General features: G+C 34.0%; 57 protein-coding genes and 1 other RNA gene (2 of these 58 cut by a window edge). 29 read left to right on the forward strand and 29 right to left on the reverse strand.

The genetic code is table 11. The annotated features are described in order from the left end of the window. The 5 genes from ABW637_RS18455 to ABW637_RS18475 form a co-directional block, all read right to left on the reverse strand. Positions 1 to 724, reverse strand: the 5' portion of a protein-coding gene (locus ABW637_RS18455) for a DUF1800 domain-containing protein (protein WP_367586201.1). It extends 674 nt beyond the left edge of the window; the window shows 724 of its 1398 coding nt (coding positions 1-724); its start codon is at positions 722 to 724; its stop codon lies off the left edge, out of view. A gap of 67 nt (positions 725 to 791) precedes the next feature. Beyond that, positions 792 to 1118 (reverse strand): TfoX/Sxy family protein, encoded by a 327-nt coding sequence (locus tag ABW637_RS18460; protein WP_367586202.1) that lies wholly within the window; start codon positions 1116 to 1118, stop codon positions 792 to 794. 43 nt (positions 1119 to 1161) lie between these two features. Beyond that, positions 1162 to 1551: a VOC family protein gene (locus ABW637_RS18465; RefSeq protein WP_367586203.1), complete on the reverse strand. Its 390-nt coding sequence runs from the start codon at positions 1549 to 1551 to the stop codon at positions 1162 to 1164. 5 nt (positions 1552 to 1556) lie between these two features. Beyond that, positions 1557 to 2012, reverse strand: coding sequence for a pantetheine-phosphate adenylyltransferase (gene coaD, locus ABW637_RS18470; protein WP_367586204.1), 456 nt, complete (start codon positions 2010 to 2012; stop codon positions 1557 to 1559). A 160-nt stretch (positions 2013 to 2172) separates the two neighbouring features. After that, positions 2173 to 3147: a D-alanine--D-alanine ligase gene (locus ABW637_RS18475; protein ID WP_367586205.1), complete on the reverse strand. Its 975-nt coding sequence runs from the start codon at positions 3145 to 3147 to the stop codon at positions 2173 to 2175. A 94-nt stretch (positions 3148 to 3241) separates the two neighbouring features. On the opposite strand from ABW637_RS18475, the gene ABW637_RS18480 reads away from it, so the two are divergent. The 9 genes from ABW637_RS18480 (at position 3242) to ABW637_RS18520 (ending at position 10722) form a co-directional block, all read left to right on the forward strand. Continuing rightward, a complete protein-coding gene (locus tag ABW637_RS18480; RefSeq protein ID WP_367586206.1) occupies positions 3242 to 3838 on the forward strand; it encodes a PASTA domain-containing protein in 597 nt (198 codons plus the stop codon). A gap of 9 nt (positions 3839 to 3847) precedes the next feature. Next, positions 3848 to 4897 (forward strand): RluA family pseudouridine synthase, encoded by a 1050-nt coding sequence (locus ABW637_RS18485; RefSeq protein WP_367586207.1) that lies wholly within the window; start codon positions 3848 to 3850, stop codon positions 4895 to 4897. 145 nt (positions 4898 to 5042) lie between these two features. Continuing rightward, positions 5043 to 5234, forward strand: a complete 192-nt coding sequence (locus ABW637_RS18490) for a cold-shock protein (RefSeq protein ID WP_201921905.1) — start codon at positions 5043 to 5045, stop codon at positions 5232 to 5234. A gap of 192 nt (positions 5235 to 5426) precedes the next feature. After that, complete coding sequence (locus ABW637_RS18495) at positions 5427 to 6128, forward strand: VOC family protein (protein ID WP_367586208.1); 702 nt, start codon at positions 5427 to 5429, stop codon at positions 6126 to 6128. 110 nt (positions 6129 to 6238) lie between these two features. Continuing rightward, positions 6239 to 7000 (forward strand): peroxide stress protein YaaA, encoded by a 762-nt coding sequence (gene yaaA / locus ABW637_RS18500; protein WP_367586209.1) that lies wholly within the window; start codon positions 6239 to 6241, stop codon positions 6998 to 7000. Between the two features lie 158 nt (positions 7001 to 7158). After that, complete coding sequence (locus tag ABW637_RS18505) at positions 7159 to 7662, forward strand: TRAP transporter small permease subunit (protein ID WP_367586210.1); 504 nt, start codon at positions 7159 to 7161, stop codon at positions 7660 to 7662. After that, the gene (locus ABW637_RS18510) at positions 7662 to 9011 is read left to right on the forward strand and encodes a TRAP transporter large permease (RefSeq protein WP_367586211.1); all 1350 of its coding nucleotides are present in this window, start codon (positions 7662 to 7664) and stop codon (positions 9009 to 9011) included. The genes ABW637_RS18505 and ABW637_RS18510 overlap by 1 nt, the downstream gene beginning before the upstream one ends. 20 nt (positions 9012 to 9031) lie before the next feature. Continuing rightward, positions 9032 to 10171: a TRAP transporter substrate-binding protein gene (locus ABW637_RS18515; protein WP_367586212.1), complete on the forward strand. Its 1140-nt coding sequence runs from the start codon at positions 9032 to 9034 to the stop codon at positions 10169 to 10171. Positions 10172 to 10251: 80 nt separating this feature from the next. Next, complete coding sequence (locus tag ABW637_RS18520) at positions 10252 to 10722, forward strand: hypothetical protein (RefSeq protein WP_367586213.1); 471 nt, start codon at positions 10252 to 10254, stop codon at positions 10720 to 10722. 53 nt (positions 10723 to 10775) lie between these two features. On the opposite strand, the gene ABW637_RS18525 is transcribed toward ABW637_RS18520, so the two are convergent. Further along, the gene (locus tag ABW637_RS18525; protein ID WP_367586214.1) at positions 10776 to 11612 is read right to left on the reverse strand and encodes a hypothetical protein; all 837 of its coding nucleotides are present in this window, start codon (positions 11610 to 11612) and stop codon (positions 10776 to 10778) included. Between the two features lie 263 nt (positions 11613 to 11875). Here ABW637_RS18525 and ABW637_RS18530 point away from each other — a divergent pair, with 263 nt between their 5' ends. The 6 genes from ABW637_RS18530 to ABW637_RS18555 all read left to right on the forward strand — a co-directional run bounded on the left by ABW637_RS18530 (position 11876) and on the right by ABW637_RS18555 (position 21715). Beyond that, entirely contained in the window at positions 11876 to 15328 is a 3453-nt protein-coding gene (locus ABW637_RS18530) for a pyruvate carboxylase (RefSeq protein WP_367586215.1), read from the forward strand. A 137-nt stretch (positions 15329 to 15465) separates the two neighbouring features. Next, complete coding sequence (locus ABW637_RS18535) at positions 15466 to 16983, forward strand: SGNH/GDSL hydrolase family protein (protein ID WP_367586216.1); 1518 nt, start codon at positions 15466 to 15468, stop codon at positions 16981 to 16983. Further along, positions 16970 to 18247, forward strand: a complete 1278-nt coding sequence (locus tag ABW637_RS18540) for a GDSL-type esterase/lipase family protein (protein WP_367586217.1) — start codon at positions 16970 to 16972, stop codon at positions 18245 to 18247. The genes ABW637_RS18535 and ABW637_RS18540 overlap by 14 nt, the downstream gene beginning before the upstream one ends. Next, positions 18240 to 19898, forward strand: coding sequence for an MBOAT family O-acyltransferase (locus ABW637_RS18545; RefSeq protein ID WP_367586218.1), 1659 nt, complete (start codon positions 18240 to 18242; stop codon positions 19896 to 19898). The genes ABW637_RS18540 and ABW637_RS18545 overlap by 8 nt, the downstream gene beginning before the upstream one ends. A gap of 341 nt (positions 19899 to 20239) precedes the next feature. Continuing rightward, a complete protein-coding gene (locus ABW637_RS18550; protein WP_367586219.1) occupies positions 20240 to 20893 on the forward strand; it encodes a uracil-DNA glycosylase family protein in 654 nt (217 codons plus the stop codon). Between the two features lie 159 nt (positions 20894 to 21052). Then, positions 21053 to 21715 carry a hypothetical protein gene (locus ABW637_RS18555; protein WP_367586220.1) on the forward strand — a complete coding sequence of 221 codons (663 nt, stop codon included), beginning with the start codon at positions 21053 to 21055 and terminating at the stop codon, positions 21713 to 21715. Between the two features lie 59 nt (positions 21716 to 21774). On the opposite strand, the gene ABW637_RS21745 is transcribed toward ABW637_RS18555, so the two are convergent. From ABW637_RS21745 to ABW637_RS18615, 12 genes are all read right to left on the reverse strand, one after another. Then, positions 21775 to 22056: a 30S ribosomal protein THX gene (locus tag ABW637_RS21745; protein ID WP_445012730.1), complete on the reverse strand. Its 282-nt coding sequence runs from the start codon at positions 22054 to 22056 to the stop codon at positions 21775 to 21777. A gap of 423 nt (positions 22057 to 22479) precedes the next feature. After that, positions 22480 to 23244, reverse strand: a complete 765-nt coding sequence (gene trpA / locus ABW637_RS18565; protein ID WP_367586221.1) for a tryptophan synthase subunit alpha — start codon at positions 23242 to 23244, stop codon at positions 22480 to 22482. 86 nt (positions 23245 to 23330) lie between these two features. Beyond that, the gene (locus ABW637_RS18570; protein ID WP_367586222.1) at positions 23331 to 23633 is read right to left on the reverse strand and encodes a GIY-YIG nuclease family protein; all 303 of its coding nucleotides are present in this window, start codon (positions 23631 to 23633) and stop codon (positions 23331 to 23333) included. A 63-nt stretch (positions 23634 to 23696) separates the two neighbouring features. Further along, the gene (gene trpB, locus ABW637_RS18575) at positions 23697 to 24878 is read right to left on the reverse strand and encodes a tryptophan synthase subunit beta (RefSeq protein WP_367586223.1); all 1182 of its coding nucleotides are present in this window, start codon (positions 24876 to 24878) and stop codon (positions 23697 to 23699) included. A gap of 24 nt (positions 24879 to 24902) precedes the next feature. Further along, positions 24903 to 25568: a phosphoribosylanthranilate isomerase gene (locus ABW637_RS18580; RefSeq protein ID WP_367586224.1), complete on the reverse strand. Its 666-nt coding sequence runs from the start codon at positions 25566 to 25568 to the stop codon at positions 24903 to 24905. Next, positions 25565 to 26350: an indole-3-glycerol phosphate synthase TrpC gene (gene trpC, locus ABW637_RS18585; RefSeq protein WP_367586225.1), complete on the reverse strand. Its 786-nt coding sequence runs from the start codon at positions 26348 to 26350 to the stop codon at positions 25565 to 25567. Before trpC ends, ABW637_RS18580 begins: the two co-directional genes overlap by 4 nt. Next, positions 26351 to 26857, reverse strand: coding sequence for a hypothetical protein (locus ABW637_RS18590; protein ID WP_367586226.1), 507 nt, complete (start codon positions 26855 to 26857; stop codon positions 26351 to 26353). Between the two features lie 16 nt (positions 26858 to 26873). Beyond that, a complete protein-coding gene (gene trpD, locus ABW637_RS18595) occupies positions 26874 to 27869 on the reverse strand; it encodes an anthranilate phosphoribosyltransferase (protein ID WP_367586227.1) in 996 nt (331 codons plus the stop codon). Between the two features lie 93 nt (positions 27870 to 27962). After that, on the reverse strand, positions 27963 to 28535 hold the full coding sequence (locus ABW637_RS18600; protein ID WP_367586228.1) for an anthranilate synthase component II: 573 nt from the start codon (positions 28533 to 28535) through the stop codon (positions 27963 to 27965). A gap of 147 nt (positions 28536 to 28682) precedes the next feature. Then, positions 28683 to 30080 carry an anthranilate synthase component I family protein gene (locus ABW637_RS18605; RefSeq protein WP_367586229.1) on the reverse strand — a complete coding sequence of 466 codons (1398 nt, stop codon included), beginning with the start codon at positions 30078 to 30080 and terminating at the stop codon, positions 28683 to 28685. A gap of 227 nt (positions 30081 to 30307) precedes the next feature. Beyond that, positions 30308 to 30874: a YceI family protein gene (locus ABW637_RS18610; protein ID WP_367586230.1), complete on the reverse strand. Its 567-nt coding sequence runs from the start codon at positions 30872 to 30874 to the stop codon at positions 30308 to 30310. Positions 30875 to 30897: 23 nt separating this feature from the next. Continuing rightward, complete coding sequence (locus ABW637_RS18615) at positions 30898 to 31377, reverse strand: MarR family winged helix-turn-helix transcriptional regulator (RefSeq protein WP_367586231.1); 480 nt, start codon at positions 31375 to 31377, stop codon at positions 30898 to 30900. A gap of 213 nt (positions 31378 to 31590) precedes the next feature. Between ABW637_RS18615 and ABW637_RS18620 the strand changes: the two genes are divergently transcribed. From ABW637_RS18620 to ABW637_RS18635, 4 genes are all read left to right on the forward strand, one after another. Further along, positions 31591 to 32112 carry a TlpA family protein disulfide reductase gene (locus ABW637_RS18620; RefSeq protein ID WP_367586232.1) on the forward strand — a complete coding sequence of 174 codons (522 nt, stop codon included), beginning with the start codon at positions 31591 to 31593 and terminating at the stop codon, positions 32110 to 32112. 35 nt (positions 32113 to 32147) lie between these two features. After that, entirely contained in the window at positions 32148 to 32774 is a 627-nt protein-coding gene (locus ABW637_RS18625) for a thioredoxin family protein (RefSeq protein WP_367586233.1), read from the forward strand. 128 nt (positions 32775 to 32902) lie between these two features. Next, complete coding sequence (locus ABW637_RS18630; protein WP_367586234.1) at positions 32903 to 33217, forward strand: rhodanese-like domain-containing protein; 315 nt, start codon at positions 32903 to 32905, stop codon at positions 33215 to 33217. 4 nt (positions 33218 to 33221) lie between these two features. Further along, positions 33222 to 33617 carry a rhodanese-like domain-containing protein gene (locus ABW637_RS18635; protein WP_367586235.1) on the forward strand — a complete coding sequence of 132 codons (396 nt, stop codon included), beginning with the start codon at positions 33222 to 33224 and terminating at the stop codon, positions 33615 to 33617. Positions 33618 to 33904: 287 nt separating this feature from the next. On the opposite strand, the gene ssrA is transcribed toward ABW637_RS18635, so the two are convergent. Further along, positions 33905 to 34303: a transfer-messenger RNA gene (gene ssrA / locus ABW637_RS18640) on the reverse strand. Between the two features lie 158 nt (positions 34304 to 34461). Here ssrA and ABW637_RS18645 point away from each other — a divergent pair. The 4 genes from ABW637_RS18645 (at position 34462) to ABW637_RS18660 (ending at position 38500) form a co-directional block, all read left to right on the forward strand. Next, entirely contained in the window at positions 34462 to 35667 is a 1206-nt protein-coding gene (locus ABW637_RS18645; protein ID WP_367586416.1) for an NAD(P)-dependent oxidoreductase, read from the forward strand. A 23-nt stretch (positions 35668 to 35690) separates the two neighbouring features. Beyond that, positions 35691 to 36503, forward strand: coding sequence for an orotidine-5'-phosphate decarboxylase (pyrF, locus tag ABW637_RS18650; protein ID WP_367586236.1), 813 nt, complete (start codon positions 35691 to 35693; stop codon positions 36501 to 36503). A gap of 318 nt (positions 36504 to 36821) precedes the next feature. Continuing rightward, positions 36822 to 37604 carry an ABC transporter substrate-binding protein gene (locus tag ABW637_RS18655; protein ID WP_367586237.1) on the forward strand — a complete coding sequence of 261 codons (783 nt, stop codon included), beginning with the start codon at positions 36822 to 36824 and terminating at the stop codon, positions 37602 to 37604. 113 nt (positions 37605 to 37717) lie between these two features. Further along, positions 37718 to 38500 carry an alpha/beta fold hydrolase gene (locus ABW637_RS18660; protein WP_367586238.1) on the forward strand — a complete coding sequence of 261 codons (783 nt, stop codon included), beginning with the start codon at positions 37718 to 37720 and terminating at the stop codon, positions 38498 to 38500. A 15-nt stretch (positions 38501 to 38515) separates the two neighbouring features. Here the strand turns inward: ABW637_RS18660 and ABW637_RS18665 are convergent, their stop codons facing one another. Next, complete coding sequence (locus ABW637_RS18665) at positions 38516 to 38695, reverse strand: Lacal_2735 family protein (protein WP_367586239.1); 180 nt, start codon at positions 38693 to 38695, stop codon at positions 38516 to 38518. Positions 38696 to 38861: 166 nt separating this feature from the next. After that, positions 38862 to 39575, reverse strand: a complete 714-nt coding sequence (locus ABW637_RS18670; RefSeq protein WP_367586240.1) for a DUF4197 domain-containing protein — start codon at positions 39573 to 39575, stop codon at positions 38862 to 38864. A 36-nt stretch (positions 39576 to 39611) separates the two neighbouring features. Between ABW637_RS18670 and ABW637_RS18675 the strand changes: the two genes are divergently transcribed. Next, complete coding sequence (locus tag ABW637_RS18675) at positions 39612 to 40568, forward strand: MBL fold metallo-hydrolase (protein ID WP_367586241.1); 957 nt, start codon at positions 39612 to 39614, stop codon at positions 40566 to 40568. Here the strand turns inward: ABW637_RS18675 and purU are convergent. Both purU and ABW637_RS18685 read right to left on the reverse strand, forming a co-directional pair. Beyond that, positions 40563 to 41417, reverse strand: coding sequence for a formyltetrahydrofolate deformylase (gene purU, locus ABW637_RS18680; protein WP_367586242.1), 855 nt, complete (start codon positions 41415 to 41417; stop codon positions 40563 to 40565). The genes ABW637_RS18675 and purU overlap by 6 nt on opposite strands. 199 nt (positions 41418 to 41616) lie before the next feature. Then, positions 41617 to 44232, reverse strand: coding sequence for a zinc-dependent metalloprotease (locus ABW637_RS18685; RefSeq protein WP_367586243.1), 2616 nt, complete (start codon positions 44230 to 44232; stop codon positions 41617 to 41619). A 273-nt stretch (positions 44233 to 44505) separates the two neighbouring features. On the opposite strand from ABW637_RS18685, the gene ABW637_RS18690 reads away from it, so the two are divergent. Beyond that, on the forward strand, positions 44506 to 47934 hold the full coding sequence (locus ABW637_RS18690; RefSeq protein ID WP_367586244.1) for a methylmalonyl-CoA mutase family protein: 3429 nt from the start codon (positions 44506 to 44508) through the stop codon (positions 47932 to 47934). A gap of 254 nt (positions 47935 to 48188) precedes the next feature. Then, entirely contained in the window at positions 48189 to 49517 is a 1329-nt protein-coding gene (locus tag ABW637_RS18695) for an amidohydrolase family protein (RefSeq protein WP_367586245.1), read from the forward strand. A 1-nt stretch (position 49518) separates the two neighbouring features. Here ABW637_RS18695 and ABW637_RS18700 read toward each other — a convergent pair whose 3' ends face one another. Next, complete coding sequence (locus ABW637_RS18700) at positions 49519 to 49902, reverse strand: hypothetical protein (protein ID WP_367586246.1); 384 nt, start codon at positions 49900 to 49902, stop codon at positions 49519 to 49521. Positions 49903 to 50014: 112 nt separating this feature from the next. Between ABW637_RS18700 and ABW637_RS18705 the strand changes: the two genes are divergently transcribed. Then, complete coding sequence (locus ABW637_RS18705; RefSeq protein ID WP_367586247.1) at positions 50015 to 50464, forward strand: Lrp/AsnC family transcriptional regulator; 450 nt, start codon at positions 50015 to 50017, stop codon at positions 50462 to 50464. Positions 50465 to 50766: 302 nt separating this feature from the next. Then, the gene (locus tag ABW637_RS18710) at positions 50767 to 52194 is read left to right on the forward strand and encodes a hypothetical protein (protein WP_367586248.1); all 1428 of its coding nucleotides are present in this window, start codon (positions 50767 to 50769) and stop codon (positions 52192 to 52194) included. A gap of 724 nt (positions 52195 to 52918) precedes the next feature. Here the strand turns inward: ABW637_RS18710 and ABW637_RS18715 are convergent. Beyond that, on the reverse strand, positions 52919 to 53674 hold the full coding sequence (locus tag ABW637_RS18715; protein WP_445012731.1) for a DJ-1/PfpI family protein: 756 nt from the start codon (positions 53672 to 53674) through the stop codon (positions 52919 to 52921). A gap of 13 nt (positions 53675 to 53687) precedes the next feature. Continuing rightward, complete coding sequence (locus ABW637_RS18720) at positions 53688 to 54899, reverse strand: MFS transporter (RefSeq protein WP_367586250.1); 1212 nt, start codon at positions 54897 to 54899, stop codon at positions 53688 to 53690. Positions 54900 to 55030: 131 nt separating this feature from the next. Here ABW637_RS18720 and ABW637_RS18725 point away from each other — a divergent pair, with 131 nt between their 5' ends. After that, positions 55031 to 55645, forward strand: a complete 615-nt coding sequence (locus tag ABW637_RS18725) for a DUF1684 domain-containing protein (protein WP_367586251.1) — start codon at positions 55031 to 55033, stop codon at positions 55643 to 55645. 54 nt (positions 55646 to 55699) lie between these two features. On the opposite strand, the gene ABW637_RS18730 is transcribed toward ABW637_RS18725, so the two are convergent. The 3 genes from ABW637_RS18730 to crcB form a co-directional block, all read right to left on the reverse strand. Further along, on the reverse strand, positions 55700 to 56836 hold the full coding sequence (locus ABW637_RS18730) for a porin (protein WP_367586252.1): 1137 nt from the start codon (positions 56834 to 56836) through the stop codon (positions 55700 to 55702). A 289-nt stretch (positions 56837 to 57125) separates the two neighbouring features. Next, the gene (locus ABW637_RS18735) at positions 57126 to 57464 is read right to left on the reverse strand and encodes a P-II family nitrogen regulator (protein WP_367586253.1); all 339 of its coding nucleotides are present in this window, start codon (positions 57462 to 57464) and stop codon (positions 57126 to 57128) included. 56 nt (positions 57465 to 57520) lie between these two features. Next, positions 57521 to 57671, reverse strand: partial view of a fluoride efflux transporter CrcB gene (gene crcB, locus ABW637_RS18740; RefSeq protein ID WP_367586254.1) — the 3' end only. 215 nt of this gene lie beyond the right edge of the window; the window shows 151 of its 366 coding nt (coding positions 216-366); the start codon falls outside the window, past its right edge; the stop codon is at positions 57521 to 57523.

A 57671-nucleotide genomic window follows, 5' to 3' on the forward strand; every position in this document is an offset into this window, starting at 1 on the left:
TTTGTTTTTGATCTAAGAGGATTTTAATAACATCTTCTCCGGTAAAATTACCAGTGTTACCCAAAATGGTTTTAACTCCATAATCGTGATGCATTTTACGAAAAATGAAGGCACCGTTTTTAGTAAAATTCCAACCCGTAAATGCTCTTGCAGCTTCTTTGATATCGGTTTCGGTATATCCATTATCACGACCCAAAGTAAAAAGTTCCATTACTTCGCGTGCAAAATTCTCATTAGGGTGGTCTTTTCGATTTTGGCGATTATTAAGAAAAATAAGCATAGCCGGAGATTTGGATACCTCTACCAACATATCACCAAAATTACCCAGCGCATGCTTTCTTATTATATTATTTAAATGAATACATGCTCTCGGAGTTTTTAGTCTTACAGCAAAATGATCATGAAAAAACAAAGTCATTTTTTCGCGAAGCATTTGTTTTGTGTCTGTTAATTGTTTTAACCATAGTATGTTAAGTTCTAACATTTTCTCATTGCGATGCTTCCGCAATTCTTTACGTTCTTCTCTAGAAAGGTCTTTTGGGTTTTTTAACAACATTCCAAAATCCATAAATAATGCGGTTTCTTGCATGCTTTCAGAAAACAATTGATCTACGGCGTTATTTTTAGAGAGTTTCCTCACCGCTTTTAATTCATCAGAAGAAATTCCGAATCCCATTCGCCAATAGAGATGTTGTATCTGCTTATCTGATAGGGGGGTGTTCATAGTCACAGTGTTTATCTATAAGACTATGATTTATGAGTAAGGTTTAATTAAAAAGAATTTCTTTCTTTTATTTTTTAGCTCGTACTGCCGCTTCATAAGATTTAGAAGCCCATTGTTTTAATTTTTCTTTGTCTTCCAGAATATCAGCAGGAACTTCCCAATACGGCATTCCTTTCTTTTTCTTTTCAGAATAAAAGGGTTTCATTCCTTTATCTTCGTAATCTTTTTGATTAAACTCGTCTACTTTTAATCTAAAAATATCACTACCAATTTTACCGAACATAAGTCCTTGATGAAACAGTCCAATACCGCCAAACATTCTTTTAATCTCTACATCGCCAAATTCTGATAATTGATCGGTAACATAGATAAGGTATTCTTCGCTTACTGCCATGATATATTATTTTGATACGATAAGATACGTGATAAAAGCTAAACTAGTTTATAACTTCGATCAAATCCCATTTGTTGCCGTATAGGTCTTCAAACACAACAACGGTTCCATAGACTTCTTCTCTGGGATCTTCAAGAAAAGATACTCCTTTTGATTTCATTTGATTGTAATCTCTCCAGAAGTCGTCGGTATGCAGAAATAGAAAAACTCGTCCTCCGGTTTGGTTACCGATTGCTTGCTCTTGTTCTGATGAAACTGCCTGAGCAAGTAAAATATTAGTTTGGCTACTGCCAGATGGGGAAATAATTACCCAACGCTTTTGATCATCTAGTTTGGTGTCTTGTACAAGTTTGAAATTCAGTTTTTCGATATAAAATTGAATGGCCTCGTCATAGTCTTTGACAACTAAGGTAATGGCTCCTATTTTTCTCATAAAAATTATTTTGCAAGAACGGTTTCGGGAACCAACCCTGAAACATCTCCACCATTGCGTATCACATCTCGAACTATTGAAGATGAGATATAGCTTTTGCCAGAAGAGGTAAGTAAGAATACGGTTTCGATTTCAGACATTTGCCGGTTGGTGTGTGCTATGGCTTTTTCGAATTCAAAATCAGCGGGATTGCGCAATCCTCTTAGGATGAAGTTTGCATTTTGTTCTTTACAAAAATCAACAGTTAATCCCTTGTAGGTCATCACTTTGATTTTGGGTTCACCTTTAAAGGATTCTTTGATAAAGTGTTTTCGTTCCTCTAGCGAAAACATATATTTTTTATCTGCATTAATCCCTATGGCAATAATAATTTCATCAAAGAGCGTTAAACTTCTTTCAATGATATCATAATGTCCTAAAGTAATGGGGTCAAATGATCCTGGAAAAACGGCTCTTCTCATGAGTAATTATTAATTAGTGTGATTACAAATATAAGTGAATTTAAGAATTACGATTTTAGAATTTACATGATGTTTTCATTTGCCCTTGTTTTTTTAGCGGAAAAGAAAATATATAAAAACTTTTACTTAACAATTCGTTTCTTCAACTAACAACTAACAACTAACAAATAGCTTCTTCGATAGTATTGGTTAATAGATCTTTCAGGCTAATACCTGCGGCTAATGCTTGTTGCGGTAAAATACTGGCTTCGCTAAATCCTGGATTCGTATTCATTTCTACAAAGTAAGGTTCGCCATTGTGAAATATATATTCACTTCGTGAAAAACCTTTCATTTTTAAGATTTGATAAATTCTTAATGCAAGATCGCGAACTTTTTTAGCGTCTTCTTCCGACAATCGAGCTGGAGTAATTTCTTGCGATTTGCCTAAGTATTTTGCCTCATAATCAAAGAACTCATTTTCTGATACGATTTCTGTAATGGGTAGTACGGTGTCTTTTCCTTTATAGGTAATTACGCCTACAGATACTTCGGTTCCGCTAAGAAAAGATTCAATAATAATCTCATCATCTTCTTTGTAGGCAACATCAATAGCAGGTAAAAGCTCGGTCTCTGTATTTACTTTAGAGACTCCATAACTGCTTCCGGCTTTGTTTGCTTTTACAAAACAAGGTAATCCAACAGTGTCTAAAATAGCTTTGGTATCTACTGTATCTCCTTTGTTTAAAAAATAATTGGTTGCTGTCGGAATTCCATAAGGTTGTAAAGTGCTAATACAATCCCGTTTATTAAAAGTAAGTGCTGCCTGGTAAAAATCGCAAGCGGTTTGAGGAATACCAATCAGTTCGAAATAAGCCTGAAGCAACCCATCTTCGCCGGGCGTACCATGCACAATGTTAAAGGCAGCATCAAAAGTTATTCTAGCGTCATTTAAGGTTAACGAAAAATCATTTTTATCGATGGGGTACTTTTTATCATTATCGTCGACATGAAACCATCCATCTTTGGTAATATGTACACGGTAAGGGATATATGCATCTCGATCTATATGCTTGTAAACTACATTTCCGCTTTGAATTGATATGTCAAATTCACTGGAGTATCCTCCCATCAAAATGGCAATGTTTTTCTTCATTGGATAACTTTTGAAAACAAAAATATCATTTATCTTATAAGAAAAGGGTAAAACTCTCCGTTTTTATATATTTGTCCAAATTATGAATGTGTTTATGAATAAAGTTATCGATTTCTTCAAAGATCTTTTCAAGTTTGTCTATAGTAAAATATTCTTGATCCAAGTTGTGATAGCGATTGCAATGCTTGTCATACTTTCTTATGTAGCTTTACAATGGCTAGAAAGTACAACCAATCATCACCAACGAATTGTGGTGCCAAGTCTTAGTAAGAAAACCTTAGATGAGGTGCAAAAGACTCTTGAAGAAAAAGATTTACGATTTGAAGTTCAGGATTCTGCTAATTTTAATCCAGAGTACCCAAGATACTCTGTGATAGAGCAAAATCCGATTGCAGGTAGTGAGGTTAAAGAAAATCGTAAAATTTATGTAACGTTAAATCCATCGGGATATAGAAAAATAGATGTTCCTGATGTGGTTCAAAACACAAGAAGACAAGCCGAACCAAAATTGATAGCCTTAGGATTTAAAATTGGTTCGATTACCTATCAACCTAATATAGCCAGAGATATGGTGTTAGAGCTAAGGCATAAAGGTAAACGATTAGCTCCGGGAACAAAACTTATGAAAACTTCTACTATAGATCTTGTTCTTGGAGACGGAAAAGGAGGAACCATAAATCTTTCTAATTAATATACTATTTTGGAAGAAAACTTAAATACAGAAGATTTTGAAAATAACGAAGATGATCTCTATGAGCATTATCATTTTGTAGCAGGTGCTGGTCAGGTTCCGTTGCGGGTAGATAAGTTTTTAATGAATTTTGTAGAAAATGCAACCCGTAATAAAATACAACAAGCCGCTAAATCAGGAAGTGTATTTGTTAATGATGTGGCTGTAAAATCTAATCATAAGGTAAAACCGAATGATATAGTGCGTGTATTGTTCTCACATCCGCCATATGAGAATCTGTTGACTCCCGAGAATATTCCTTTAGATATTGTATATGAAGATGATGAATTGTTGGTGGTGAATAAACCTGCAGGGATGGTAGTGCATCCCGGGCATGGTAATTATTCGGGTACTTTGATCAATGCTTTGATTTATCATTTTGATAATTTGCCTAATAATAGCAGTAATCGTCCTGGATTGGTGCATCGTATCGATAAAGATACAAGTGGTTTATTGGTTGTTGCTAAAACCGAAGAGGCCATGACACATCTCGCAAAGCAGTTTTTTGATAAAACCAGTAAAAGAGAATATGTGGCTATTGTATGGGGGAATATTAATGAAGACGAAGGTACTATAGAAGGTAATATTGGTCGTCATCCAAAAAATAGACTACAGAATACTGTTTTTGAAGAAGATGAAGCCGAAAAAGGAAAACCAGCGATTACCCATTATAAAGTTATTGAACGATTAGGGTATGTTACCTTAGTTTCTTGCAGATTAGAAACCGGAAGAACGCACCAGATCCGTGTGCATATGAAGTATATAGGACATACCTTATTTAATGACGAACGATACGGTGGTGAAAAAATACTAAAAGGCACAACCTTTACTAAGTATAAACAATTTGTAGAGAATTGTTTTAAAATATTACCGAGACAAGCATTACATGCCAGAACCCTTGGTTTTGAGCATCCAACCACGGGTGAGAAAATGCATTTCGAAACCTCAATCCCAGAGGATATGGAGCAATGTATCGAGCGTTGGAGAAATTATGCAAAGAATCAGCTTAATGAACAGTAGCATAGCAATTTAGTATAAAAATCCTATGTTTTATTGTTATCAGAACATGTGTAGACTATTAAATTAAGGTTACTAAAAACTTTATTTTGAAATAAATAGGGATTACTAACGAAATAATAGTACCTTCGCACTTTAATATTTTATAATGAATAAAGGAACAGTAAAATTTTTTAATGACTCCAAAGGATTTGGATTCATCACAGAAGAAGGATCAAACAAAGATCATTTTGTACACATCTCAGGCTTAATCGACGAAGTTCGTGAAGGTGACGAAGTAGAGTTTGAACTAAAAGAAGGTAAAAAAGGACTAAACGCGGTTAACGTGAAAGTATTATAATATACATTTTGACTTTTTTAAAACACAAGCCTGTCATAATTGACAGGCTTTTTTTATATAATATTTTGACTGTTTTATAACATGATGTAGTCATATAGATTTTTATAATGTCTACATAGAAAAGAAATACATTAGCGAATTTTAATTAGGAGCATACTATTGTATTTTTATATAGAGTTACAACTGATTTTTATGGAGGATAAATACAATGAGATGAAAATAAAAGAGTTAACTATATATACTACTAAATTATTAGAACAAACAAGGTTTTATGCTCAAGTATTGGATCTAAAACCTATACGTCAATCAGAAAATTCAGTGTCTTTTGTAATAGGAGAATCGGTATTAAATATTGAATATCAAAAAACTGCAACACCCTATCATTTTGCTATAAATATTCCTTCTAATAAAGAGGTAGAAGCTTTAACTTGGTTAAAAACAAAGGTTGATATTTTAAAAGATGACCAAGATGAAATTATAGATTTTATACGCTGGAATGCGAAAGCTATATATTTTTATGATGCCGATGATAACATAGTAGAGCTAATTGCAAGGAAAAATTTAAATAATGCATCAACAAGAGATTTCGATCAAAATTCGTTTCTTGAAATTTCAGAAATAGGCTTACCAACTACTAATATTAAAAGAGAATTTACACTACTGCATGAAAATTGTGGATTAGAGGTCTACGATGGAAGTTTTGAAAGATTCTGTGCAATAGGAAATGACAATGGACTTTTTATTTGTATCAACAAGAATACTAAAGATTGGTTTCCGACGAATGATAAAGCATATTCTTCAAATTTTGAAGTAATTATTAATGAAAAAGACCAAGAATATAAGGTTGCATACCAAAATGAGCAGTTAAGTACTTTAATCACTAATAAAAAGTAGTTTTTAGCATATTCATAAATCTTTCTAATAGCTAAATAGAGAAGAAATTCGCTTGTAGATTTTAATTATCAAGACACTATTGTATTTTTGGATAACAAAAAAATATACAGATGAAAATTGTAGTATCCCCGGCTAAGTCATTGGATTTCGAAACCAAATTACCTACACAACAGTATACACAACCAGTTTTTTTACCAGAAGCTGAAAAACTAAATGCTGCGCTCAAGAAAAAAACACCTAAGAAATTATCTGATTTAATGGGGATTAGTGATAAGCTTGCACAACTTAATTGGCAACGCAATCAGGAGTTCAAGATTCCGTTTACTACAGAGAATGCCAGGCCAGCGGTTTATTCTTTTAATGGAGATGTCTATATTGGATTAGATGCCTATACAGTTCCAGAAGATAAACTAGAAATATTACAAGATAAACTTAGAATACTTTCGGGTTTATATGGAATCTTGAAACCTTTAGATTTGATGCAACCCTATCGATTAGAAATGGGGACAAAACTCAAAGTTGGTCGTAAAAATAACTTGTATGAGTTTTGGAAGAAAACCGTTACCGAACAACTTAATGAAGAGCTAAAAGATGATGAGTTGTTTGTTAATTTGGCTAGTAATGAATATTTCAGTGTAATTGATACTAAAACATTAAAAGTTCCCGTAATTACTCCGCAATTTAAAGATTGGAAAGGCGATAAACTCAAGATGATAAGTTTCTTTGCAAAAAAAGCCAGAGGTATGATGGTGCGTTATATTATTGATACCGGTGCAGAGACTATTGAGGATCTAAAAGGTTTTAATTATGAAGGCTATGGTTTTAGTGAAGAGCATACTACTAAGCCAGGTGAACTTGTTTTTGTGAGGTAGTCTCAGTTTTTTTTGATCTCATCCTATACAGGAATGATAAATAAGAGAGCGTTTTGTTATCCCATTGTAGGTTGAGATCTATATTTCAAGTTTCCATTTCCCAGTGTATCTAATTTTACTATCTTCATCCCGAGTATTCACAATACACAAATCATTAGATGCAGCACATTATCAATTTTCTCGATTGGATTGGAGAAAAAATAGGATCACTTGTTAGTTGGGTGGCAGTCTTGCTGGCAATTGTAATTGGCCTAGATGTAGTTATTCGTTACGTTTTTCAATTTACATATGTTTGGATGATCGAAATAGAAATTTATCTATTTGGGATGATGTTTCTATTGGCTTCAGGGTATACATTCAAATACGAGAAACATGTACGGGTAGATATATTTTATACTAAACTGTCTAAAAAGAGAAAAGCTTGGATTGACCTTTTAGGAGGGGCCTGCTTATTGATACCTTGGTGTTATGTAGTTATTGTTTCGTCATGGTATTATGGATTGTCTTCTTTTATGATTGGAGAAAGCTCGCCACAACCAGGAGGTTTGCCAGCATTGTATGTGCTTAAATTTTGTATTACTCTAGGATTTGTTTTTCTTCTGATTCAAGGTGTATCTCATATGCTTAAATCACTTCAAATCATTTTTAATAAAGATAATTAATGGAATATTTGGCAATAGTATTATTTGTAATAATTTTCATTCTTATCTTAAGAGGATACCCAGTTGCCTTTACTTTAGGAGGGATTTCGGTAGCATTCGCTTTTGGGGTTTCTATTTTTGCACCAGAGCAGTTTCAAATGTCAACATTTTATTTGCTTCCGTCCAGGATTATGGGAGTAGTTAATAATTATGTTTTGATGGCGGTTCCCTTATTTATTTTTATGGGAATTATGTTAGAGAAATCCGGGTTAGCACAAAGCTTATTAGAAACCATGGCAATGATGTTTGGTCGTGTACGCGGGGGGTTGGCAATCTCGGTGGTGATCGTTGGAGCATTACTAGCTGCATCTACCGGTATTGTAGGTGCTACTGTAGTTACTATGGGGTTGATAAGTTTACCAACAATGCTTAAGAGAGGGTATAAAACAGAACTGGCTACAGGGGTGATCGCTTCGTCGGGTACTTTAGGTCAAATCATACCACCATCAATTGTATTGGTATTATTAGCAGATACAATTAATAGTTCATCTAGAGGAGGAGCTTCAGTAGATGTAGGAGCTTTGTTTTCTGCGGCATTACTTCCGGGGTTGATATTAGTAGGGTTATATATTGTCTATATTTTAATAAAGTCTTTTGTTCATAAAGAAGATGCACCTAGTATTCCAGCTGAAGAAATTAAACAATTTAGAGGTGATAATTTTACATCAAAGATTTTAAAAGTGTTGTTTCTACCAATATTATTAATTGTTTTGGTATTGGGGTCTATTTTTACAGGAATAGCCTCTCCAACAGAAGCCTCGGCAATAGGAGCTATTGGAGCAACAGTATTGACCTTAATTCAGAAGAAATTTTCAGTCAAAATACTAAAAGAAGTAGCGCAAGAAACTACGAAACTCACCTCTATGGTGTTCTTTATTCTTTTAGGAGCAACTACATTCACCTTAGTATTTAGAACTTTAGGTGGAGATTCCTACCTTCAGGAATTAATTATGTCTTCGAACCTTACCCCATTAATGTTTTTACTCTTAGTAATGGTGGTCGTTTTTGTAGCAGGCTTTTTTATCGATTTCATAGAAATTGTTTTCATTATTGTACCTGTAGTAACCCCTGTTTTTAATGCTTTTGATATGAATATGCTTTGGGTAGGGATATTGATTGCGTTAAATTTACAGACCTCGTTTTTAACACCACCCTTTGGGTTTGCTTTATTTTATCTAAAAGGTGTAGCTCCAGAAAATGTAAAAACTAGTCAAATTTATAGAGGGATCATACCTTTTATAATTATCCAGTTGCTGATAGTAAGCTTAGTTGTGTTTTTTCCTGAGATCATTTTTATTTCTGAATCATAGAATTACAAAATATATACCAAATGAAATTTATTCATTTCTTTCAAATCAAAAAAAATAGTATTGCCAGGTATATTACAATGGCTATTACCATATTCGTATTCATTTCTTGTCTGGGAGATCCTCCTGCAAGTATGCAAACTACTTCATATGATGTAACCAAACCAGATAAAGTTTTTTATTGGAAGATGACCACAACCTGGCCACCAAATTTTCCGGTTGTCGGTGAAGTTGCCGAGAAGTATTCAGAATGGGTAGATGAGTTAACCAATGGTCAGATCAAAATCAAAGTATACGGTGGTGGAGAACTAGTTCCTCCTTTAGAAGCTTTTGATGCCGTGTCTCAAGGAACTATCGAAATGGGTTGTGGTGCAGCGTATTATTGGGCAGGAAAAACTCCAGCTGCGCAGTTCTTTGCAGCAGTACCCTTTGGGATGAATAGCCAGCAAATTACATCTTGGTTAGAAGTAGGAGGTGGATACGAACTTTGGAAAAAAACCTATGCTAAATTTAATTTGGTGCCTTTTATGGGAGGGAATACGGGAGTGCAAATGGGAGGATGGTTTAATAAAGAAATCAATACTGTAGAAGATTTTAAAGGATTGAAAATGCGATTGCCTGGTATCGGAGGTAAGGTATTAGAAAAAGCAGGTGGAGCAGCGGTATTAGTGGCAGGTAGTGAAGTATACACAAGTTTAGAACGTGGAGTTATAGATGCTACCGAATGGATTGGACCCTATCATGATTACAAAATGGGATTTCATAAAATTGCAAAGTATTACTATACCCCGGGGTGGCATGAAACTGGATCGCAGTTAGAGTTTTTTATTAATAAAAACTTATATGATGGTTTACCTAGACATTTACAAGCTGCATTAGAAGCAGCCTCTAAACGTGCTCAAGTATGGGTATTAGCAGAATTTGATAAGCAAAATGGTATTTACCTGGATAAACTGGTAAATGAAGAAGGTGTCGAGGTTCGTGAGTTTTCTAAAGAAACTCTTGATGCATTACGAGGATATACCGATGAAGCATTACAAGAAATGGTAGGAGATGACCCTCTATCCAAAGAGGTGTATAAAAGTTATTCTGATTTTCAAAAACAAATATCTAAATGGTCAGAGGTGACAGAGAAGGCATATTACAATAAAATACAGAAGTAATATATATCATATACCAACTAGGAATAAAAAACCTTTTATTAATAAAGATGAGCTTTGGTATACATTAAATTTTTAATAAAATGGAAAAAAGAATAGTATACAATTCAAAATTGACGCAAGTTATTCATTATTTAGGTTTTCTCATCTTTGCGATCCTTATGATAGCGATTATTTTTTGGGCTGTAAAAATATACAGAGAAGATGAAACACCGTTATCATTTGTTGTTTTGTTTGTTCCTCTTACCTTCCTTGGGTGCAGGATTTATATGAATTCTATATTATTAAAATATCTTCCGGCTAAGTTAACTTACAATAAAGCACATTGTATTATCACTCTAAGAGGTAGTTCTACGCAATATTTATGGTCAGAGATATCAAAGGTTAAAATTATTCGTTCTAATTTGAGTGAACTTTTAATGTTATATGATAATAAGGGAATGCGTATTTATGCCGCTAATAATAAAACCAACAAAGCATATAGATATCTTGAAGACTTCATTATGCATGAAAGGATAGTAAGTGATGTAAATAAGGTTTACCTTGTTTTTTAGGTAAAAGCAAACCTGCTTTAAAATAAAATTTAAAGCAGGTTTGTTACTTTTAATTAAAGTTCAATTGTCGTTTCATTACCTTCACCATCAGTTTGCGTAGCTATATTATCACACGTTCCATCTCCATAGTCTAAAGTAATGACTTCACTGTTTTGAGTGGTTACAATCACTCCGCTTACGGTGTATGCACATCCTCGTTCATTACGCAAAGGAGTTGTGATTTCTACACCGTATCGATCACCATTGTTAAACTGCGTTAAGCTACTTCCCGAGGTTAATTTATAATATTCAGAATCTTGTGGATTATCAGGATTGCTATCCAGGAAAGTTTCTTTTACAAAATTAGATTCGCTGGTTGCTGTAAGTCCATCTGCCCATGCGAAAGAAAAGTTTGAACTTGTAGAAAAAGCGGTGTTTCCGGCTTCACTTCTAAAAGTGTACGTAGTGTTGGCGTTTCCGGCTATTGCAATATCCTTGTAAACAAAATTTTCAAGAATATAGTTGATCTCTACTTTGTTCTCGGTATCTAAGGTGATGGCAAAACTCATGCGGATACTCCCCGAAATAGTTTCTCCATTAACTTCGCAACCCTCTCCAAAATCAATTAAAATGGTACGTGTACCTTCTACAACTTCAGAGGTAATCGTTGCACAGTCAATCATTTTATTTTCAACACTGCGGGTTGTTGGTATAAGTCCTGATTCTGTGCCAAATACAGTTTCAACCGTAAAATTAATTTCAGTATTTGCCGCTTCAACGTCTTTATATTCTTTAGCGGTGGTAACCTCACTGGTTGGAATTTGTACATCGTTGTCATCGTCTTTACACCCAATTAAAAAAGTGCTTACAACAAAAAACAAGCTTAAAAAAGCTATAAATCTATTTTTCATATTAAAAAATTAATGAGTTAATAAAAATTGCTAAGGTGGTTACTCTACTACAACAACGGTCCGAGGATAATAAATCTTATTTAGGACTTCGTTAATTAATGTTAAGTTTATGTTAGAATTAACAGGTTCGGAGAAGAAGATAAGTCACAATTATAGGCTACAAGAGCTTATATATTTTGAACAATCTATTGCAAAGAATATTTCTTATCAATATCTTCGCAGCGAATGTTCGCTAAAAATGGTTTTAACTCAAAAATAATAGTATGCAAATTAAAAAGGTTTTAGTCGCCAATCGTGGTGAGATAGCTATCAGAATTTTTAGAGCTTGTACAGAGATTGGTCTTCAAACTGTTGGGGTATATACCTATGAAGATAGATACTCTTTACACCGTTATAAAGCAGATGAAGCATATCAAATTGGAGAAAATCATGAACCTCTAAAACCATATTTAAATATTGAAGCTATTATTAAAGTAGCAAAAAAGAACAACGTAGATGCAATTCATCCTGGATATGGTTTTCTTTCGGAAAATGCTGAGTTTGCAAAACAATGCGAAGAAAATGGTATTATTTTTATTGGGCCAAAAGTATCAGTTCTTCGATCTCTAGGAGATAAAATTACAGCTAAGAAAGTTGCCATAGAGAATAATATACCTATTATTCAAAGTAATAAAGAAGATCTAACCGATATAAAAATAGCCTTAAAAGAAGCTAAACGAATTGGTTATCCGGTGATGTTAAAAGCTGCGTCTGGAGGTGGTGGTCGAGGAATGCGTGTTATTCGAAAGGAAGAAGAACTCGAAAAAGCATTTCCAGAATCACGTAGAGAGGCTTTAAATGCTTTTGGAGATGATACCGTGTTTCTAGAAAAATTTGTAGCAAACCCAAAACACATCGAGATCCAAATTGTAGCCGATCATCACGGTAATATGGTTCATTTATTTGAACGAGATTGTTCGGTACAGCGACGTTATCAAAAAGTGATCGAATATGCTCCTTCTTTTGGGGTTTCAGAACAAATAAAACAAGATCTATACAACTACGCACTTAACATTTGTAAGGCTGTAGATTATAATAATATCGGTACAGTAGAATTTTTGGTTGACGATGATGAAAGTATTTACTTCATAGAGGTAAACCCAAGAGTGCAGGTAGAACACACAGTGACCGAAATAGTTACGGGTATAGATCTAATTAAATCTCAGATATTTATTGCCGGAGGGTATAGGTTATCAGATAAACAAATCAAAATAGAAAGTCAGGAGAGTCTTAAAACCAATGGTTTTGCATTGCAGTGTAGAATTACTACAGAAGATCCTGAGAATGATTTTAAACCCGATTATGGTACTATTACTACCTATCGTAGTGCATCGGGATTTGGGATTCGATTAGATGCAGGAAGTGTATATCAAGGAGTGACCATTTCACCTTTTTTCGATTCGATGTTGGTAAAAATTTCTGCCAATAGTAGAACATTAGATGGTGCTTGTAGAAAAATGCGAAGAGCCTTATCAGAGTTTAGGATTCGTGGTGTAAAAACCAATATGCCTTTTTTAGATAACATTCTGCAACACGAGACCTTTAGAAATGGTAATGCCACGGTTAATTTTATTCAGAATACAAAATCTTTATTTACGATAAGAGAATCCCGTAACCGTGCTACTAAATTGGTTAACTTTTTAGGAGAAGTTATTGTAAATGGTAATCCTGATGTTAAGAAAATTGATCCTAATAAAACGTTTGTAGCACCTACTATCCCCAAATTTGATGAGAATGGTACTTTCCCTAAAGGAACAAAAGACCTTCTTACAGAATTAGGTCCAGAAAAGTTTGCAGCATGGTTAAAAAATGAAAAGAAAGTACATTTTACAGATACTACCATGCGGGATGCTCACCAGAGTTTATTGGCTACTCGTATGCGTACCTATGATATGCTAAAAGTGGGTGAAGGGTTTGCCAAAAACCATCCGGAAGTATTTAGTATGGAAGTCTGGGGAGGAGCAACCTTTGATGTTTGCTTACGATTCCTTAATGAAAACCCATGGGAAAGATTGCGATCACTGCGTAAAGCAATGCCTAATTTGCTGTTGCAAATGTTGATTCGTGGATCTAATGGAGTGGGATATACTGCTTATCCAGATAATTTGATCGGTAAATTTGTTGAGCAATCCTGGGAGAATGGTGTAGATGTATTTAGGATTTTTGATTCGCTTAACTGGATGAAATCCATCGCTCCATGTATCGAGCATGTACGTACAAGAACAAATGGTCTTGCCGAAGGTTCATTATGCTATACAGGAGATATTCTGGATCCAAAACGCACAAAATATACACTGGATTATTATATCCAGTTAGCAAAAGATATAGAGAATGCGGGGGCGCATATCCTGGGAATTAAAGATATGGCCGGATTATTAAAACCATATGCTGCCTACGAATTAGTATCGGCATTAAAATCTGAAATTAATATCCCGATTCATCTGCATACACATGATACATCATCTGTGCAATCTGCAACTTATCTCAAGGCTATCGAAGCGGGAGTTGATGTTGTTGATGTTGCTTTGGGAGGACTTTCGGGGTTAACAGCGCAACCTAATTTTAATGCAGTGGTTGAAATGCTAAAATTTCATGAACGAGAAAATGTGGTTGATATTCCTAAATTGAATGAATATTCAAATTATTGGGAAGCCGTTCGAGAATATTATTATGTTTTCGAATCGGGATTAAAAGCAGGAACGGGAGAAGTGTATCAACACGAAATCCCAGGAGGGCAATATTCTAACCTAAAACCACAAGCACAGGCTCTAGGGCTATCTGATCGTTTTCATGAAATCACCAGAATGTATGGTGAAGTAAACGAATTGTTCGGAGATATTGTAAAAGTAACTCCTAGTTCTAAAGTGGTAGGGGATATGGCGCAATACCTGGTGAGTAATAATCTAACGATCGAAGATGTAAAAGAACGTGGGGAGACCATTTCTTTTCCACAATCTGTGATGAGTTTCTTTAAAGGAGAGTTAGGGCAACCTGTTAATGGATTTCCTAAAGCCTTGCAAAAGTCTGTTCTAAAAGATCAAAAACCTTTTACAGATAGACCTAATGCACATCTAGAACCTGTTGATTTTGAAACAGAGTTTAAAGACTTTGTAAAAGTGTTCAAAAAAGGAATGGGACGCGAATTGGATATTACAGATTTCTTATCCTATAAATTATATCCAAAAGTATTTACTGGGGCTTATAATCATCACTTGAAGTATGGCAACATCATGAATATTCCTACTAAAAACTTTTTCTATGGGATGTCTCCAGAAGAAGAGATCATTGTACAACTCGATCAAGGAAAAACATTATTGGTGCAGTTAATTTCTGTAGGAGAACCTAACGAAGATGGTAGAGTAACTGTGTTCTTTAAAGTCAATGGCCAAACTCGTAATGTTGAAGTACAAGATAGCTCTATTAAGGTAGATAAGGTTATTCATGCAAAAGTTGATAAGGTAGATACTAAACAAATTGGAGCTCCATTACAAGGATCTTTGTCTTCAATATTAGTGAAAACTGGTCAAGAAGTTAAAAAGAATGAGCCCTTATTTATTATTGAGGCTATGAAAATGGAAACCACTATCACGGCTAATGAAGATGCAACAATTAAGAAAATAATTTTAAAATCAGGAACCATGGTAGAAGCTGATGATTTAGTGATTACTCTAAAATAGACATGTCAAGACCTCACAGGTTTTTAAAACCTGTGAGGTCTTATTACATCCTCAATCAACGAATACTGCTTGTCAATCCCCTTTGTAGTTTAGAAAATCTTTCTATTTTTACAATATATTAACATTCCCGGGAAACATTGAGAGTCAGACCTATTCAAATATCATTATTTATCCTACTTGTATTGGGAGCATTGTTTGGATTAATGTTTCTTAGCGAAAAAGGAGGGGTGCAAAAAGCGCAGACGCAGGATGATGGATTCTCTTATGAAGGAGTATCACTAAAGTACCCTACGTATAGAACTTTTTTAGGACTCGAAAAAGACTCTATCCTTACCAGAGAAGATATTCTTAAAGTTACCCAGGTGGTAACACCTCTCGAAATTGAAACAGAAGCAGATGAGGTAATTCCGGTAAGTGATGCAATTGAAGAAAAAATTAAAGAACTTCCCGATTTTTCTAAAATAGATACTACTCAATTAGTAAGAATTAGGTATCCCGATAGTAATCCAGATTTCGCAAATGAGTTAAGAAAGAAACTTTCTTCAAGAAATTGTCGTATTATACATTATGGTGATTCACAGATCGAAGGGGATAGGATTACGGCCTATTTGCGTAATAGACTACAGCGTATGTACGGAGGTAGTGGCCCGGGGTTCCTTCCGATAAAACCGGTATATCGCCAAATAAGCGCAGAAATAGAACCTAGTGAAAACTGGGAACGGTATGCTTTTTTTGACCCTACTAAAAAGAAATTCTCACATAGAAAATATGGTACCTATTTGTCGGTTTCCAGATTTACCGAGTATCAAAAAACTCCTCCAGACAGTATAGCCTTAGATTCACTTCCTATACGTAAGGCTTCAGTTACAATTGGAAAATCAGATGATACCTATGCTAAGTTTAGAAGATTTACAAAGGTTGGATTGCATTATGGTAACTGTAACTTCCCGATCAAGGTATCGGTATATAATGATGGTACTCTAATACAGCAGGATAGTTTGATCGCCGATGGAAGATATCATCAATATAAGATCAGAACATCAACGACACCAACAGATCTTAAAATAGAACTCGAAGGTAAAATAAGCGCAGATTTTTATGGGCTAACCTTAGATGGTGGTTCGGGTGTACAGATCGATAATGTGGCTATGCGAGGTGCATCGGGAACTATTTTTGCAAACGCAAGTGCTACTACATATAGTAGAATGGTAAGGCAGTTAAACCCAAAAATTGTTATTATGCAGTATGGTGGTAATACTATGCCGTATCTAAAAGATTCAACAGATGTAGATAAATATACTAAGCGTATTGCGAGACAGGTGAATTGGATTCGAAAACGAGCCAAAAATACAAGTTTTATATTTATAGGCCCAACAGATATGTGTCTTCCGGTAAACGGTAAAATGGAAACCTACCCATTGTTACCATACCTAAATACCCAACTTATGGAAACCTGCCTTGATAATAATGTAGCCTATTGGAGTATGTATCATGCCATGGGAGGAAAAGGATCGATGACACTATGGGTAGACGAAAAACTTACGGCAAAAGATTATATGCACTTTACCTGGAAAGGAACCAAAATTATTTCGGAACTATTTTTTACAGCCCTATACCTTGACCTTAAAGAACCTGATAACAATGATGAAGCATAAATTATTTTTTTATGTTTGGCTTTTTGCCCTGCCAATGATGGGCCAAACCTATGTATTAGATACAGTACAAGACAAATACACCTTCGTGAATTGGAAAGCCAATAGTCTCAAAATGGTTGAAAACTCACCGTCTTTTAAGAAGTTATTTCGAAAACTAGATACGATTGCTAAGGGTGGAGAAGAAGATCTTCATGTTTTTCATATCGGCGGGTCTCATATCCAAGCCGATATTTATTCAAATCGTTTACGATCTTACCTCCAAACGATGAGCCCTACGGCAAAAGGGCAGCGAGGATTTATTTATCCCTTTAGTATTGCAAAAACTAACAATCCGGGGAATTATAAAGTAGAGTTTGATGGCGAGTGGACAGGGTATAGATGCTCTGTAAGAAAAGATAGTGTAGCCTGGGGATTATCTGGCGTTACTGCGGTTTTTAAAGACTCTATCTCTAATGTGAAGTTAAAGGTAAATGGAAATAATTATCACGAAAAGATGTATGATTTTAATAAGATCAGGGTCTTTTATGATAATTGGAGTACCGATTATGAGATATCCTTTAAACAAGATTCTCTGGTGTCTAAGGTAACCGAAAATAAAGAAGCACATTTTATTGAGTACACACTTAATACCTCTGTCGAAGAAATAGAATTTTGTATTCACAGAATCGAAGATCATGAGAATGCCGAGTTTTTGATGATGGGTATCGAACTCATGAATGATAATAAAGGAGTTCAATACACCTCAATTGGCGTAAACGGGGGTAGTTTTTCATATTACGATCGATGCAAGTATTTTGATGATCAGTTACTACTGTATAAACCAGACCTGTTTATTGTCTCTGTGGGGACTAATGATGCATACCATCCTGATTTTAAACCACAAGAATATAAAGCATACTATACCGATTTAATCAAATTAGTGCAAAAGGCAAATCCTGATTGTGCAGTTTTACTTACGGTACCCAATGATTCATATTATAAAAAGAAATTCCCCAATCCCAGAACCCGAATAGCAAGGAAAATGATTTATGAAGTGGCCAAAGAACAACAGATGGCCGTATGGGATTTTTATGAAATCATGGGAGGTTTTAATTCTTCTCAGAGTTGGTATACCAATAAACTAATGCCTCGCGATAGGATTCATTTTACGGTGATGGGATATCGCATCAAAGCAGACCTTTTATTACAAGCATTGGCGCATTCTTGGGAAAAAGAATTGCAATTAGCGCCAAATGCCATCCTGAATCAGATAATTAATGAATAGACTTATAGACATATTTTCTTTCTCTGAAGATTCTCCCTTGATCTTTACGCAAGCAGATTTTTGGATATTCTTTGCAGCACTATATTTTATCTATGCCATTGTCTATAGCAAAAAGGATTTACGAAGCGCCTATCTTTTTGCAATAAGCCTTCTTTTTTATTATAAAACCAGCGGGCTTTTTATTGGTATCCTGTTGTTTAGTACAGTCAATGATTTCTTTTTGGGTAAAGCTATTTATAAGAGTAAATCTGTTGTTTTTCAGAAAACATTGGTAGCCATAAGTGTGATTATTAATTTAGGAACGCTATGCTATTTTAAATACGCTTATTTCTTTACAGAGTCGTATAACTATCTTTTTCAAACGAACTACGAGGTAATTAACTACCTCGCACAATGGACTAATACCTGGAGTGGTGTCGACTATTTTACGGTAGATAAAATTATTCTCCCGGTAGGGATTTCATTTTATACCTTCCAGACCATTAGTTATAGTGTGGATATTTATCGAAAGCAGATTAAACCGCTAAACTCGATTATAGATTTTGGGTTCTTTGTTAGTTTCTTTCCGCAATTGGTAGCCGGGCCTATTGTGCGGGCTTCAGATTTTGTGCCGCAGATAAGAAAAGAGATTAATATCACTAAAGAAGATTTTGGTAAAGCTTCCTTTATGATCCTAAAAGGGTTGATCAAAAAGATGTTATTTGCCGATTATATTGCAGCCAATTTTATGGATCGCGTGTTTGATGTACCAGAGATGTTTTCTGGGTTTACCAATATCATGGCCATGTTTGGGTATTCGCTACAGATTTATGGAGATTTCTCGGGGTATACCGATATCGCTATTGGTTTGGCATTGCTTATGGGATATAAACTGCCCGTTAATTTCAATTCGCCTTATAAAGCAATTCATTGTGGTGATTTCTGGAGAAGATGGCATATTTCTTTATCGAGCTGGCTCAAAGATTATTTATATATCCCGATAGGAGGTAATCGTAATGGTAGTATATTTTCGTATGCTTTTATTTTGGTTTTTACATTTCTAGGCGTTTTTGCGGTATCAGATTATGGGATTGCATTGATGGCGGCTTCGGGAGTAGGGTTTATGTTGATTATCACCTTGTTTTCATCCAAATTGGCCTGGCATTTTAATAGAAATGTAAATATCATGATCACCATGTTGGTTGGTGGGCTATGGCACGGTGCCTCGTGGAAATTCGTAATCTGGGGAGGACTCAACGGTATTGGGATCGTGACCTACAAATATTGGCGTTTGATCAGTCCGTATGAAAATTCTAAAGCCTGGTATGCTATATTGTGGCGTATCGCCTTAACCTTTGTGTTTATCACCTTTACTCGTATCTATTTTAGAGGAAACAGCATGGATCATATAGAACGCTTCTATCAACAGGTAATGACCAATATGGATTGGCAAAATGCCCTGGTTGTACTCTGGGAGTATCGTGTAGTTTTTATCGTGATGCTCATCGGGTATATTACGCATTGGTTACCTTATAAGACTAAGGATTGGGCACTAGACCTATTTATAAAAAGTAATATATTGATCAAGGCATTAGTAGCCATTGTGGTTGCCATTATCTGTTATCAAACCTACGCTGCCGATTTTCAGCCATTTATTTATTTCCAATTTTAAAAAATCATGTCAATTCGAGTGATCTCAATTTTAATTGAGATTGTATCGAGAATAGTGATTTTTCATCAGAAGTATGATATTAATTATTATGACGTACCCCTAAGGGTCGGGCTATCCGCTATATCTTTTTATCGATACTTCTCGATACACCACACTTAGGTGTGGCACTCGAAGTATCGATAAAAAGGATGTCGCTGTTATCCCTTACGCAATATTGTAACCCCAAAATATCTCCTGCACCCCTGCGATAGCTATTTTCAAAAAATATAAAGGACAATTTCTTATTTCAATTTTTAGATAATACAACTACCTTCGTAAATCGTAAATCGTAAATCAAAACCATGTTTCTACATACTCATCCTTACGAACCATTTTTTCCAGAAGGAGCAACAAAACTTATTGTAGGTACATTACCACCACCACGGTTTACTACTCGAGAGCTTAACGATAGAGATGTAGATTTTTGTTATGGTAGTAGTAATGGATTACTTTGGCCGGTATTGGATCGAATTTTTGAGTTAGATCTAAAGTTTGAAACTACACAAGAAGCAGCCAATCAACGAAAGAATTTCTTAACCTCTCGTGGGATAGGTGTTTGTGATATTGTACACAGTTGTGAGCGTGATAAGATCGATGCCTCAGATCTCGGGATGCAAAATATCGTGCTAAGGGATATGATATCATATCTCGAACAATATCCTAAGATCAATACCTTGATTTTTACCGGAGGTAATAGTAAAAATGGCCCTGAGTATTTTTTCAGAAGACATCTAAAGGAGTATGATCATAAACTAGAAATAGTTTCAAATGAAGTCCCCAGGATACATCAATTTAGATTAGAACAAAGAATCATAAAAACAGTTTCACTTACTGCACCATCGGGATCAGCAAATCGAGCTATCGGAAGTATGCAGTTGTACAAGGATCTCAAAAATGCAACCCCTAAATTCAATACCATTGATTTTAGGGTGTTGCAATATAAGAGGTACTTTTAGTTCTGTTTTTTTGGTTTATCTTTAATTCCTAGCTTTTATAAATTTTATACCCTGCTTGTAATCCTAAGCTCTTTAGATAAGATTATGATTTGTGCAAAACCGATAACTAATAATAATTTGGGGATACATATACAATTGTTAGCCACAGATAAGTATGGAATGAGAAAAGTAGTACTATTCATAACAGTATTTTTTATATCCTATAGCATTAATGCACAAGAATTTATGAAAAAGATACAGTTGAAAGAGGGGGTAAGCAGTACTATTAAACATGATGATCTTACTATTAGTACCTTACTTCAAGTGTATGATGAAAAATCAGCAGCTCACTTAATTGGAGATATGTATCTTAAGGTTGATAATAATGGTGAACCCATAGCTGGATTTTACATTGATAATGATAAGTCGACAAAAGAATACGATACCAAAATATATAAGAATTACTTTCTGACTTTTATGATTGAAAACAATAACAAATATTTAATTATAGAACAAGCACAATTTGGAAAAGCATTTGCACTTTCTAGTCATGGAAGTTCGGCAATAGGTAATAAAGATGATTTAGTAGGAATAGAAATTATGGATTATGTCCACGAATGGGGATACGATGCACCCTCTGAAGATGGCAATAGTAACTATTTTGATGATGTACAGTATACTTTACAGGTGAAAGTAAGAGATGTTGTTAAAAGTTTCAGTTTTTATAGTTCCGAAGTTAAAGATAATTTTGTTATTGACTTAGAGCGTTATAGTATCCTAATTCTATCTGATGTATATAAAGATTCATCATCTTTAATTGAGATGATAGTTAACAAAAAATAAAAACCCTAAAATCAATACCATTGATTTTAGGGTGATGCAGTATCTGAAATATTTTTAGCTTATTCCTCTTCCTCGGCGGCTGCTTTTTTTGCTGGTTTTTTTGAAGCTGGTTTAGCTTTTGGAGCTGCTTTCGCTTTTGGTTCTGCTTTGGCTTTTGCTTTTGCAGCCGTTTCTTCTTTAACAGGCTCTTCTTTTACTTTTGGTTCTGCTTTAGTTTTAGGTGTAGTTTTAGCTTTTGGTTTTACTGCAGTTATTACAGATTTTTTTTTACGAGGTCTTAACCTACCAAAAGTTCCTATGCCGATTTTACCACGACGTGTTTTTTTATCTCCTCTACCCATAAGTTAGTTTTTAAATCAAATATTTGATTTGTTGTGAGTTACTAATGTAGGGAATTGTAAAGAGAAAAGGAAATCTAATTATGGATTCCAGCCTACGCTTGAATAACAGGTTTAATAGTATTACTCCATTGTGCATTTAGATATTTTTTAACCAAACTCCGTCAATTCGAGTGCTTCGACTTTAGGAGAAGTGTATCGAGAATAGGATTATTGGTTAAAAAAAGCTATTCTCGATACATTTTGTCTTCTGTCATCTCGAGCGAAGTCGAGAGGTCATTACGCAAAATACTCGAATTGACGCTTTTTTTGTAATGATTTTCCTAAATGCACAACGGGTTAGTATTAGTAAACATTTTGTTTTGTCATCCCAACCCTTCGACTATCGCACAAGATAAACTCTGGTTAGGATCCATTTTTTGCATACTACCTAATTCCTCTCACAAAATCAACAATTCTATCAACACCATTATTTGTGATATATTTAATAAAAGCAGAGCCTATAATAGCTCCTTTGGTAGTTTTCGTTGCTTGTGTAAAGGTTTCATTGTTGCTAATCCCAAAACCTACGATTTGTGGTGCTTTAAGATTCATGTTAGCAATACGATCAAAATAAGCTTCTTGCGTATTTCCGAACCCAGAGGTTGATCCTGTTACACTTGCAGAGCTTACCATATAAATAAACCCATTGGATACGCTATCAATAAATCTAATTCGCTCATCTGATGTTTGTGGAGTAATCAAGAACACATTAATCAATCCATATTTCTCGAATGTTTCCTGATAGTGTTCGTGATACTCAGCCACGGGTAGATCAGGTATAATTAACCCATCGATACCAATTTCTTGGCATTTAGCGCAAAACGCCTCTATACCGTATTGCATCATAGGATTAAAGTACCCCATAATGATCAAAGGGATAGTTACCGATTGCCTAATATCTTTTAATTGCTCAAAAAGAATCTTAGTAGTCATCCCGTTTTTTAACGCTACGGTCGAGCTTTCTTGAATAGTAGGGCCATCTGCTAATGGATCACTAAACGGTAATCCAATCTCGATCATATCTACGCCACTTTTTTCTAAGTCTTGTATCACCTTTACGGTATCATTAAGTGAAGGGTAACCGGCAGTAAAGTATATAGATAATAGCTTTTTATTTTGTTCTAGAGCTGTGTTTATTCTGTTTTTCATTTGTGTCTGTCATTTCCGCGAAGGCGTATGTTTTATGTTATGTTTTTTTATTTTTTTGTCATCCCAGCGTAGGCTGGGATCCATTTTTAATTATACCAATCAAATGCTAAATCATTCCAATTAGGATTATCTTCTTCGATAAGGTTAATTTTCCATTGTCGCTTCCATGCTTTTAACCTCTTTTCTCTTGTAATAGCATCATTAACGTATTTATGTATTTCAAAATATACTAATCTGTCTAAATCGTATTTCTTTGTAAAACCTTCGATTAATTTATTTTTGTGCTCAAAAATCCTTCTTTCCAAATTATTTGATATGCCAATATAAAGCGTACCGTTCTTTTTATTTGTTATGATATAAAGAGCATATTGATGTTTTGGTTTTAGCATTGCATTTCAATTGTGGATTCCAGCCTACGCTGGAATGACAGGTATTAGCTTGATTTTGATACTTTACAATTTAAAATAGTCAATATAAGTGTTCAAATCCTTGTCTCCACGACCTGATAGACTAATTACAACAACATCATCGGGTTTAAACTTTTTGTCGTTAAAAATAGCCAAAGCGTGGGATGTTTCTATTGCAGGAATAATACCTTCCAACTGGGATAATTCTAATCCTGCCGCCATAGCATCATTATCGGTAACCGAATAGAATTCTCCTCGTCCCGATGTATATAAATGCGAATGTAAAGGCCCCACTCCTGGGTAATCCAACCCTGCCGAAATAGAGTAAGGTTCGGTAATTTGTCCATCGGGAGTTTGCATTAGCATGGTTTTACAACCATGAATGATTCCTTCTTTACCTAATTGAGAAGTAGCGGCACTCTCGCCACTATGCACTCCTTTTCCTGCAGCTTCTACAGCAATAATACCTACACTAGGTTCATCTAAAAAATGATAGTAGGTACCTGCTGCGTTGCTACCTCCACCGATACAGGCAACGACATAATCAGGGTTTTCTTTTCCTTCCCTTTCTTTAAGTTGCCATTTAATTTCTTCAGAAATGATAGATTGAAACCTCGTTACCATATCGGGATAGGGGTGAGGTCCTATGGCAGAGCCAATAATATAATGTGTATCTACAGGATTATTAATCCAATCCCGTATCGCTTCGTTGGTGGCATCTTTAAGCGTTTTACTTCCTGATTTTGCAGGCCTTACTTCGGCACCAAGCATTTTCATTCTTGCAACATTAGGGGCTTGGCGTTTGATATCAATTTCACCCATGTATACAATACATTCAATCCCCATTAAAGCACAAACCGTGGCTGTAGCTACTCCATGCTGTCCCGCACCAGTTTCGGCTATAATTCGGTTTTTACCTAATCGCTTGGCAACCAAGATTTGCCCTATAGTATTATTTACTTTGTGTGCGCCAGTATGGTTGAGGTCTTCGCGTTTTAGATATACCTTAGTGTTGTGTTTTTCTGAAAGCCGTTTGGCGTAGTACAGAGGAGAAGGGCGACCAACATAATCTTTGAGCAATTGATCAAATTCTTCTTTAAAAGAAGGTTCGTTCATAATCTCAAGATAATTCTTTCGTAATTCTTCTACATTGGGATATAACATTTCAGGGATATAAGCTCCGCCAAAATCACCGTAATATCCTTTTTCGTTTACCTGGTAACTCATATTTTTTAGTTTATAGTTGTTGGTTTATAGTTTATCGTCAACAAACAACAGTTTTTTAAATTCTTCTAAATCTTTTATGTTTTTCAATCCTGGTTTGATCTCGAATTTACTATTCACATCTATACCATGAATGGGGAGATCTGTTTTTAGAATTGCTTTTATTTTTTCAACTTCATCTAGTCCGATACCACCGCTTAAGATAAATGGAGTAGTAGAGGGGTAACCTTCTAGGACACTCCAGTCGAAAGCGTATCCATTACCTCCTTTTTCTTTTCCTTTGGTGTCAAAAAGGAAATAGTCTACAATACCTTCGTAAGGCTGTAAAAGATCAAAATCAAATTCGTCTTTGATCGAGAATACTTTCCACACTTCGACAGGCTCAGTGTTCCAATCGAGAGGCTCAGTGTGATTTTCTAACTGTGATTTCAAATCCTTACAATACTCGACGGTTTCATTTCCATGTAATTGAACTGCCTTAAAACCAAATTCACTTACTTTTTCAATAATAAAATCAATAGAAGCATCAACAAATACTCCTGTTTTTTTTATCGTTGATGGAAGTGCAGGGATTTCTTCTTCAAAATTTCTGGGAGATTTCTCATAGAAAATAAAGCCAAGATAGTCTGGCTGCAATTTGGCAACAGCTTCTATATTTTCTTGATATTTCATTCCGCAGACTTTCAGCTTCATGATTTCAGACTTTTTATAAACTCAACAGCACTTGCACCAGGGTTTTCGGTTTTCATGAAGTTTTCACCAATAAGAAAACCTTCATAACCATATTGCTTTAGATCTTTTATAGCTTCGATACTACTGATCCCACTTTCTGAAATTTTGACAAACTCATCAGGGATTTGTGTACTTAATGATTTACTAATGGCTGTGCTTACTTCAAAAGTCTTCAGATTTCGGTTATTTACTCCCAACATATCTAAAGATGGCATGATTGATTTTTCTAGTTCCTCTTGATTATGTACTTCAAGCAAAACATCTAGCGACAGACTCTTTGCAAACTCTGATAAGGCTTTGATTTGATCGCGGGTTAACACTGCAGCGATTAAAAGAATCACATCGGCACCGTGTGCTTTTGCTTCTAATAATTGATACTCATCTATAATAAACTCTTTGCGTAGCAATGGCATTTGAACTGCTGCTCTGGCTAATATAAGATCATCCAGAGACCCTCCAAAATATTTTCCATCGGTTAAAACAGACATGCCGCAGGCACCTGCAGTTTCATAATCTAAAGCAACATCCTGAACACTTACTTTTTGGTTGATTACCGCTTTGGATGGAGATCTTCGCTTATGCTCTGCAATAATCCCGGTGGTACTGTTTCTTAATGCTTGAGCTAAGGATGTTGTTTTACGATTAAACAATACAGAATGTTCTAATTGTTTTATCGGGATTACGCTTTTTTTAAGCTCAACCTCTTTATACTTATCTGCTACTATTTTGTCTAAAATATTCATTTATGATTGGGATACGTTTTTTAGCATTGTTATTATTTCCTGGTAAAAAGATTCCTTGATATTTAACTTTTGCAACCAATTCTTAAAATACTGATCAAGTTCTATGCTCCTTGGATGTGTTGCTTTATGATACAATTCGAAATCCTTTCGATTTTGAATTTTATCGGCAATCAACATGTCATTTACATCTTTTAATGGGGACAACCGAATAACATTACTGTTACTTATTTTTTTATTAGAAAGATATTCGTTGGCAACAGATCGATATTCTATAGCAGCGATCAATACTTTTGAATTTATTTCGGTAAAATCAAAACCATAATTTTCAGAAAGACATTCATCACTTTGTACTAATGGATGTAAGCAATATGCTTTTTTGGCAATTTCACTTGCGCCTATCTCATCCAGAATTATTAAACCTTCATCAATATGATTAATGAGTTCTATACCACTTCGACTAGTGGTTTTGTTGCCATAATATTCTTTAATCAATTGATATTCTTTCATGACTTATTTTGATACCTTATAATGCACTAAGTTCTTGTACCTTTTTTAAAGCAACCATACCTTTACCTGATAATAAAGAATCCTTGGCTTTTTCAAACCCTTGTTTTGGTTGCAGACCTTCTACGGTGGCAATTGCCATGCCTGCGTTAGCACAAACTACATTGTTTTGGGCTTCGGTTCCTTTTCCACTAAGAATATTCATAAAAATAGCAGCCGATTCTTCAATAGAATCGCCACCAACGATTTCTTCTTGCTGTAATGTCGAAACACCGAAATCCAGAGGGGTTAGCATTCCTTCTGTGTTATTAGAAATGGTCTTAGTGCTTCCGGTAAGCGAAATTTCATCATATCCATCTAATGCATGAATAATAGTGAAGTTTTTATCGGTATTTTGATATAAATACCCGTACATTCTGGCTAACTCTAGGTTAAATACCCCCACAATTTGATTTTTAGGAAATGCCGGGTTTACCATTGGGCCTAGCATATTAAAAAAGGTTTTTACGCCCAACTCCTTTCGAATTGGAGCTACATTTTTCATTGCTGGGTGAAACAGTGGTGCATGTAAAACACAAATCCCAGCTTCATCGATACTGCGTTTTAGGAAATCTTTATCATTGCTAAATTTGATTCCGAGGTGCTCCATCACGTTTGAGCTTCCGCATTTAGAAGAAACACCATAATTACCGTGCTTAGTTACTTTGATACCTGCTCCGGCAGATACAAAAGAGGATAGTGTAGAGATATTAAAAGTATCTTTTCCATCACCACCAGTACCACAAAGGTCTATAGGGTTATATTCGCTAAGATCTACAGCTACACATAGTTCTAACAAAGCATCTCTAAAACCTTCTAATTCTTCTACAGTAATGCTACGCATCATATATACTGTTAAGAATGAAGCAATCTGACTTTGATTGTACTCTCCTTTAGAAATATTGACCAAAACACCTTTGGCTTCCTCTTTTGAGATTGTTTCGTGATTTATTAATCGGTTGAGTAAATTTTTCATAGGCCTCTCACCCCAGCCCTCTCCCCAAATTGGAGAGGGAGCTTGTATAGGATATTTTTTAAATTAATACTTACTATCATTCTGTTCTTAATGTCAATTATTAATCCAGTTTTCTAACATCTTTTTTCCATCGGGAGTTAATACCGATTCCGGATGAAATTGTACTCCTCTTATATCTAATTCTTTATGTCGTAACGACATAATTTGTCCATTTTTATCGTAGGATGTAACTTCGAGACAATTGGGAAGATTTTTATCTGTCACCACCCAAGAATGATACCTTCCTACGTCAAAGGTGCTATCTAGTCCTTCAAAAAGTGGTTCGTCGTTTACAGAAAGCGTTACACTGGTGGCTACGCCATGATATACTTCATCGAGATTTATTAAACTGCCTCCAAAAACTTCGCCAATCGCTTGCTGTCCCAAACAGACGCCAAATATGCTTTTGGTATTTGCATAGGATTTAATGATATCTTTTAATAATCCAGCTTCTTCTGGTATTCCCGGACCCGGCGAAAGCAGTATTTTTTGAAAAGGCTCTACATCCTCTAAACGTAATTGATCATTTCGTTTTACGGTAACCTGGCATCCAAGATCCTCTAAATAATGCACCAGATTGTATACAAATGAGTCGTAGTTGTCTATTACTAATATTTTTTTGTTCATCATCATTCTTTTTGTTTCAAAGTCTTAGAACTCTAAGTTTTCTTTTGCTTTGATTCTTTATCATTTACTGACTTTGCTACTTGTGTTAGGGATAGGAGCAAGCTACCATGTAGCGCGGTTAGCCCGACCCGTAGGGTAACACCCTTATTATATATCTTCGGCTAATTTTAAAGCCTTAGTTAATGCGCCTAGTTTGTTATATACTTCTTGTAATTCGTTTTCTTCATTTGATTCGTTTACTAATCCAGCGCCTGCTTGCCAATGTAGTTGATGATTTTTACTTAAGAATGTACGAATCATAATAGCATGATTGAAATTTCCTGAGAAATCCATAAAACCAATAGCTCCACCATAGAAATCTCGATTAACGGTTTCGTACTTTTCGATAAGTTGCATGGCCATGTGTTTTGGAGCACCACTTAGGGTTCCTGCCGGGAATGTATCTGCAACAACCTGCATAGTGGTTGTGTCTTCGTGTTTTTTACCGGTTACTTTGCTTACTAAATGGATTACATGAGAATAAAATTGAACTTCTCTATAGGTTTCTACGGTAACATCACTTCCGTTACGACTTAGGTCATTTCGAGCTAAGTCAACGAGCATAACATGCTCTGCATTTTCTTTCTCGTCTACAGCTAGTTTTTTAGCTAATTCGGCATCTTGTTCATCATTACCGGTACGTTTAAATGTTCCTGCAATCGGATGAATTTCTGCAATACCATCTTTGACTACTAATTGTGCCTCGGGAGAACTACCAAATATTTTGAAATCACCGTAATCAAAATAGAATAAATAAGGAGAAGGGTTGATACTACGTAAAGCTCGATAGACATTAAATTCGTCTCCTTTAAATTGTTGAGAAAAACGTTTCGATAATACTAATTGAAATACATCACCTCGCAGGCAGTGTTTTTTGGCAAGTGCAACATGTTGCTTATACTGTTCATCATTTAAATTAGAAGTAGTATCGCCAACGGTGGTAAAGTTATACGATGCAAAATTTTTAACGTTTAGAAGGGATTCAATTTCGGTAATATTACTTTCGGTTTCATAACAATGCGCAAAAATATAGGCTTCGTTATTAAAGTGGTTGATTGCTATAATATTTTGATATACAGTGTAATGCATATCAGGAATATCTAAGGTGTCTTCTTTTTTTGAAATTGAAATATCTTCGAAATAGCGAACGGCATCATAGGATATATACCCAAAAAGGCCATTGTTTATAAATTTAAAATCACTTTTTGAAGTTTCAAATTGTTGACCAAATTCCTCAATGATTTTAGGTACATTGGTATCCTGCGTAATGGTGATTTTTTTTGTGCTTTTATCGGGGAAGGATTGGTAGATCGTTTCATTTTCGATCTTAATATTGGCAATAGGATTACAACAGATATAGGAGAAACTATTTTCATTTCCTCTGTAGTCACTACTTTCTAACAGAAGACTATTAGGGTAACGATCTCTAATTTTTAGATAAACACTTACCGGAGTAATAGTGTCTGCTAGTATTTGTTTGAAATGTGTGGATAATTTAAATCTCATTTTTATGCTTTATAATTTTGATATTATTTTCTGTGAACGATAAACAAAAAAAAAGGCTTGTCGTGATTTGACAAGCCTTTGATATGTTTACTTAACACAATATAGGATCTATCTCACGACGTTACGTTCTGAGAAGACCACCACCAAATATTTGTTAAGATTGTTTTCATAATTTTTTATAATAGTCCAAATATATAAATTAATTATAATTTCGCACAATAAAAAAATTACATTTTTAAGTCTACCGCTAATTCGAACTCATCGCTGATCGTTTTATCTCCTAAATTATCAAAGAAACTACCAGAACCATACTTGATATCATATTTAGTTCTATCTACTTTAAGTTTAGTTGAAGCTGCATTACCATTTACTGTTAAATCAAATTCAATTGGATTTGTTTTTCCTTTGATGGTAAGATCCCCTGCAATTTTATAACCTTTATCTGTTTTTTTTGCTTTAGTAACTACAAGTTTTGCTGTTTTATGGTTTTCGATGCCAAAGAAATCATCAGAACTAAGGTGTCCTTCTAATTTTTCTTTGCCTTTACCGGCTTCTAAATCGGTTACTTTAAGAGAGGTCATATCTACAGTAAATTCTCCACTGGTAATACTTTCGCCTTCAAAAACAAGAAAACCTTCAGATAGGTTTAATGTTCCTGTATGTTGTCCTGTTACTTTTTTACCTGTCCAGTTAATTGTGCTTTCTGATGCTTTAATTTGTTTTTTTTGAGCTAAAACAGAGGTCGTAGAGATAATAGCAATAGCTAAGATTAGTGATTTAAGTCTAGTTTTCATGATTTAATATTTATGTTAGTAATTTATTTTCTTAGTTTATTTAATAATTCATTTAGATGAGTTAGATCGTCTTCTGATAGATTTTTAGTAACTCTATTTTCAAAATCAGTCATAATTGGGCTAACTTTTTCAAGGAAATTTCTGCCTTTTTCTGTTATAGAAATTTCTACTTTTCTTCTGTTGGATTTGCAGGTAATTCGTTTTACGTATCCTTTGTTTATGAGTTTATCAACCAAGCGAGTGGTATTACTCATTTTACTTACCATTCTTTCTTGTATTGTAGAAAGATTGGCGGGGTTACCTTTCTGTCCTTGTAGAATTCTTAATACATTAAACTGTTGCAGGGATATATCATATACTTTAAGTTCGATATTGATTTTTTCCATGATCCAGTTTTCTGTGTATAGTAAGTTCACTATAGCTTTTCTGGATAAAGGGAGCTTAACTTCGGTTTTTATGATGTCTTCTATATTCAATTGTAAATACAATATTTGTATATACAAATGTACATGAGTTTTTGTTTCAGAAATTATAAATTGATATTAATTCTTTGTTAAAGTTAATTTTTGGGTTGGGTTAAATAGTATTATTGCGGAATAAAATAGTATTACTGTTATATTAAACATTTGTAAAAAAAATCTAAAATATTTAGATAATGCATAGAAACCATGTTAATTTTCTTTTGATTAGTTAATGGTTTTAATAAATTAGTATGTATGTTAAGATGGGTTATATATATTGGGATAGTAATTCTTTTTATCAATTGTAAAGGGGAACAAAAAATAGCACTAGAGGCTACCGAAGTTTATAAAAGCAAAGGAGTTGAGATACCAACATATGATTTTGAAAGTTTTAAACCATTATTGAAAATAAATGATGGAAAAACTAGAATAATTAATTTTTGGGCTACTTGGTGCAAACCATGTGTTGCAGAGTTACCTTATTTTGAATTAATAAATAGTAGGTACCCTGATACTGAAGTAGAGGTAATATTAGTTAGTTTAGATTTACCAGGACATGTCGAAGCGAAGCTAATTCCTTTTATAAAAAAGCAAAAGATTGAAAGTAAAGTAATTCTATTGGATGATCCTGATGCTAATAGCTGGATTCCGATGGTAAGTAAAGATTGGTCTGGTTCAATACCAGCAACTATAATTTATAAAGGAAATACAAGTGAGTTTTATGAACGATCTTTTACATATAATGAATTGGAGAAAGAATTAAAGAAAATGCTTTAAAGAAAAATTAGATTTGAATACAACAAACTAAAACTATGAAAACGTTAAAAATTCTAGTCGGAGTAGCTTTCATAATAGCTATAAGTGCTTTTGCAATCGATAAAGTTTCTGTTTCTGAAACTGATGATGGATATACAATTGGAGATTTGGCCACTGATTTTGAATTAAAAAACATAGATGATTCTATGGTTTCTTTATCAGATTATAAAGAGGCAAAAGGGTTTATTGTAATTTTTACTTGCAATCATTGCCCATATTCTGTTGCCTATGAAGATAGAATTATTGAATTGGATAAAATGTACAAACCCAAAGGGTATCCGGTTATAGCTATAAACCCAAATAACCCAAAAGCTTATCCCGATGATAGTTTTGATAATATGAAGGTGAGAGCTAAAGAAAAAGGATTTACTTTTCCTTATTTATTTGATGATAGACAATTGATTTACCCTCAGTATGGTGCAACTAAAACGCCTCATGTATATATATTAGAAAAAACAGAAAAAGCTAATGTTGTTCGATATATTGGCGCCATAGACAATAATTACAAAAATGCTTCAGCTGCAGATAAGAAATATGTAGAAGATGCTGTGAACGCCTTATTGAAAGGAGAAAAGGTTCCTGTAGAAGTAACCAAAGCAATTGGTTGTAGCATAAAAGCATAATTCTTTTTTAATTTTCTTTTTTGAATGAAATAAATGAAGGTATAGTTTTATACAATTCATTAAGGACTCTTATATTTGTATTGAAAATAAATAATAGAAGTCCAATTTTAGTATAATACATTGTTTACATGGCAGAAGATATCACACAAGAAGAATGGCAAGAACGCATAGCGAAAGATAATAACGCAGTAATTATTGACGTAAGAACAGAAGAAGAAGTAGAAGATGGGTTTATACCGAGTATGCTTAATATCGATATTCGAAAAGGGCAAGGGTTTTTAGATGAAGTAGAGAAGTTGGATAAAACCAAGAATTACTACGTATATTGCCGTTCTGGTGCACGTAGTGCACAAGCTTGTACTTTAATGAGTCAAATGGGATTCGAAACTACGTATAATTTAATTGGTGGTTTTATGAATTGGGATGGCGAAACTGCAGAATAAACATATGAACATTAAATCATTCATACCACTATTTGTTTTTGCATTGGCCGTATTGGGCTGCAAAAATATTTCTGAAGATACTACTGTAGAGTTGATTACTGTAGAGGAGATGGATTCCTTATTAAAAATGGAAGACGTTTTGCTAATAGACGTGCGTACTCCTAAAGAATATACCGAAGGGCATATAGAAAGTGCCGTCAATATAGATTTTAGAGACAAAAATTTTGAAGCTTTAATAGCCAAAGTAGATAAATCAAAACCTGTTGCTGTATATTGTGGGCGTGGTGGTAGAAGTGGAAAATGTTCTGCATATATGAAAAAAGCTGGGTTTACCAAAATCTATGATTTAGATGGAGGAATTACAGAATGGAAGTTTAAAGGAAAAAAAGTAATCCGATAAACAACATACACAATATAGAATAAAAAAAATGCTTCTTTACTAAGAAGCATTTTTTTTGATGTGGAGTCGGAGAAGGGCGAGTGTTAAGAAAATGCCTAGTGAGCATCTTTAACCCTTTGTCTTCGCTCAGGATATTGGCCGAATCCTCGGATTGTAGATCCCTGTTATTCTAGTCCCACAAATGCAACTAGCTGTCCTTACAGTTCAGGCGCTTTAAAACAACAAAGCCCGTTCAAGCAAGCTTGACGGACTTTTTTTGCCTTAAATCGCAACCTATTTGCGCTTGATCGTGGAGTCGGAGGGATTCGAACCCTCGTCCAAACAAGTAATACAATAGCTTTCTACACGTTTAGTTTTTGTTTAATTTTCGTCGATAAGAAAGACCAAAAACCGCCAACCTATCGCTTATTCTCAATTAAGTTTCGAAATTATATCAAGATCCTATAATTTCTAGGTTTACTTTTACGATACCTCATGATCAATCGCCGTAAACCAAGGCTCTTGAGAGGTATCCTGCTTGCCCACCTGGTGGGCCGAGGCACTATCCTACTAAAATTCAGATTATGCAGCTAGGGCGTAGTTATTCTCGCCGTTTAAAAAAGTGAAATAGATATTTACGAGCATTAATTTCGTAGCTCGACGTGCTTACCATCCTATTAATCTCGCTGTCAAAACCAGTCGACCCCGGATTACGTTTGCAGTTTAGGATTTAAAGTTTAAAGTTAACTTAATTTGAAACCATAAACTAAGAATCAGAAACCTAAAATGGTTGGCAAAGATAAGTATAATTGTCATATCTTTAGCCGCAATTTTAAATCAACAAAATACATACCAAAATTATATGATCAAATTCGGTGTCATTAAAGAACGCAAAAATCCGCCAGATCGTCGCGTTGTTTTCTCCCCAGAGGGTCTAAAAAAAGTTAATTCTAAATTCCCAGAAGCTCATTTTACTGTTGAAAGTTCTGATATACGAGTATTTAAAGATGCTGCATATAAAGAAGCTGGATTCATAGTTTCAGAAAATCTGTCTGGTTGTGATGTAAAACTTGGGGTTAAAGAAGTGCCGATTAATGATTTAGAACCGGATAAAAAATATTTTTTCTTTTCGCATACGATAAAAAAACAACCCTATAATAGAGATTTGCTACGAGCAATTCTTGATAAGAATATCGAATTATACGATCATGAGGTTATCGTAAATGAAAAAGGGTTCAGGTTAATTGGTTTTGGTCGATATGCAGGTATTGTTGGTGCTTATAATGGGTTTAGAGCCTGGGGACTTAAAAATGATACTTTTTTATTGCCAAAGGCAGAAACATTAGCAGATCAAAAAGCATTAGAACTAGAATTATCTAAAATCACATTACCAAATATCAAGATTGTACTTACCGGAAAAGGTAAGGTTGGAGGAGGAGCAAAGGAGATTCTGGACGCCATGAATATTCAAGAAGTGTCTGTTGAAGACTATTTGAACAAAACCTTCGATCACGCTGTGTATGTGCAAATCGATGTGTTAGATTATAATAAACGTAAAGATAACCGCGTACTTGATAAGAACGATTTTTATAAAAATCCGCAAGACTATCAAAGTGATTTCATGCGATTCGCAAAAGTAAGTGATATGTATATCGCTGGGCATTTTTTTGGAGATGGAGCTCCATATATTTTTACTAGAGAAGATGCAAAATCTATTGATTTTAATATCAAATTAGTTGCCGATGTTTCTTGCGACATTGATGGCCCTGTGGCGAGTACATTAAGAGCATCGACGATTGCAGATCCAATTTATGGGTATAACCCCGAAACAGAAACAGAAATTGATTTTAGGGACCTAAAAGCTATTGTCGTAATGGCAGTAGATAATCTACCTTGCGAGTTGCCAAAAGATGCAAGCGAAGGATTTGGAGAAATGTTTTTAGAGTACGTTATCCCGGCATTTTTTAACGACGATAAAGATGGAGTTTTAGAAAGAGCGAGAATGACGAAAGAGGGTAAACTAACCAAAAGATTTAGTTACCTTCAGGATTATGTAGACGGTAAGGAGTAATTTATATTAAAAAATAACAGCATATGACTATCCAGAAATTGGTGGAACAAATACATAAAAAGAAATCATTTTTATGTATAGGTTTGGATGTAGATCTGAATAAAATTCCAAAGCATTTATTGGAAACAGAAGATCCGATTTTTGAATTTAATAAAGCGATTATTGATGCTACACATCATCTGGCAGTAGCTTACAAACCCAATACCGCATTTTATGAAGCGTATGGAATAAAAGGATGGAAATCTTTAGAGAAAACCATCAAATATTTAAATACCAATTATCCCGAAATTTTTACCATTGCTGATGCAAAAAGGGGGGATATTGGTAATACGAGTACCATGTATGCAAAAGCATTCTTCGAAGATTTAGAATTTGATTCGGTTACAGTAGCACCCTATATGGGAAAAGATTCTGTTGAGCCTTTTCTAGCTTTTAAGAATAAGTATACGATACTTCTGGCCCTTACCTCTAATCAAGGTGCTTTTGATTTTCAGACCAAAGAAATCGAAGGAGAGAAATTATACAAACAAGTTTTAGAGGTTTCTAAATCTTATAAGAATTCAGAAAATTTAATGTATGTAGTAGGGGCTACAAAAGCAGAGTATTTATCTGATATTCGAAGAATAGTACCTAATAATTTTTTGTTGGTTCCTGGCGTAGGAGCACAAGGCGGTAGCTTAGAAGAAGTTTGTAAATATGGACTTAATGATCAAGTGGGGTTATTAATAAATTCTTCAAGAGGAATTATTTATGCTTCGAATTCTAATGATTTTGTAGAAGCTGCAGTAGAGAAAGCTTTAGAGCTTCAAAAAGAAATGAGTAAAATTTTAGGGTAAAAAAATAAAAGGAATGAGAATCACCCTTATAAAAGATTCTCATTCCTTGCAAAGAATAAAATTAACGTCTATTGGCGTTAAATACCTGTTTAGCATATCCATAAAGTCCATACATGATGAACACTACAAAAAACGCCATGATACCATAAATGATAACCTTTAGTAAAATTGAATCCATAGCCCCGTGTATTTAATTAATAATTAACCCTAATATAATATTTTTTTGTGAAAACTCCTACTTTCAAGTGCTTAGTTATTAAGTATTTATGAACTTTTTAAGAGTTGTTAAACTTATGTAGCCAGAATGAATTTGAATATATGATGTACACTGATCAATTAGATAGAAAACTAAACCTTCCTAACATTCCAAAGCGTATTGTTTCGTTAGTTCCTTCGCAAACAGAGTTATTAGTCGAATTAGGATTAAAGGATAATATTGTGGGGGTGACAAAATTTTGCGTACATCCAGATAAAATAAGAAAAGAAAAGAGCATCATCGGTGGTACTAAAAAAGTTAATTACGAAAAAATTAAAAAGCTAAACCCTGATATTATCTTATGTAATAAGGAAGAAAATACCAAAGAGATTGTAGAGACACTTCAAAAAGAGTATGTTGTTCATGTTTCTGATGTTTTTTCGATTAAAGATGCTATACGTATGATCCAACAATATGGTCAAATTTTTAAAAAAGAAAGTACGGCAAACCAACTTATTATAGCAATAAAGTCAGAACAGCAGTCTTTTTTGGATTTTATTGCAAAAACTTCAAAAAAGAGAGTTGCCTATTTCATCTGGAAAAACCCTTGGATAGCGGTTGGAAATAATACATTTATTGATCATTTATTACAAGTAAACAATTTTGAAAATATTTTTAGAGATAGAAATCGCTACCCAGAGGTTTCTATAGAGGATATAGAATCATTTAAAGAACAGGATTTGATTCTTTTATCCTCAGAACCTTATCCTTTTTCAGAACAACATATTTCAGAAATAAAGAAAATCAATAATAAAGCAAAAATTATATTGGTAGACGGGGAGTATTTCTCGTGGTATGGGTCTCGTTTGGCCAATGCTTTTTCTTACTTCAAGACATTACATTAATGATGTAATGTTAATGTGTTTTTTGTTGGATGAATAAACATTTCCTAAAATACTATTAAGCGTAGCTTTTATATCAAATAAGTTTATATTTTTGATGCCTTAAACAATTTATATTGCTCAATTATTCGGTATATAAACACCCTAAAAGTATAGAATGGGTAACTTTTGTTCATGGAGCAGGAGGTAGTTCTTCGATTTGGTTTAAACAAGTTCGAGAATTCAAAAAACATTTTAACGTACTTTTATTAGATCTTAGGGGGCATGGTAATTCTAAACCTGCACTAAAAGATGCTTTTAATTCTAAATATACTTTTGATTCTATAACCGAAGATATTGTTGAAGTTATTGATAAAGAAAATATCAAGAAATCTCATTTTATTGGGATATCATTAGGTACTATTCTGATTAGAAATCTGGCAGAAAAATATCCCGATCGTGTAAGAAGTATGATTATGGGAGGAGCAATTATGAAATTGAATCTTAGATCTCAGGTTTTAATTCGATTAGGAGTTATATTTAAGTCAGTGGTACCCTATATGTTCTTATATAAGTTTTTTGCATTTATAATCATGCCTAAAAAGAATCATAAACAATCAAGGTTACTTTTTGTAAATGAAGCAAAGAAATTATACCAAAAAGAATTTATTAGGTGGTTTAGACTTACCTCAGAAATTAATCCTTTATTACGTTTTTTTAGAGCAACAGATATTAAAATCCCTACTTTATATGTTATGGGTGAAGAGGATTACCTCTTTTTACCTTCGGTAGAAAAAGTTGCTGAAGCACATCGGTTTTCTAAACTTTTTGTTATTAAAAATTCTGGACACGTAGTTAACGTAGAACAGCCAGAGGTTTTTAATAAGGAGTCAATTACATTTATCAATACATCGGTGTAGAAAAGCGGTTGATTTCTATGAAGCCGAATGATTCTCTATTTTCTTTATCTGCATGAGAATTTCATTAGCTTGTTCATGCAATAAATCACTTTTGCTTTTGTCTTTTACAGCAGTTTTATATGCGCTTCTCATTAGTTTACAATATGCGCTTTGCAATTTTTGAAGTTCACTTTTATTTCTTAACCAGCTAAACATCGGTTTTTCTTCTTCTTACAATTATACTTGCAAAATTACACGATAATATAGCTAAGATCTCTTAATGATCAGTTAACATTGCATAAAGTTGTTGTAAATGATAAAATAAGCGTTTTAACTATTGTTTAAGCCAGAGTATATGAACTACTATGGCGCAAAAACATGTTTAATTGTCTTGTAATGCAAATACTCTTCTTAATAAATCACTGGTTCTAGAACTAAGCTTGGTTCTAATTTCTTTTTCTTCGATGGCGATCATTTTATAAACACCCTTAAGAGCTTGTTGTGTAACATAATCAGTAAGATCGGGATTTACATTATTTGTAAGAGGAAGGGCATTGTATTTCGTAATAATGTTAGACCAAATTTTATCTGCACCCACTTTAGAAAAAGACCTATTAATTACAGGGTTAAATTTTGAGTATAATGCAGTATTAGTTTTAGATTGAAGGTAAGAAGTAGCTGCGTTGTCATTACCTAAAAGTATCTGGCGTGCATCTGCGAATGTGATTTGCTTAACGGCGCTCACAAATATAGGAGTGGCTTCTTTAACCGCATCTTCTGCAGCTCGATTAATTGCTCTTAAGCCTTCGTCTGCAAGCTTACTAAGCCCAACATCTCTTAAGGTTTTGTCAACTTTTCGCAATTCTTGGGGCAAAAGTATCTTTACCAATTGATTTCTATAAAAACCATCTTTTTGAGTCAATTTTGTTACTTGCTTGTCAATACCATTATCAAGTGCTTGTCGTAACCCATTAGCAATATCGATATTACTTACTCCAAAACCCCCTGTAGTTTGAGGAAGACTATTTACAACTTGTTGAAGTTCTGCACAACTTGATAAAAAAAGAATGGTAAGTATAAGAGCGATTTTTTTCATGATTTCTTATTAGATTTGAGAATGTAAGTTATGAATATGAAATCAAATTTAATTTTTTTAATACTATCTATTTTAATTATTTCCTGTAAAAATGAAAAAGTATCGATAAATAACAAGTCGATACCACTCATTAAACCTGATCAATATATAACCATATTAGGAATAGTCCAGGATGGTGGTTTTCCTCATATAAATAACACAAAGGAGTTTATGCAGGTCAAAGAAGGTACGATGCCTAAAGAATTAGTAGTTTCATTGGGACTAATAGATCAAAAAGAAAATAAGAAATTTTTGTTCGAGGCAACTCCAGATATGCCAGAACAATTAGCAGTTCTGGATAATGATCATTTGCAGAACGACTTTATTATAGATGGAATTTTTCTTACCCATGCTCATATGGGGCATTATACAGGATTAATGCATTTGGGGAGAGAAGCAATGGGCGCAAAGAATATATCGGTTTACGCAATGCCAAAAATGAAATCATTTTTAGAATCAAATGGCCCTTGGTCACAATTAGTGAATCTAAATAATATAAATATTAACGCTATACAAGCAGATACGGTAATACAACTAACGAATGCTATTAAAGTGATTCCATTTATAGTGCCACATAGAGATGAATATTCTGAAACCGTGGGATATAAAATTATTGGTAATAAGAAAACGGCACTATTCATTCCGGATATTAATAAATGGTCTCTTTGGGAGAAAGATATTGTCGAAGAGGTAAAACAAGTAGATTATGCATTTATTGATGCAACATTCTTTAAAGATGGTGAAATTCCGAGGCCAATGTCAGAAGTTCCACATCCTTTTGTTGAAGAGACTATTACGCTATTTAAAAATGAATCAAAGCAGGTGAAATCTAAAATTATATTTATTCATTTTAATCATTCAAATCCTGCAATTCAACAAAATAACACGGAGAGGTTAATTCTTGAAAAAGAAGGCTATCGCTTTGCTAATTTTGGCGATGTTCTTCCATTATGAAAAAATCACAGTTTTATTATTGTACACCAGTACCTTTCTTTCGATATGATGTTTAATTGCTCTGGATAATACAATTTTTTCCAGATCTCTTCCTTTAAGGATAAAATCCTGTACATTATGAATATGAGATACTCGAACAATCTCTTGCTCAATAATTGGACCTTCATCAAGATCTGAAGTTACATAATGACTAGTAGCTCCTATAATTTTCACTCCTCTTTCATAAGCAGAATGATAAGGTTTTGCTCCAGGAAAAGCGGGTAAAAAAGAATGATGTATGTTTATAATCTTATTAGGAAACTGATCTACGAAATTAGAAGATAGGATTTGCATATACCTTGCTAAGACGATAAAATCGATTTTATAGTCTTTTAGTGTTTCTATTTGTTCCGCTTCGGCTTGTTGTTTATTCTCTTTAGTTATAGGGATGTGTTTAAAAGGAATATTAAATGAATCTGCAATATGTCTAAGATCTTCATGATTGCTTATAATTATGGGGATTTTCACCTTTAGTTCTCCGGCAGCATATCTACCTAAAATATCATAAAGACAATGAGAGTATTTAGATACAAACAAAGCCAGTTTAGGTTTTTTTTCTGTATTATACATCTCCCAATGCATATTGTAGTTTTCTGCGACTTGTGTATTAAAAGATTCTTTAAATAAAGCTAGTTTTTCTTCATCCTGATCAAATTCACACTCTAATCTCATGAAAAATTCCCCTAATTCACGATCTATATGTTGTTCTATATATACCGTATTTCCTTTTTTAGCTAAAATAAAGTTAGTAACCGTTGCAATTATTCCTTTTTTATCAAGGCAATTAATAAGGAGTGTCGTTTTTTTCATTCTAATACAGGTTTTCCATCGATAAACTTACTATTATTAGAATGATATTTCCAATTATTTAGTCTAAAGGTTCGCTATTTTGCTTTGTTTTTAATCAATTGAAAATGTATTGTAGGTTTTTATGAATTATTTATAAAAAATAAAGGCTGATTTTAATAGTAATCAGCCTTTGTGTATAAGTAATAAACTATCGTTAACGTTATTTAATATCTTCGATAGTATTGTTGATTATTGTTCTAAGATGATCTTTATGCGCTTTTGTTAGTCTATCGCCATTTGTATTGGCAACCATCAATTTAATTCTTTTTAGATTGTAAAGAGCCATTGATTTAGCAGCGTATGTATACTTCACTTTTTGATCAGGATTTGATTTGCCAAGTATATTTGTCAATCTTTTGGTATATTCTAGCTGAAGATTCTGTCTAAATGTATTTATAGTCCCTGAAGCATCTTCCTTAAATATTGCATTGTTCAAATCGGTCATAAATTCTGATAAATTGTAGGTGTTACCATAAAGTTCAGAATCTGTAATTCTCTGAAGTGTATTTGGGTGTAAAATATGATCCAGAATTCTCTTTTGATAATTAAGAACTAAATCATGAATTTTTGGATCTTCTGGGGATTCATAGAAATTATATCCTCTTCGTTGCATCGCGATATAATTGTATAAATCATTGGGAGCCTCGTATGCATTAGGAGCAAAAACATATTTTTTTAATGCAGTCATTGCTCTTTTTTGATCTTTATAACTAACCGGTGTATAGGGTTTGGTATTTATATCCTGACCTATCATACTTCTGTCTACATAAACGCCACCAATAAATCTTGAAATTACATCTCCAGCACGACCATATTGCCTTCTCAAAATGTAATAGGCTTGTCTTAGCTCTTGATAAGATTGCCCCTTCTTATTAAATTTTGATTTAATTTTTGGCATTAAATCATTAACCAGTTCCATTCTGTTAATCGAATACGTAATCTGATCATTAGACATATCTCCTGTCATAACACGAGGATCGATAGCTTTTCCGGGAGAGCGCATATCATCTGCGTCATTACCGAAAATCAATTCTGGTCTATTAGATTGATTTGCAATTTTTTCTAATTCACTACTAGATTTTACAGGAGTATATCCGTATTGAATAGCCCAATTGTCATATGACCCTACAGTAGTCGAGAAATATTGACCTTGAACAGATTTGTCATTCGTTAAATTAATTATTGTGTAATCCATTACAGATCCCGTAAGGCATTTACCTTTAATAAATTCACGATTGCTAAGTTGTTCTGGAGTAAATAACTGACTAGCCTTCATATTATGATTTAACCCAAGTGTATGACCTACCTCATGCATAATTAATTCCTTCATGGCTTCCATTCTCATGCCCTTCATTTCATTGTCATTAGCATCAGCAGCCAATAATGCAGTATACCCTAATAATGAGTTTTCTTGCATAACATGTCCGTAAGAACAATAAATATGCTTGTCTTTACCTAGTACAGAATATGTTTCTTGCGCCAGCTGATCATTTGCTGCAAGATTAAATAGTCTGTCATATTTTACACGATTGGTGTGATACACATATTCTAACATAATATCTGCACCTAAAATCTGACCAGTTCTTGGGTTTACAAAACTAGGCCCATACCCACCAAATGGAGGTTGAGGAGAAGAAGTCCATCTTAGTACATTATATCTAATATCTCCTGCATCCCATTTTGCATCGTCTGGTTGTATTTTTACCACTATAGCATTTTTAAAACCTGCTTTTTCAAAAGCTTTGTTCCATTCTAAAACAGCTTCTTTAATAGTTTCTCTAAATTCTACAGGAGTTGTATTTTCTATCCACCATTCTATAGGTTGAACAGGTTCTGAAACTGCGGCACTTTTATCTTTTTTTACTAAATTCCAACGATGAACCAAATCTCTATAGGGAGTAGCACTGGCAGAAGTCATATCAGTTACCTGCGTAAAGAAATATCCAATTCTAGGATCATCAAACCTTGGCTGATAATCGTTTTGAGGCATTGCAATTAAGCTATGTTCTACTTTAATGGTTACATTTCTACCATCGCTTACTGCATTAGAACCTCCATTAAGAACAGACGAATTAGAATATACATAATGGCTATTAACATTCGTGTTTTCTGGGTAATTTTTTATGGTTTTAATTTTGGTTTTTTCTTTGCTAAGTGTTCCTAATTTAAATGCATGAGGAGACTGTTTTGGATAATTAGGAGGTTTAACCTGTTCAAATGTCTCTTTTAAGAAAAGGTCATCAGATTTGATGAGATAGATTCCTTTTTTATCATCCCGAGCCTCTACCTTTAAACTAGCCATAACGCCTTCACTAATATTGGCGTGAGAAGATTTAGATAATGCATTGTTTTTATCAAAATAGAATGAAGAGTTTTGTGTAACAAACTCTATTTTGTTAAAATGTCTTTCGATTTTAAAAACCTTTGAACCAAAATAAGCCCCTCTAAAAGCACCTGCATCTAAAACCCCATCAGAAACCTGACTAAAATAGATGAATTCCTTTCCGATTTGATCTTTGGTCACCAACATGTGTGTGGTTCCATCGATAGTATCCCGATACATGGTAAATAGCCCTTCAATTTTTTCACTTTTTTTGGTGAGTTCTTCAATAGTTTTTTCTTCTTCCTTTTCTTCCTTAGAAGTGTCTACTTGTTCTTTTTGGTCTTTCTTTGATTTTCTTTTCTTTTTTTGTGCATGAATACCTTCAATTCCTATTCCTAAAACAAATAGAAATGAAAGCAAAAATAATTTGCTTTTTGATGATGTAATTTTCATTTTGACATAAATTTGATTATCAATTATCGAGGAAGATATCGTTTTCTAATATCAGATTAAAAACGTTTAACAATTGTATTAACAAATGATTAAATATTTTTTGAGTTTTTTTTGATATTTTATACTGTACTAAGGCAAGCTATATATAACTTGTTTACGGTATAGTCAATGATCCAACAAGTTTGGTTGAGTAAATTATATAATTCTAAAAAAATAATCCTTTTCGATGTCAATTTCGTAAATTAGCAGCGTTAAAATCACTATTTATTGTCAATGGAACAAATAGCACCGTATACCCCCAAGAATAAAGTAAGAATTGTAACTGCAGCCTCACTATTCGATGGTCATGATGCAGCAATCAATATTATGCGTCGTATTATACAGTCAACAGGAGTAGAAGTTATTCATCTTGGCCATGATCGTAGTGTTGAAGAAGTCGTTAATTGTGCGATCCAGGAAGATGCTAATGCTATTGCTATGACGTCTTACCAAGGTGGGCATAATGAGTACTTCAAGTATATGTATGATTTGCTAAAAGAGAAAGGAGCAGAGCATATTAAAATATTTGGCGGTGGAGGAGGAGTAATTCTTCCTGAAGAGATTAAGGATCTAATGGATTATGGGATTACAAGGATATATTCTCCAGATGATGGAAGAGAATTGGGGTTACAAGGAATGATTAATGATTTGGTAGAACAGTCTGATTATCCTATCGGAAATGGACTTAATGGAGAAGCAGAACATTTAGCTGAAAAAGAAATTGGCTCCATTGCGCGAGTAATTTCTGCAGCAGAAAATTTTCCTGAGATTGCAAGAGACACTTTAGAAGAAATTCACAACAAAAATAAAACATCTAAGACACCAGTTTTAGGAATTACAGGAACAGGTGGAGCTGGTAAATCATCTTTGGTTGATGAACTGGTACGAAGGTTTTTAATCGATTTTCCAGAAAAAACAATGGGGATTATCTCTGTAGACCCTTCTAAACGTAAAACGGGAGGTGCTTTATTAGGAGATCGTATTAGAATGAATGCCATTAATTCTCCTAGAGTGTATATGCGTTCCCTGGCTACTCGTCAGTCTAATTTAGCTTTGTCAAAATACGTTGCAGAAGCTATTGAAGTCTTAAAAGCTGCAGAATTTGATATCATTATTCTCGAAACTTCGGGTATTGGGCAATCAGATACCGAAATATTAGAACATAGCGATACATCATTGTATGTAATGACACCAGAGTTTGGTGCTGCTACTCAGTTAGAAAAGATCGACATGCTGGATTTTGCAGATCTTGTAGCGATTAATAAATTCGATAAAAGAGGATCACTAGATGCGTTGCGTGATGTAAAAAAACAATATATGCGTAATCATAACCTATGGGATACGCATCAGGATGATCTGCCTGTCTATGGTACAATTGCATCGCAATTTAACGATCCTGGTATGAACACGCTTTATAAAGCTATCATGGATAAGGTGGTAGAGAAAACCGGAGCTGATCTTCAATCAGATTTTCATATCTCTAAAGAAATGTCTGAAAAGATATTTGTGATTCCCCCAAGTAGAACCAGGTATTTATCAGAAATTTCTGAAAGTAATAGAGCATACGATAAAAACGTCGACATCCAAGTTGAGGTAGCTCAAAAGTTATTTGGAATTTATAAAACTATTTGTAGTGTTGCAGAGGTAAGTTTTATTGGCCTCTATAAGAACGGTATCGATGATGAAAGCTTACGAAATGCTAAAAACGATGATAATACGGATTTTTTAAAGTTATTGTTAGCTGAGTTTGATAGAGTGAAACTTAATCTGGATCCCTATAATTGGGAAATAATTATCACATGGGCAAGCAAGGTTAAAAAATATAAGGATCCAATTTATTCCTTCAAAGTAAGAGATAAAGAAATTAAAATAGAAACCCATACAGAGTCGTTATCACATACACAGATTCCTAAAGTTGCTTTGCCAAAATACGAAGCTTGGGGAGATGTTCTACGATGGAGTTTACAAGAAAATGTTCCGGGAGAGTTTCCGTACGCCTCTGGTCTATACCCTTTCAAAAGAACCGGTGAAGACCCTACTCGTATGTTTGCAGGAGAAGGTGGTCCAGAACGAACCAATCGTCGTTTCCATTACGTGAGTTTAGGGATGCCGGCTAAACGTCTTTCTACAGCGTTTGATTCGGTAACATTATATGGTAATGATCCAGATCACAGACCAGATATCTACGGTAAAATAGGTAATGCGGGAGTATCAATCTGCTGTTTGGATGATGCCAAAAAATTATATTCTGGTTTTGATCTTACTCATGCAATGACATCGGTAAGTATGACCATTAATGGTCCGGCTCCAATGTTACTTGGGTTCTTTATGAATGCTGCAATCGATCAAAATTGCGAGAAATATATCAAAGAAAATAATCTCGAAGCCGAAGTTGAGGCTAAAATCAAAAAAATATATAAAGGTATAGAGCGTCCACAATATCAGGGAGATCTTCCCGAAGGTAACGATGGACTTGGATTAATGCTGTTAGGTGTTACTGGTGATCAAGTGCTACCAGCAGATGTTTATAACAAAATCAAAGCAGAAACATTGGGTACTGTTAGAGGTACCGTACAAGCTGATATCCTTAAAGAAGATCAGGCACAAAACACTTGTATTTTCTCTACAGAATTTGCATTGCGATTGATGGGGGATGTACAGGAATATTTTATTGAGAAACAAGTACGAAACTTCTATTCTGTTTCGATTTCGGGATACCATATCGCCGAAGCTGGGGCGAACCCAATTACACAGCTGGCATTAACACTGGCAAATGGATTTACTTATGTAGAGTATTATCTAAGTCGTGGTATGGATATTAATAAGTTTGGTCCCAATTTATCCTTCTTTTTCTCTAATGGTATTGATCCAGAATATGCAGTAATTGGTCGTGTAGCACGTAAGATTTGGGCAAAAGCTTTAAAACATAAGTATGGGGCAAACCCAAGAGCACAAATGTTGAAATACCACATACAAACTTCTGGTCGATCATTGCATGCTCAGGAAATAGATTTCAACGATATTCGTACTACTTTGCAAGCATTATATGCGATCTATGACAATTGTAATTCTTTACATACCAATGCATATGATGAAGCGATAACAACACCAACCGAAGAATCTGTGCGTAGAGCAATGGCTATTCAGTTAATCATCAATAAAGAGTTAGGATTGGCTAAAAATGAGAACCCTATTCAAGGATCTTTTATTATCGAAGAATTAACGGATCTAGTTGAAGAAGCTGTATTAACCGAATTTGATAGAATTACAGAGCGTGGTGGAGTACTTGGTGCCATGGAAACCATGTACCAGCGTAGCAAAATACAAGAAGAAAGTCTATATTATGAAACGTTAAAACATACAGGAGAGTTTCCGATTATTGGCGTAAATACCTTCTTAAGTTCAAAAGGATCACCGACGGTAACGCCTGGAGAAGTAATTCGTGCAACCGAAGAAGAGAAACAATATCAGATTACAACATTAAATAACCTCCAGAAAGCCAAGGAGAGTGTTGCAGCAGAAACGCTGACTAAGGTGCAAGAAGCGGCGATCCAAAATCATAATATTTTTGAGATATTGATGGAAGCTACCAAAGTGTGCTCGTTAGGTCAAATCACAGCTGCTTTGTTTGAAGTAGGAGGGCAATACCGTAGAAATATGTAAATAGCCTTCTAGGCTTTTTGCTATAACAAAAACCTAAAGATTGCTAATCTCAAACTTGTTTTGGGATCCTGAAAAATGATGAGGCTGTCTAAAAAGTCGTCATTCCGAGCATAGCGAAGGAATCTGTCAAATTTAAGTTACTGAAAAACAGATTACTTCAAAATTAAAATTTTTCGTAATGACGGTTTTTGAGTCTTTTCAGGCAGCCTCATCATTTGCTAGAGTTTCTTTATCTTTAAAGAAACACAAACGTCATGCAAAAATTACTTTTAGGACTACTGATTACTACATTTTCATTTGCACAACAAAATCAAGTAAAAGCATTAGTAGGAGGAACCTTAATCGATGGTTACGGATCTACCCCAATACAAAACAGCGTTATTATCATCGAAAATGATAAGATAAAGGCTGTGGGTACTGTCGAAACTCTCGAAGTGCCCGCAAATGCTCAAGTTATTTCTACCGAAGGGATGTCTGTGCTTCCTGGGCTTTGGGATATGCATGTACATACTATGATTAATGGTCATGCTGATTATTCGTATTGGGATAAAGCATATCCATCATTATTAGAAAGTGTGATTATGCCTTCATCTGCAGAGCAATTATTAATGGCAGGAGTTACTAGTGCAAGAGATTTGGGAGCGCCGCTCAAAGAAAGTATTTCGGTTAGGGATCGAATCAATAAAGGAGAAATTCCTGGGGCTACTTTATATGTCTCTGGGCCATTTATCCAGAAGAAACCCTATCCCGGTACCGAAGCTTTTCGTTGGGGAATCAATGGGGTAGAGGATGCCAGAAAGAAAGTTAAAAAACTTGCAGATGCTGGTGTGGATTGTGTTAAACTAATCGATCAGGATCAAATGACTAGTGCAGAGTTACAAGCAGTCGTAGATACCGCTCATAAATATGATCTTAAGGTTGTAGCTCATGGTCATCGACCTCAAGAAATTAGGATGGGACTTAAAGCAGGAGCAGATTGTTTTGAACATACAGGACTTTCTTCTGCTCCTAGATATCCAGATGATGTGATGCAAGCTATTAAAGAACGAACTGCACAAATGAATCTGGGCCCACTGTTTTGGTGTCCTACCGTAGAAGGATTATATAATTACGAATATGTAAGGGATAACGGGGAGCATTTAGATAATGATTCATGGCACAGAGGATTGCATGATACGATTATTGCTGATATTAGGAATAGTTTTAAGCACAAAGATCGTTTGCCATATTTTCAGTTAACCCCGATTAGAAAGCCAACGTTACAGACCAAAATAGAACAATTGATGGATGCTGGTGTAGTTCTGATGATAGGTACAGATAGCGGGATCCCTATGAAATTTCATAGTCAATCTACCTGGAATGAGTTGGATGTATGGGTAAATGAGTTTGGGATCGATCCCATGTATGCTATTCGTGCTGCGACCTATTGGCCTTCATTATGGATGGGTGTAGCCAATGAAGTTGGAACCGTTACCGAAGGTAAATATGCAGATATTATCGCAGTAAAAGGAGATGTGTTACGACATATTAGTCTTTTACAAAATGTAGATATTGTCATAAAACACGGGAAACAATATAAATAGTCTATAACGTCATCAGCCAATTGCGCTGCAAATGTTTAAACTTTCGAAGCTCTCTACGTAGAAGTGTTATAAACTCTTTTCCATTACTTTCGGATTGTTCAAGACGTTCACAATTTTTATATAGACGATTCGTAATATGTATTAGAGAATTAGCCTGCTTGATACGATCATCCTGGAAAACCTGATTTTCTGCATTAATTATTTTTGGAGCCAAAGCATCTGATTGTCTAATAATATCTCCGGTAAAATAAATATGCTGGTTTTCAGAACCATTACTTTCTAATGCAGCCATATCATGAACCATATAGTTCGAAATACTACGTGAAAGTGTAAATATCTCACGTGCTTTTTTGTATAATCTTTTATTTCGTGGCTGTAATCTCATAGCAATTTGAATTACAAAAATAATGCTATTTTTAATAAATTTTCTTTTCAATTTAAAGTTAATTAGTTAATTTGCTTTAATTATTAACTGTAAATGCTTTTTTTTATTTAAAATGAAAGTTGATGTAACAAATAGAGAAATTTTGCATTATCTACAACAAAATGCTAGATTGTCTAACGCCGAAATAGGAAGAAAAGTTGGATTGAGTTCTCCTGCTGTTGCCGAGAGAATAAAAAAAATGGAGGATTATGGTGTTTTAAAAGGCTATAGAGCCGAAGTATCTTATGCTAAAATAGGCTATCAATTAAAGGCTATTGTAACCCTTCGTGCATTCATGGGGCGATTAAAACCGTTTTTGTTAAAAGTGTCTGATTTTCAAGAAGTATTGAATTGTTATCGAATTACAGGTAATGAAAATATAATAATGGAGGTTGTATTGCGTGATCAGATACATCTACAAGAGTTTATAGATAGATTAATTCCCTATGGAGAAGTAAAAACACATATTATTCTATCTAATCTTATAGAAGGTAATCCAATTACTATTACACCAAATGTGTAATTCGAAGTTTAATTTTTGGCATAAGATTTGTTACTATATAAATAAGAAAATAAGGAGTTATCTACATCTTGTGTGAGGACATTAGTTAGGGAAAACTAAAGAGAGTACAGGGATAGATAAAAAAAGCGCCAGTAGGGATACGGGCGTTTTTTGTATACACTAAACATACTTATTTCATTAGTATTTTGATCGTTCAAATGCGAATAAGATTAAAATGGATTTTGTTATATCTGATTTTTATATTTTTTTAAAGAATATACGTTACTTTTTTTAGTACTTTTTGAAGATAATATGACTAGTATATGAAGCGGAATTTTTTTAAAAAATACTTAGTTTTAAATTGGTTGATGTTTTCTGTAGTAGCATTTTCTAATGCACAGCATTCTTTAACCTTAAGAAAAGGGGTGGTAATAGATTCTTTAACTGTTCCTGATACAAATAATAGTTTTAGTATTTATTTACCTAAAGCTTTCGATATGCAAAAAAGTTGGCCAATACTTTTTGGATTCGACTCTTCTGGAAAAGCAAGCCATATTACTCATTTATATAAAGAAGCTGCAGAACAAAATGGATACATCATAGTAGCTAGTAATTTTTCTGAAGCTTTAAATGATAAGGAAAAGACAAATTATGTTACTTCGCTTATGAATCATATTTTTTCCCTTCTTCCAATTCAGAAAAACAGGGTGTATGTCACGGCGATAAGAAAGGATACAAAATTAGTGAGCTTATTGCCGGTTTTGTATAATAACGATATTTTCGGAGTTATAGCGATAGGAGATAGCTACTATTATGATTCGAGTATAAAAATTAAAAGTAACTTTTCTTATTTAGGTATTGTAAATACTAATAGTTTTAGATATAAAGATTTTTTAAGAAATAAAAGTTACTTAAAAAGGAAAAATGTCCAGGCAGATGTCCTTGCGTATGATGGGAAATCAGAATTACCACCCCCAGATATTTTTACAAAAGCACTTTCAACCTTTACTTTGCATGCAATGGGTAATAAAAGAATACCCGTAGATTCTACATGGATTCAAAGTTCGTTTCAAAGCGATTTAAAAATGGTAGAATCTCATCTTAAAGAAAGAAAGTTTTTAGAAGCATATAATGACGTAAAACGTATACGTACAAAATACGAGCAGTTTTTTGATACAAGTTTTCTCAAAGAGAAGCAAAAAGAAATAAGAAGAACCAAGGGATATAAGAAAGAGAAGCAATTATATACAAAATATGTATATAGGGAGAATTTCTTTAGACAAACGTATTTGTTTTCATTACAAGAAGATGTAATTGCAAAGAGTTATGAAAATCTAGATTGGTGGCAATATCAGGTATCAGAATTGGATACATTAGCTTTGAGTAAAGAAAAGTATGCATATGAAGTGGCATCAAGAACAAAAGGATATCTAAAGCATCTAGTAGATAATTATAAAATTGCACAGATACCTGGAGATAAAAGCTTCGAAAAAAGAATGTTCCTTAATATATTAAGTACTGTTGTAGACAATAAGGACTATGAGTCATATCTAGAAATAATTTCCTTAAGTGCAGTGGATCAAGATTACGAAACGGCGCTATTCTATTTAGAAAAGTTACTTCAGAATGGATATAAAGACTTTGATCGGCTTTATGCTATAGAAGGAACACTCGCTCTAAGAATGTCTAAAGAGTATAATATATTGGTAGAAAAACATCTGGGAAAAGCTAAGTATTTCTTTTCAAAATAAACTAAAACATTGAGATTTTGTGTATTTCGTCGATTATTAATGTTTTTTATCGTTATTAATTTTGTTTTTACAATTTTTTTATACTACATTTACACCAACATAAAATACTTGATGTATCGGCCATAATTAACATTTTAAGCTGTATGACGATACGAATTAAAATATTAGTTTGGAATACATCAGGGATGAATTAAGTGTGAGGACATTAGTCTAAAGGCCCCGAATCTTGAAGCTAAAGAGAGTACGTAATTTACCCCGAAACATAAGCGTCTTTTACAAGGCGCTTTTTTTTATGCAAAAAAGATAAGACTCGATTTTGTAGTATACTACATACTTATCCTTTATACCCCAAAGTAGAATGAATATTACAATTTTACAGAATGTAAAGTCATTTCATTTTAATGAATATAACACTGATTTATAATGAAATCTGGTCTTTTTTGTTAAAATTTATGTATTTCATCGATTTTATTTGCTTTTAATCTTTTTAATTTCATATATTAGTACTGTTATCAAATAATACTGATGCTTCTTGTAAAACTATTATTCAGATTATTATGACGATAGTAAAAAGAGTGAAAATTTTTGAAGCATTGAGGAAAAATTTTGTGTGAGGACATTGGTTAAAAGACCCTAAATCTATAAACTGAAGAGAGTACTTAATTTTCCCCGCCCCTAATAAAATAATAAAAAAACGTCCCGAAAATCTCGGGACGTTTTTTTATTATTCATGATGTATCAGGTGTGGGATATCTTTAAGTTTCCAGTCGATAACGAGTCCGCCAGCTAAAGATTTAGCTATTTCGGCTCCATATAAATGCTCGCATAAATATAATGCAGCTTCAAAACTTTTAGCCCCGCCAGCAGAGGTGATATACTTTCCATCGTGCACAAATAAAACTTCTTTTCTAATATCTAAATCAGGAAACATCGCACGCATCTTGTCTATATCACTCGGAAAAGTGGTAGAAATGGCATTGTCTAACACTCCAGCTTTAGCTAATACAAATGCCCCATCGCAGTGCGAAGTCATATAAGTGGCTGTTTTGTCTACCTGTTGTACAAAATTAATCATGGCTTGATCATTAAGATCGGTATCCAAATGATGCTCTGCACTTGGTACAACAAGAATGTCAATTTCAGGAATTGAATCTTTTAAGTAGTTGTAATCAGGAATAATTCTCATCCCTTCAAAAGTTGTTATGGGTTCATCGGTATTGGCAACGGTAAAAACATTCATTTGCTTTATGTTTTTACGATATTGAGTATGCTGAAAAATATCATAGGGAGCTGTGAGTTCTGTGTTATATGTGCCATTCATAATAAGAAAAGCCACATTGTAGCGATTAGGCTCTAATTTTGGAAATGTTTTTTTCTGTGCTGTATTTTCTTCCTTATTATGACTTGGTAATTCTTCTTTTTTTATTTCTGTACATCCTAGTAGTACTATCCCAATAAGGGTAAAAAACAATTTCTTCATTGCAATCGTGGTTTTAATTGATTTTTTCATGAGTTAACTTTCGTTTAACTATATACAATAAAAATATTCCTATTACTGCTATTAGTGTCATAAAAAGCCAACTATTATCGTATCCAAAGTTAGCAATAAACTGCATTCCGGAGTTATGTCCAAAAATATGAGCAGCAGAAAATGACATGCTATATAGTCCCATATAAGCACCTTGTCTTCCTTTTTTGGCTCTTTCTAGAGCAAATGCGTTTCCGAAAGGGAATGCAATCATTTCTCCAAGGGTAGCTATGATCATTCCTATAACCAAAATCCCAGTCCATGGAGTAATGAGTAGAAGTAAAAAACTGATGCCTGTAAGTAGAAAACCATTTATAACGTTTCCAATTTTTGAAATACTGGTTTTTTCTAAATAGGCTATTAAAGGCATTTCAAAAAGAAATATAAGTGCTCCATTAAGAGCAAGTAATAAACCGATTTTTTCCTCAGTCAATTGATGTACCTCTTTATAATATAAAGGTATGGTAGAGAAATACTGAACAAATATAAACCCAAATAGGGCTAATGAAATTAAAAATATAACATAGGTGCTATCGCGATATGCGGGAACTGGATTCTCAACAATTACTTCTTTGTCAAGTTCTTTAGCTTTTTTAGGGTTTAAGGTTTGGGTCATTACAATTCCTGCTATAATGCACGTGATGCCATCTACCCAAAACAGACCATAATACCCTATAGTAGCAATAATTAATCCACCCAAGGCCGGTCCTGCAGAAAACCCCAAATTAATTGCCAGACGAATAAAGGTAAGAGATCGGGTTTTGTTTTCGGGTTTACTATAGGCACTTAGCGCCACAAAAAATGCCGGGCGTGCGGCATCGGCAATGGCGATGAGTATAAAGAAACTAATACAAATGCTCCAAAAATTAGTAAAAAATTGAACCGCTATGAAAGATATTCCTGTTAATAGTAGAGAACCCAATATAACTTTGTAATATCCTATACGATCACTTAATTTTCCACCAATCCAGGCTCCAAAGAAAGAACCCAATCCATAACTGGTCATTACCCAACCTACTTGCTCTAAAGTAAAATTTAAGTTATCGGTTAAATACAATGATAAAAATGGGATTACCATTGCTCCAGCTCTATTGATAAGGGTGATGAGTGCCAGCCACCAAATTTCTTTTGATAGTCCAGAAAAAGAATTGATATATTGACGTAAAATTCTTTGCAAAAGAGTGTGGATTTGTGTTGAAATTTTAAAATAGTTGGTAAAAGTAGTTTTTTATCTAGTATTGGGATACAATTTTGTCGAAATTAATTAGTTAACTAATTGTAAATTGTACTTTTGCAAAAAAAAAGGAAGTGTATAGATTATTTATTTTATTATTATTTTTCTTTGGAAATGCTATTGCTCAGAATTCTCCTGATATAAAGAGGATATTGCTCTTTCAGGATCAATTAAATAAAGAGTTTGCCTCTGAAGAAACTTCGCCTTTGACTCCCAAAGATCTAAAGGGTTTTAAATCGCTTGATTTTTTTAAAATAGATACTTCTTTTTGCATTAAGGCGAAATTTGTGCGTACACCCTACGAGACTCCTTTTGTTATGAAAACAACAACAGGTAGTGAACCACTCTATGTTAAATATGGTGAAGCACATTTTGTTCTTCTAGAGAAAAAACATGTATTAAATATTTATCAAAACCAAGGACTTACTACGCAACCTGAGTACGAAGGTTATTTATTTCTTCCTTTTACAGATGTAACTAATGGTAAAACAAGTTATAGCGGAGGTCGTTATATAGACCTTAAAATACCGGATGGAGATACGATTTTAATTGATTTCAATACTTCATATAATCCATATTGTGCGTATAGTGAGCGATACTCATGCCCTGTGCCACCCGAAGAAAATGACTTAGATATTAAGATTTCTGTAGGCGTAAAAAAATACATAAAGCATCCCGAGAATGAATAAAAAAACGTGCTAATTTAAATTAGCACGTTTTTTTTATGATAAAATTTCTACTATTTAGAATTTATAGACTGCCCCTAAAACAAACGAAGAAAGACTCTTTGTTACTTCTCTATCATTATCCAAGAATGAATCTTCAGATGCAGAATCTAATCTTAATTCAGGCTTAAGTGTTAAGTTACCAATATCGTAACTACCCGTAAGTGTAGCAGCAATAACACTACCGTCAAGTTCATTGTCAAGACCAATAACTCCTGTTAAACCACCATTATATACAGCAAAATATTCTCCTCTTAATCCTAAAGTAAACTTTTCTGATGTTTTATATTGAGGGTATAATGCAACTCCGTAAAAACCTGAAGCATCTCCATCTTCTTGTGGTTCTGTAGATAAATAGGTAGAGTTTATACCAAGATAGAAATCTTCTGAAACATCCCACCCTGTTGTAAGATCAACTTGAAATGTTGGTCCAACTTCTCCAGGTTCACCTTCGTTTCCATATCTAAAGTTAAGAAAAGCACTACCATTATCAGCAGCATATCCTAATTGAGCACCAACGATATAGGTATCAAAAGGATTACTTTCTGTATAATCTGTTGGATTCATTACGGCTAACATTGCAGACCATTTATCGCTAAGTGTAAAATCTGCTTTTAGACCTGTATGAGAAAATGGCCCATAAGAGAACATGTACGATGTAGAGTAATTAAAATTTCCTGTTGGAGAGATTACTTCATAGCCAAGGAATGTATTAAAATTACCTAAAGTTAGTTTTACCTTTTCAGTAACATTCCAATATGCATATAATTGATTAACAATTTGTGCAGAACCATCAGAAAGAAACACAGCATCTTCTCCTCTTGGTCCAAACACAAGATCAGCAACAAAACCTGCTTTTTCTCCTTCATATCCTAAAATTAGATTAGCCATACCTAACGAAAAACCAGATTGGTTAGCAAACGAGGTCCCCGGAGTTATGAATGTATCATCAGTAGTTGGATCAGCATCAAAATCATCAGCTTTATTAGGAGCTGTGATATTGTATTTATAATACCCATCTACAGATCCGCTAACTGAGAAGTTATCGAACCATTTTTTTTCCTCTTCTTCTTGTGCAATAGTGGTGAAGCTTATAAAAGCTAGGGCAACAAGACTTACTTTTTTAAAAAGATTTGTTACGGTTTTTGTTTTCATAATAAACATTAATTATTGTAATTATTCTTAATTGGAACCGTAAAACTATGTTAAAAGAATTTTACCCCAATAAAAAAAGGGGTGTAAAGGTCTATTTTTATGGTTTATTGATTTTATACCCTAAAAAAATTAAGGTTTAATGTTTATTTGATGAAATTTTAAGAATTTGAAAGTGGTTTTTTAATGATATTTGAAGTATTGCAAAGTTTTCATTAAAAAGAGTTGAGAAAAGTAAAGATGATTTATAGGTAGTGTAGATATTTAAACCATATCATTTTTATTAAAATGATCAATTTAGAGCTTGATTGCCTTTTTCTTCTGTTCTTATTCTATACGTATTCTGGATATCGGATACAAAAATTTTACCATCACCTACTTCTCCGGTTTTAGCGGCTTCAATAATTGCAGCTATGGTTTTTTCTTCAAATTCATCAGATACGACTATAGAAATATGTCTGCGTTGTATATCTGATGTGTTATAACTAATACCTCGATATACTTTTCCCTTTTTTTCATTGCCCACACCGGTAACATCCCAATAGGTGAAAAAATTAACTCCAATATCATGTAGATTATCTTTCACGTCATTAAACCTTGATTTACGTATAATAGCTTCAATCTTTTTCATGGATATTCTATGTTTGTGGTTGGCGCATTCATAATACTTAAAAGTGATGTTCTTTTTTATTTGGAAAGGAACATTCCTAAAAATACGGCTAATAATCCTAAAATAAAAGAACCAGCTGTATAAATAAAAAGACTCCAAAGGTCACCGTTTTTGAGCATAATCTGGTTTTCGTATGCAAAAGAAGAAAATGTAGTAAAACCACCACAA

Source organism: Aquimarina penaris (assembly GCF_040786285.1).
Classification (GTDB): Bacteria; Bacteroidota; Bacteroidia; order Flavobacteriales; family Flavobacteriaceae; genus Aquimarina.

Coding starts and splice junctions, on each gene's coding strand:
- trpA (WP_367586221.1), bottom strand. CDS start 23,244: ATGAAAAACAGAATAAACACAGCTCTAGAACAAAATAAAAAGCTATTA.
- ABW637_RS18715 (WP_445012731.1), bottom strand. CDS start 53,674: ATGAAGAAATTGTTTTTTACCCTTATTGGGATAGTACTACTAGGATGT.
- ABW637_RS18495 (WP_367586208.1), top strand. CDS start 5,427: ATGGAGGATAAATACAATGAGATGAAAATAAAAGAGTTAACTATATAT.
- trpD (WP_367586227.1), bottom strand. CDS start 27,869: ATGAAAAATTTACTCAACCGATTAATAAATCACGAAACAATCTCAAAA.
- yaaA (WP_367586209.1), top strand. CDS start 6,239: ATGAAAATTGTAGTATCCCCGGCTAAGTCATTGGATTTCGAAACCAAA.
- ABW637_RS18465 (WP_367586203.1), bottom strand. CDS start 1,551: ATGAGAAAAATAGGAGCCATTACCTTAGTTGTCAAAGACTATGACGAG.
- ABW637_RS18505 (WP_367586210.1), top strand. CDS start 7,159: ATGCAGCACATTATCAATTTTCTCGATTGGATTGGAGAAAAAATAGGA.
- coaD (WP_367586204.1), bottom strand. CDS start 2,012: ATGAGAAGAGCCGTTTTTCCAGGATCATTTGACCCCATTACTTTAGGA.
- ABW637_RS18685 (WP_367586243.1), bottom strand. CDS start 44,232: ATGAAAATTACATCATCAAAAAGCAAATTATTTTTGCTTTCATTTCTA.
- ABW637_RS18635 (WP_367586235.1), top strand. CDS start 33,222: ATGAACATTAAATCATTCATACCACTATTTGTTTTTGCATTGGCCGTA.
- ABW637_RS18655 (WP_367586237.1), top strand. CDS start 36,822: ATGATGTACACTGATCAATTAGATAGAAAACTAAACCTTCCTAACATT.
- ABW637_RS18705 (WP_367586247.1), top strand. CDS start 50,015: ATGAAAGTTGATGTAACAAATAGAGAAATTTTGCATTATCTACAACAA.
- ABW637_RS18515 (WP_367586212.1), top strand. CDS start 9,032: ATGAAATTTATTCATTTCTTTCAAATCAAAAAAAATAGTATTGCCAGG.
- ABW637_RS18735 (WP_367586253.1), bottom strand. CDS start 57,464: ATGAAAAAGATTGAAGCTATTATACGTAAATCAAGGTTTAATGACGTG.
- ABW637_RS18590 (WP_367586226.1), bottom strand. CDS start 26,857: ATGAAAGAATATCAATTGATTAAAGAATATTATGGCAACAAAACCACT.
- ABW637_RS18530 (WP_367586215.1), top strand. CDS start 11,876: ATGCAAATTAAAAAGGTTTTAGTCGCCAATCGTGGTGAGATAGCTATC.
- ABW637_RS18600 (WP_367586228.1), bottom strand. CDS start 28,535: ATGAACAAAAAAATATTAGTAATAGACAACTACGACTCATTTGTATAC.
- trpB (WP_367586223.1), bottom strand. CDS start 24,878: ATGAGTTACCAGGTAAACGAAAAAGGATATTACGGTGATTTTGGCGGA.
- ABW637_RS18540 (WP_367586217.1), top strand. CDS start 16,970: ATGATGAAGCATAAATTATTTTTTTATGTTTGGCTTTTTGCCCTGCCA.
- ABW637_RS18610 (WP_367586230.1), bottom strand. CDS start 30,874: ATGAAAACTAGACTTAAATCACTAATCTTAGCTATTGCTATTATCTCT.
- ABW637_RS18520 (WP_367586213.1), top strand. CDS start 10,252: ATGGAAAAAAGAATAGTATACAATTCAAAATTGACGCAAGTTATTCAT.
- ABW637_RS18730 (WP_367586252.1), bottom strand. CDS start 56,836: ATGAAAACAAAAACCGTAACAAATCTTTTTAAAAAAGTAAGTCTTGTT.
- ABW637_RS18630 (WP_367586234.1), top strand. CDS start 32,903: ATGGCAGAAGATATCACACAAGAAGAATGGCAAGAACGCATAGCGAAA.
- ABW637_RS18460 (WP_367586202.1), bottom strand. CDS start 1,118: ATGGCAGTAAGCGAAGAATACCTTATCTATGTTACCGATCAATTATCA.
- ABW637_RS18675 (WP_367586241.1), top strand. CDS start 39,612: ATGAAATCAAATTTAATTTTTTTAATACTATCTATTTTAATTATTTCC.
- pyrF (WP_367586236.1), top strand. CDS start 35,691: ATGACTATCCAGAAATTGGTGGAACAAATACATAAAAAGAAATCATTT.
- ABW637_RS18665 (WP_367586239.1), bottom strand. CDS start 38,695: ATGTTTAGCTGGTTAAGAAATAAAAGTGAACTTCAAAAATTGCAAAGC.
- ABW637_RS18605 (WP_367586229.1), bottom strand. CDS start 30,080: ATGAGATTTAAATTATCCACACATTTCAAACAAATACTAGCAGACACT.
- ABW637_RS18695 (WP_367586245.1), top strand. CDS start 48,189: ATGCAAAAATTACTTTTAGGACTACTGATTACTACATTTTCATTTGCA.
- ABW637_RS18480 (WP_367586206.1), top strand. CDS start 3,242: ATGAATAAAGTTATCGATTTCTTCAAAGATCTTTTCAAGTTTGTCTAT.
- ABW637_RS18700 (WP_367586246.1), bottom strand. CDS start 49,902: ATGAGATTACAGCCACGAAATAAAAGATTATACAAAAAAGCACGTGAG.
- ABW637_RS18555 (WP_367586220.1), top strand. CDS start 21,053: ATGAGAAAAGTAGTACTATTCATAACAGTATTTTTTATATCCTATAGC.
- ABW637_RS18690 (WP_367586244.1), top strand. CDS start 44,506: ATGGAACAAATAGCACCGTATACCCCCAAGAATAAAGTAAGAATTGTA.
- ABW637_RS18475 (WP_367586205.1), bottom strand. CDS start 3,147: ATGAAGAAAAACATTGCCATTTTGATGGGAGGATACTCCAGTGAATTT.
- ABW637_RS18510 (WP_367586211.1), top strand. CDS start 7,662: ATGGAATATTTGGCAATAGTATTATTTGTAATAATTTTCATTCTTATC.
- ABW637_RS18570 (WP_367586222.1), bottom strand. CDS start 23,633: ATGCTAAAACCAAAACATCAATATGCTCTTTATATCATAACAAATAAA.
- ABW637_RS18625 (WP_367586233.1), top strand. CDS start 32,148: ATGAAAACGTTAAAAATTCTAGTCGGAGTAGCTTTCATAATAGCTATA.
- ABW637_RS18550 (WP_367586219.1), top strand. CDS start 20,240: ATGTTTCTACATACTCATCCTTACGAACCATTTTTTCCAGAAGGAGCA.
- ABW637_RS18545 (WP_367586218.1), top strand. CDS start 18,240: ATGAATAGACTTATAGACATATTTTCTTTCTCTGAAGATTCTCCCTTG.
- ABW637_RS18710 (WP_367586248.1), top strand. CDS start 50,767: ATGAAGCGGAATTTTTTTAAAAAATACTTAGTTTTAAATTGGTTGATG.
- ABW637_RS21745 (WP_445012730.1), bottom strand. CDS start 22,056: ATGGGTAGAGGAGATAAAAAAACACGTCGTGGTAAAATCGGCATAGGA.
- trpC (WP_367586225.1), bottom strand. CDS start 26,350: ATGAATATTTTAGACAAAATAGTAGCAGATAAGTATAAAGAGGTTGAG.
- ABW637_RS18620 (WP_367586232.1), top strand. CDS start 31,591: ATGTTAAGATGGGTTATATATATTGGGATAGTAATTCTTTTTATCAAT.
- ABW637_RS18490 (WP_201921905.1), top strand. CDS start 5,043: ATGAATAAAGGAACAGTAAAATTTTTTAATGACTCCAAAGGATTTGGA.
- purU (WP_367586242.1), bottom strand. CDS start 41,417: ATGAAAAAAACGACACTCCTTATTAATTGCCTTGATAAAAAAGGAATA.
- ABW637_RS18670 (WP_367586240.1), bottom strand. CDS start 39,575: ATGAAAAAAATCGCTCTTATACTTACCATTCTTTTTTTATCAAGTTGT.
- ABW637_RS18525 (WP_367586214.1), bottom strand. CDS start 11,612: ATGAAAAATAGATTTATAGCTTTTTTAAGCTTGTTTTTTGTTGTAAGC.
- ABW637_RS18580 (WP_367586224.1), bottom strand. CDS start 25,568: ATGAAGCTGAAAGTCTGCGGAATGAAATATCAAGAAAATATAGAAGCT.